Below are 56533 nucleotides of genomic sequence, written 5' to 3' on the forward strand. Positions count from 1 at the left end.
GAGCGCGGCCTGCTCAACCGGCTCGGTGAGCTGGTCAACGGCGACCCCAACCGGCAGCAGCAGGTCTACCAGCTCGCCGAGGAGCGGATCACCGCGGCGGCCCGGGACAGCGGGCTGACCCAGCGCGCCGAGGAGAACACCCGCAAGATGCTGGAGGGGCTGCTCCGCTCCCTCGGCTACGAGAAGGTCACCGTCACCTACGCCGCGCCCTGACCCCGCAACCGGCAGCGCCCGCCCCGACGTACCGGGGCGGGCGCTGCCGTGCGGGGGAGGTCAGTAGCGGGTGGCGGCGCGGTCCTCGTTCGGCATCAGCACCCAGAGGACCAGGTAGACGATCACCTGGGTACCGGGCAGCAGCAGCGACAGCAGGAACAGCAGCCGGATCATGAAGGGCGAGGTGTTGAACCGGCGGGCCAGGCCGGCGCAGACACCGGCGAGCATGCGCCCCTCGCGGGGCCGGACCAGTTTGCGACTCATCGTCGTACTCCCACTCTGCGGCGATCCGCCGCTCTACAACCAACGGTAGGAAGGGGTTACCACCGCGCCCTCCGTCGCAAGGCGGATCCGGCGACCCCGTACCCGTAGGTGGTTACCCGTGACGACCCCGCCCGACGCCCCGCGCCCCGCGCCCGCGTCCTGCCGCTCGCCCCCACGCGCTCCGCGCCCCCACCCTCCGGTCCCGCGGGGGCGGGGGAGCCGGGCGGGATGGGCCGTCACCAGCGGTGGAAGGGGCGGGAGCTGCGGCAGGCGGGTAGGCTCGCCGGTTGAGCCGCCCACACCCCGGGCGGTAGACGACGACCGCCGGAGACCCGGGCGGCCGTGACCCGGGTCGGACCCGCACCACCGGGTACGACGGCGAGGAAAGTGCAGCCATGATCAGTGTTTTCGACCTCTTCAGCGTCGGCATCGGGCCGTCCAGCTCGCACACCGTCGGCCCCATGCGGGCCGCTCGGACGTTCATCACCGGGCTGAAGGGCGACGGGCTGCTCGCCGACGTCGTCCGGGTCCAGGCGGAGCTGTTCGGGTCGCTCGGCGCCACCGGGCACGGCCACGGCAGCGACCGGGCCGTGCTGCTCGGGCTGGAGGGCGAGGCGTCGGAGACGGTCGACACCGACACCGTCGGCCCCCGGGTCGCCGCGATCCGCGCCGACCGCCGGCTGCACCTGCTCGGCGTGCAGGAGATCGACTTCGACCCCGACCGGGACCTGGTGCTGCACCGCCGCCGGTCGCTGCCGTACCACCCGAACGGAATGACCTTCGCGGCGTACGACGCGGCCGGGGTCCAGGTCCGGGCCCGCACCTACTACTCGGTGGGCGGCGGGTTCGTGGTGGACGAGGCCGCCGCCGGCGCGGACCGCATCAAACCGGACACCACCCGGGTACGGCACCCCTTCTACACCGGCGCCGAACTGCTCGACGTGACCGCCGCGACCGGGCTGTCGATCAGCGAGGTGATGCTGGCCAACGAGCGCTCCTGGCGCAGCGAGGCCGACGTGCGGGCCGGCCTGCTGGAGATCTGGCGGGTGATGCAGGAGTGCGTGGCGGCCGGCTGCGAGCGTGACGGCGTCCTGCCCGGCGGGCTGAAGGTCCGCCGCCGGGCGGCCGAACTGCGCAGGAGCCTGGAGGCGGAGACCGACTCCACCGACCCGCTGCGCGCGATGGACTGGGTGACGCTCTTCGCCCTCGCGGTGAACGAGGAGAACGCGGCCGGCGGCCGGGTGGTGACCGCCCCCACCAACGGCGCGGCCGGCATCATCCCGGCGGTGCTGCACTACTACACCCGGTTCGTCCCGGGCGCCGACGAGGACGGCGTGGTCCGCTTCCTGCTGGCCGCCGGCGCGATCGGCGTGCTGTTCAAGGAGAACGCCTCGATCTCCGGCGCGGAGGTCGGCTGCCAGGGCGAGGTCGGCTCGGCCTGCTCGATGGCCGCCGCCGGGCTCGCCGAGGCCCTCGGCGGTACGCCGGCGCAGGTGGAGAACGCCGCCGAGATCGGCATGGAGCACAACCTCGGGCTGACCTGCGACCCGGTCGGGGGGCTGGTGCAGATCCCCTGCATCGAGCGGAACGCGGTGGCTAGCATCAAGGCGATCACCGCCGCCCGGTTGGCGCTGCGTGGGGACGGGGTGCACACCGTGTCGTTGGACAAGGTCATCAAGACCATGCGGGAGACGGGCGCCGACATGAAGGTCAAGTACAAGGAGACGGCGCGCGGCGGCCTGGCCGTCAACGTGATCGAGTGCTGAGGGGCGTTCGTTCACCGACTGCTAACCTGTCGTCCGTCCTGGGAGGCGGGAGGCGACGGTGACCGCTGGCGTCGCGGCGTTGTGGTCGCACCGCAACTCGCTGCGGATCCTGGTCAAGCGGGACCTCGCGGTGAAGTACCAGCAGTCCGTGCTCGGCTACTTCTGGTCGCTGATCGAGCCGCTGGGCATGGGGGCGATCTACTTTTTCGTCTTCGGGGTGCTCTACTCCGGCGACACCGAGCGGCACCTCGGGCAGGCCGCCGAGTCGTACCCGCTCTTCCTGGTCACCGGCATCTTCGCCTGGATGTGGACCAGCTCCGCGCTGAGCGAGGCGACCAACGCGCTGACCGGGCAGTCCCGCCTGATCACCACGATGAACGTGCCCCGGCAGGTCTTCCCGATCGGCCGGGTCACCGGCCGGTTCGCCGAGTACGCCGCCGGCCTGCCCATCCTCTTCGCCGTCGCCGCCGTCTACGCCGCGCACGGGAAGATCCACCCCGGCTGGTCGCTGCTCGCCCTGCCGCTCGCCGTGCTGGTCCAGGCGACCCTGCTGGTCGGGCTCTCGCTGCTGCTCTCGGCGGTCAACGTGCTGATGCGCGACGTCGAGCGCTTCATGCGGCTGATCATCCGGGTGCTCTTCTACGCGACGCCGATCATCTATCCGCTGAGCCTGGTCCGGGAGTCCGCCCTGCCGGGCTGGGTGAAGGTCGCCTACGAGCTCAACCCGCTGGTCGGCATCTTCCAGCTCCAGCACGCGATCTGGTACCCGGACGAGTTCCCCGACGCCCGGCTGCTCGCCACCACGGTCGCCGGCAGTCTGCTGGCGCTGGTGGCCGGCTGGTGGGCGTTCCGGCGGCTCGAACCCGCCGTGCTCAAGGAGCTGTGAGGTGGCGCCGATCATCGAGGCCGAGGGCCTCGGCATCCGGTTCGTCCGCAACCGCCGGCGGCAGCTGCGGCTGCGCGAGCTGTTCATCCACCGGGGCGGGCGCCGCGCCGCGTCCGGGCAGTTCTGGCCGCTGCGGGACGTCTCCTTCACCGTGGAGCCCGGCGAGACGGTCGGGGTGATCGGGCGCAACGGCACCGGCAAGAGCACCCTGCTGCGGCTGATCGCCGGGGTGCTCATCCCCGACGAGGGGCGGATCCGGGTGCGCGGCGACGTCGCGCCGCTGCTCGAACTCTCGGCCGGCTTCTCCAACGACCTCACCGGGCGGGAGAACCTCTACCTCGTCGGCGGCCTGCACGGGCTGTCGTCGGCGTACCTGAAGCGGCACTTCGACGACATCGTCGAGTTCGCGGGCGAGCAGGTGCAGCGGGCCATCGACACCTCGGTCCGGCACTACTCGTCCGGGATGAAGGTGCGGCTCGGGTTCGCCATCATCTCCCACCTGCCGCATCCGATCCTGCTGATGGACGAGGTGACCGCGGTGGGCGACGCGGAGTTCCGCAAGAAGTGCTATTCGACGATCGACCGACTGCTCGCGGAGGGGCGCACCTTGGTGCTGGTGTCACACAACGAGAAGGACCTGACCCGGTTCTGCCGTCGGGGGCTCTACCTCGACGGTGGGCGGCTGACCGTGGACGGCACGGTCGCCGAGGCGCTCGACGCGTACCACGCCGCGGTCCCGCGGTGACGCTCGCGATCGTGCTCGCCGCCGGTGCGCCGGCCGCGGGCCTGCCCACCGGCACCGGGGAGACCCTCGCCGACCGGCTGGCCGCCCAGTGGCGCCGGGCCGGGGCGGACGAGGTGCGCGCCGCCGCCGACCTGGACGAGCTGGCCGCCCTGGTGGACGTCGCCACCGGCCCGGTGATCGTCAGCGGAGCCGACCTGGTCGCGCACACCGCCGTACTCAAGCATCTGGCGACCAGCCCGGTCGGCCCGACGGTGGCCCTGGTGCTCACCGACCCGCCGGTGCCCGGCCGGACCGCCGTGCGCGAGGAGCGCGGGCAGGTGGTCGAGGCCGGGCCGGAGCCGGCCGACGCCACCGGCGTCTTCGGCGGCGCGCTGCGGGTCGGCGCGGAGGACCTGCCGGCCCTGGCGGCCGCCGCCCGCGCCGCCGCCGGTCGGGCCGCGGCCGGGTCCGCAGTGGACGGGCTCTTCGCCGCGCTCACCGCGCTCGGCACGCTGACCTTCGCCCACCGGGTACGCCTGCTCGTGGCGCACCGGGTCGGCGACGCCGCCGGGCTGCACGCCGCCGAGGCGGCGCTGGCGGGGGTGGACGAGGACAAGGCCGAGCTGCGGCTCTCGGTCAAGGAGCGGGACGACTTCTTCACCACCTACTTCGTCAGCACCTGGTCGCCGTACGTGACCAAGGCGGCGGCCCGGATCGGGCTCGGCCCGACCGCCGTGACCATGCTGTCGGTGCTCTTCGCGGTCGCCGCGGCGGTGCTCTTCGGCGTCGGCGGCCGGCCCGCGCTGATCACCGGGGCGGTGCTGCTCTACCTGGGCTTCGTGCTCGACTGCGTGGACGGCCAGCTGGCCCGCTACACCCGGCACTTCAGCGCCTGGGGCGGCTGGCTGGACACGATGGCCGACCGCGCGAAGGAGTACGTGGTCTACGCCGGACTCGGCTACGGCGCGACCCAGGCCGGCTTCCGGTACGGCTGGGCCCTGGCCATCGCCGCGATGACGCTGCAGACCGTGCGGCACATGACCGACACCTGGTACGGCGTGCTGCACGACGAGGCGGCCCGCCGGCCGAAGACGTCGGTGGGCGGGGGCGGCGGTGGCATCGGCGACCGGCTGAACGCCGCGTCGACCCGGGTGCAGGCCGACACCGGGTCGGTGTCGTACTGGCTGAAGCGGACGGTGGTCTTCCCGATCGGCGAGCGGTGGGCGCTGATCGCGCTGACCGTGGCGCTGTTCAGCCCGTTGGTCAGCCTGGTCGCGGTGCTGGTCTGGGGGACGCTGGCGTTCGCGTACACCGGGGCGCTGCGCACGCTGCGGGCGCGCTGGATGTGGGTGCCGGTGCTGGACACGGTCGACGCCACGCTGCACCGCGACGACGGTCCGCTGGCCGCGCGGCTGCCGGTGCTGCGCCCGATGGGTCCGCTGACGCTGGCGGTGCTGGCCGCGCTGGGCCCGGCGGCGCTGCTGGTCACGGCGCTGCTGACCGGTGACGGCGACGGGCTGCGCTGGTGGGTGCCGGTGGCGCTGCTGGTGCTGCTGGTCGCCGGGCTGGGTGCCGGGGCGGCGCACAACGGGCCGCTGGACTGGCTGGTGCCGGCCGCGCTGCGGGCCGGGGAGTACCTGTTCGCCATCGCCGCCGGGGTGGTCGGCGGCGCGCCCCCGTGGCTGATCTTCGGCTACGTCCTCGTGCTCACCCTGCACCACTACGACCTGACGGCCCGACTGGAGAAGCGGCAGGCGGCCCCGCCGCTGCACCGCTGGACGCTGGGCTGGGAGGGTCGGTCGGTGCTGCTGGCGCTGGCGACGATCGTCGGAAATGTGAGTATCGGTCTGGCTACACTCGGTACGTACCTTCTCGTGGGATTCGTGGCGAGCGTCGTCCTGGCCTGGGTCGTCCTGCCGGCCCGCGCCGCGCGGCCGACGGCGGTCCCGGTCGGAGGTGGTTCGCCGGGCTGACTGGAGGGGCGGCCGGGATGACGCTGATCAGCTTCGTCGTACCGGCCTTCCGGGTGCAGGGCTACCTGCGCGAATGCCTCGACTCGATCCTCGGCCAGCCCTTCGGCGACTTCGAGGTGATCGGCGTCGACGACGCCTCGCCGGACGCCAGCGGCGACATCCTCGACGAGTACGCCGCCCGTGACCCCCGGGTCCGGGCGCTCCGGCTGCCCCGCAACGTCGGGCTCGGTCCGGCCCGCAACGCCGGGCTGGACCGGGCCGTCGGGGAGTACGTCTGGTTCGTCGACGGCGACGACTGGCTCGCCGCGGACTGCCTGGCCGAGGTCGCCGACCGGCTGCGGACCACCCGCCCGGACGTGCTCGTGGTGGACCACGTGCGGACGCACTGGAACGACATCGCCACCCGCAGCGCCATGGCCGAGGTGTTCCCGGAGCCGCCCGGCGAGGCCAGCTTCCGGCTGCGCGAGCGGCCGGAGACCCTGCACCTGCTGCACACCGCCTGGAACCGGCTGGTCCGCCGGGAGTTCCTGGTCGAGCTGGGGCTCCGCTTCGCCCCGGGCTGGTACGAGGACGTCTCCTTCACCTATCCGGTGCTGCTGGCCGCCGAGCGGATCGGCGTGCTCGACCGGGTCTGCGTCAACTACCGGCAGCGGCGGGCCGGCGCGATCACCCGTACCCGGGGGGACCGGCACTTCGAGGTCTTCGCGCAGTGGCACCGGGTGTTCCAGTTGCTGGACCGCTGGGGTCCGGCGGTGGCCGAGCTGCGGCCGGCGGTCTTCGAGCGGATGGTCTGGCACCAGCTCACCGTGCTCGGCAACGGCGAACGGATCGCCCCCGCGTTGCGTCCGGCGTTCTTCGCCCAGATGACCGCCGACCACCGGCGCTTCCGGCCGCCCGAGGGCTACCCGGCCCCGGACGGGCTGGAGGGGCTCAAGCACCGGCTGGTCGCGGCGGGACGGTGGCGGACGTTCAGCGCGTTGCGCGCCGCGAACCTGGCCCGGGCGACGGCCCGCAGCAGCACCCGCCGGGCGCTGCCGGTGGCCCGGCGTACCGCCCGGCTGACCCGGGACGCGATGCTGCGCGAGTACTACCGGGCCGAGCTGCGCCGGCCGATCGACCCGAGCCTCGCCGTCTACGCCGCGTACTGGTACCGCGGGTACGCCTGCAACCCGGCGGCGGTGCACGCCGCCGCCCGCCGGCTGGCCCCGCAGGTCCGGGGGGTGTGGATCGTGCGGCGGGACCGGGTGGACAGCCTCCCGCCCGGCACCGAGTACGTCGTCGCCGGCACCCGGGCCTACTACCGGACGCTGGCCCGGGCGCGCTGGCTGGTCAACAACGTCAACTTCCCGGACTTCGTCCGCAAGCGACCCGGATCGGTGCACGTGCAGACCCACCACGGCACGCCGGTCAAGGTGATGGGGCTGGACCAGCAGCGCTTCCCGCTCGGGGCGGTGGGGATGGACTTCGCCGGGCTGCTGCGCCGGGTGGACCGCTGGGACTACAGCGTCACCTCGAACAGCTTCTCCACCCAGATGTGGGACCGGGCCTACCCGGCGTCGTACACCACCCTGGAGGTCGGCTACCCGCGCAACGACCGGCTGGTCACCGCCACCGCCGAGGAGGTCCTGGCGGTCCGCGACCGGCTCGGCCTCGGCCCGGACGAGCGGGTGGTGCTCTACGCGCCGACGCACCGCGAGCACCTGCCCCGGTACCGGCCGCCGTTCCACCCGGAGCAGCTGCTCGACGTGCTCGGGCCGTCCGGTCGGCTGCTGATCCGCAGCCACTACTTCCACGACCGGGACGGCCGGGCCCGGCGGCGTACCCGGGGCCGGGCGGTCGACGTCAGCGACCACGGCAGCGTGGAGGAGCTCTACCTCGCGGCGGACGTGCTGGTCACCGACTACTCGTCGGCGATGTTCGACTACGCCGTCCTGGACCGCCCGATCGTCGTGTACGCGCCGGACCGGGACGCGTACATGCTGGCCCGGGGCGTCTACTTCGACGTGACCGCCGAGCCGCCCGGCGCCGTCGCCCTCACCTTCGCCGAGCTGCTGGAGGTGTTCCGCTCCGGCGCGGTGACCGGGGCGGACGCGCAGCGGGCGCGGCAGCGGTTCCGGGCCCGGTTCTGCACGTTGGAAGACGGGCACGCCGCGGAGCGGGTGGTGCGCCGGGTCTTCCTCGACGATCCCGCGTGACGCGGTGTCCCGGCGCCCCGGGCCGCCGCCGGTAATAGGACTGTCACGACCTCAACATGGCACGTTTACCCGATGTGCTGATCGCATGATCCTGGTCACAGTCAAGCGGGGTTAGGCCGAGCTGGGGGAGGAGACGGTGACCACCGTCGCGCTCAAGGATGTCACCAAGGTGTTCCAGGACGGAACGCTCGCGGTCGACAGCGTCAATCTGGACGTCAACGACGGCGAGTTCATGGTGCTGCTCGGGCCGTCGGGCTGCGGAAAGTCCACGGTGCTGCGGATGGTCGCGGGCCTGGAGGACCCGAGCTCCGGCGCCGTGATGCTCGACGGTGAGGTCGCCAACGACCTGCCGCCACGCGAGCGGAAGATCGCCATGGTCTTCCAGGACTTCGCGCTCTATCCGCACATGACCGTCGGCGACAACATCGCCTTCCCGCTGCGACTGGCCGGTGTGGACCCGGCCCCGCGCGGCGAGCGGGTGCAGGACGTGGCGGGCGCGCTCGGCATCGGCGACGTCCTCGGCCGCAAGCCGAGCCAGCTCTCCGGCGGCCAGCGGCAACGGGTCGCGATGGGGCGGGCGATAGTGCGCCGGCCCGGGCTCTTCCTGATGGACGAGCCGCTCTCCAACCTCGACAGTGGGCTGCGCGCCGAGCTGCGCGCGGAGATCTCCGGGCTGACCCGCGAGCTGGGGGTCACCACCATCTACGTCACGCACGACCAGGCCGAGGCGCTGACCATGGCCGACCGGGTCGCCATCATGCGCAAGGGCGTGCTCCAGGACGTGGGCACGCCGACCCAGGTGTACGGCCGGCCGGCCACCCTCTACGTCGCGGCGTTCCTGGGCAGTCCCCGGATGAACCTGCTGGAGGCGTCGGTCTACGTCCACCTCGACCGGTACGTCACCCTCACCCTCGGCGAACAGGCGCTCTACCTGCCCTGGGACGACATCCGCAGCCGGGCGGTGGCGCACTACCACGGCGAGCGGATCGTGGTCGGGATGCGCGCCGAGGCGCTGACCCCGGTCGCCCCGGACACCCCGGGCGACGTGCTCCAGGGCCGGGTCCGCTACCTGGAGCACCACGGGCACGAGTCGCTGGCCTTCCTCGACATCGGCGCCACCGCCATCGTGGTGGACGAGATGGGCGCCGCGGCCGAGGACGCCCAGGCCGGGCAGCGCGGGCTGCGCCGCTTCGGGCAGGTCATGCAGCGGATCACCGGGCGCGCGGCCGACGCGGAGCCGATCTCCGCCCCGGTCGGCGGCGGCAACCGGACCAGCGTGCTCCCCGACCCGGGGCGCCACCACCGCCGCCCCGCCGAGCTGGCGGTACGCCTCGCCCCGTACCCGGCGATCTCGGCGGGCCACCCGATGTCGGTCTCCGTACGGATGGACGCCCTGCACTTCTTCGACGAGCGCGGCGACCGGATCGACGTCGGGTGGCGCTGAGCCGGTCGGGGCCGGCGGGGCTGCGCGCCACCACATCGATGCCCTACGGTCAGCGCACCTGATTCCACTGCACCGTTTCCAGAGAGGGGCCCGCCGTGTCGGGTGACCGTCCGAGCCCGCTCGTGATCGAGCGGATCCTGCGTGATCGGCAGGGCATCTGGCAGCAGATCGTCGCCGACGACGACCTGAACGCGCTGACCGGCCGGATGCTGGCCAGTTCCGCCGTCGCGCTGGCCTGCTACGGGGCGGTGCTCGGCGCGTTCCACGGCGTGCTGATGGCGATGACCTCGGCGGTGAAGCTGCCGTTGCTCTTCCTCGTCACGCTGGCCATCTGCCTGCCCACGCTCTACCTGTTCAACCTGGTCTTCGGGGCCCGCCTGTCGGTGCGCCAGTCGCTGGCGCTGGTGATGGTGGCGATCACGGTCACCTCGATGCTGGCGGTGGCGTTCGCCCCGATCAGCCTCTTCTTCCTGATCACGGCACCGGACTACGGCTTCTTCAAGCTGCTCAACGTGGCGATCCTGACGCTGTCGGCGGTGGTCGGGCTGCGCTTCCTCACCGGCGGGATGCAGGTGCTCAACGCGCACGGCCTGCTCGCCCCGGCCGCCGCCGCGACGCCGGCCACCGCCGCCGCGCCGGCCGCGCAGGCGGTCCCGGCGGCCGCGACGCCGGCCGTGCCCGCCCAGGCGGTGCCCGCCGAGGCGGTCGCGGAGCCGGTCGCCGTGGGCGCGAGCGCCAACGGCGCGGTCGCGGGCGCGGCGGGTGCGAACGGCACCGCCACCCCGCCGGCCGCCGAGGCGCAGCCCGCCACTGCCGCGCAGCCGGTCAACCCCGTGCCGGCGCAGCCGGTGGCCGTCGCACCGGCGCAGCCGGTCGTGCTGGCCGGTCACCCCGTGACGGCGTTCCCGCCGGGGGCGGTCCCGCAGGGTTACGCCGGGGCGGTCCGGCCGTGGGCCACGCCGCCGGTGCGGCGCGGCGAGCCGGAGCAGCGCCCGGCGAGCATGACCCTGCTGTACGTCTGGATCCTGCTCTTCGGTTTCGTCGGCACCCAGCTCGCCTGGACCCTGCGCCCGTTCGTCGGCAGCCCGGGTCAGGACTTCGCGCTGTTCCGCAGCATCGAGGGCAACTTCTACGCGGAGATCCTGCGCACCATCGGCAACCTGTTCTGACCACCGCCGCCGAGGGCGACGCCCTCGGCGCGACCGGATGATGTCCGCACGAGCCTCATGCCTGACAGACATGTTCATGCCTGTCAGGCATGACGCTTTCCGGGGGACCGCCACCCGCGCGGTGACGTGTGGCGCGGCCGTGACCCTGAAATTGCTGGTCGGTGGTGGCTTGCCGGAGAAGTTACCGGCTAGTAACGTCGGGGCATGTCCATCGACTCGCGCCAGGTGGCGGCCGGAATGCTCCAGGCCGTGCCGTTCGCCCGTACGCTCGGCTTCGAGTTCGTCGAGGTCGCCCCGGAGGCCCACGGCGGAGTGCGGGCCGTGGTCCGGCTGCCCGACACGCCGGCCACCCACAACCACGTCGGCGGCCCGCACGCCGGAGCCATGTTCACCCTCGGCGAGACCGCGTCCGGGACGGTGGTGATGGCCGCCTTCGGTCACCTGCTCGACCGGGCGGTGCCGCTCGCCGTCCGGGCCGACATCGCGTACCGGAAGCTGGCGATGGGGCCGGTGCTGGCCACCGCCCGGCTGGGCCGTACCCCGGCCGAGGTGGTCGCCGAGCTCGACGCCGGGCAGCGCCCGGAATTCGAAGTCGAGGTCGAGATCGGCACCGAGGACGGCACCGTCACCGGCACGATGACCGTGGTCTGGACGCTGCGCCCCAACCGCTGACGGCACCGGCACCTGGCGAAACGGGTTTGTCCGGGCGGTGGGCTGGATAGATTCGTACCGTGCTGGGCCTACCTGCTCACGTGTCCGCCTGTCTCTTCGATCTGGACGGTGTGCTGACGCAGACCGCCAAGGTGCACAACGCCGCCTGGAAGCAGACCTTCGACGCGTTCCTGGCGCGCCGGGCGGCGGCCACCGGTGAGCCGTTCCGGCCGTTCGACCCCGGGCCGGACTACAACCGGTACGTGGACGGCCGGCCCCGGGCCGACGGGGTCCGCACCTTCCTCGCCTCCCGGGGCGTGGTGCTGCCGGAGGGCAGCCCCGACGACCCGCCCGACGCGGACACCGTCAACGGCGTCGGCAACCGCAAGAACGTGGTGCTGCTGGAGCGGATCCACCACGACGGTGTCGAGGTGTACCCGGGCTCGGTGGCGTACCTGCGGGCGGCCGTCGCGGCCGGGATGCGCCGCGCGGTGGTCTCGGCCAGCGCGAACTGCCGCGACGTGGTCGCCTCGGCCGGCCTGGAACCGCTGCTGGAGGCGCGGGTCGACGGCCTGGTCGCGCGGGCCGAGGGGCTGCGCGGCAAGCCCCACCCGGACACCTTCCTGGCGGGCGCGAAGCTGCTCGGGGTCGACCCGGCCAACGCCGCCGTCTTCGAGGACGCCCTCGCCGGGGTGGCCGCCGGGCGGGCCGGCGGCTTCGGGTACGTGGTCGGGGTCGACCGGGTCGGCCAGGCCGACGAGTTACGCGCCCACGGTGCCGACATCGTGGTCACCGACCTCTCCGATCTGCTGAAGGGAGCGGCGGCATGATCCGCGAACGCGCCTATCCGGTCGAGCCCTGGCACGTCCGGGAGACCCGGCTCGACATGGACGTGCTGGCCCAGTCCGAGTCGGTCTTCGCGCTCTCCAACGGGCACGTCGGGATGCGCGGCAACCTCGACGAGGGGGAACCGCACGGCCTGCCCGGCACCTACCTCAACTCCTTCTACGAGCTGCGCCCCCTGCCGTACGCGGAGGCGGGCTTCGGCTTCCCCGAGTCCGGGCAGACCGTCGTCAACGTCACCAACGGCAAGCTGATCCGGCTGCTGGTCGACGACGAGCCGCTCGACGTCCGCTACGGCGAGCTGCTGAGCCACGAGCGGATCCTCGACCTGCGCGCCGGCACCCTGCACCGGGACCTGCACTGGCGGTCCCCGGCCGGACGGGAGGTCAAGGTCCGCAGCACCCGGCTGGTCTCCTTCACCCAGCGGGCGGTCGCCGCGATCCACTACGAGGTGGAGGCGGTGGACGGGCCGCTGCGGCTCATCCTTCAGTCCGAGCTGGTCGCCAACGAGACCCTGCCGGCGCAGAGCGGCGACCCTCGGGTGGCCGCCGTGCTGGAGTCCCCGTTGCAGGCCGAGGAGGAGCTGACCACCGACGACGGCGGGCTGCTCATCCACCGCACCAAGGTCAGCGGCCTGCGGGTGGCCGCCGAGATGGGCCACGACGTGTCCGCCCCGGGCAAGGCCACCGTCGAGTCCGAGGGCTACGAGGACTGGGTACGGACCACCGTCGGGTGCGTGCTCAAGCCCGGCGAGACGCTGCGGGTGGTCAAGTACGTCACGTACGGCTGGTCGAGCCGGCGGTCGCTGCCGGCGATGCGCGACCAGGTCGGCGCGGCGCTGGCCGCCGCCCGGCTGGACGGCTGGGAGGGCCTGCGCCGGGAGCAGCGGGAGTACCTCGACGAGTTCTGGGACGCCGCCGACGTGCGGGTCGAGGGCGACCCGGAGGTGCAGCAGGCCGTCCGGTTCGGGCTGTTCCACGTCCTGCAGGCCGGTGCGCGGGCGGAGCGGCGACCCATCGCCGCCAAGGGCCTGACCGGTCCGGGGTACGACGGGCACGCGTTCTGGGACACCGAGATGTTCGTGCTGCCGGTGCTCACCTACACCCAGCCGTCCGCGGTCCGGGACGCCCTGTACTGGCGGCACGCGACGCTGGGACAGGCCCAGGAGCGGGCCCGGACCCTGAACCTCCAGGGTGCCGCGTTCCCCTGGCGGACCATCGAGGGTCCGGAGTCCTCGGCGTACTGGCCGGCCGGCACCGCCGCCTTCCACATCGCCGCCGACGTGGCCGACGCGCTGCGCCGCTACCTGCTGGTCACCGACGACGACGCGCTGGAACAGGAGATCGGCCTGGAGCTGCTGGTGGAGACCGCCCGGCTCTGGCGCTCGCTGGGCCACCACGACCGCATGGGCCGGTTCCACATCGACGGGGTGACCGGGCCGGACGAGTACACCGCGGTCAAGGACGACAACATCTACACCAACCTGATGGCGCAGCGAAACCTGCTCACCGCCGCGGACTGCGCGATGCGCTTCCGGGACGAGGCGATCGACCTCGGGGTCACCGAGGAGGAGGCGGCGCAGTGGCGGGACGCGGCGAACGCCATGTACATCCCGTACGACGAGGGGCTCAAGGTCCACCAGCAGGTGGAGGGCTTCACCCGGTCGCAGGAGTGGGACTTCGAGCACACCCCGGGGGAGAAGTACCCGCTGCTGCTGAACTACCCGTACTTCGACCTGTACCGCAAGCAGGTGGTCAAGCAGGCCGACCTGGTGCTGGCCATGCACTGGCGGGGTGACGCCTTCACCGCCGAGGAGAAGCTGCGCAACTTCCTCTACTACGAGCGGCGTACCGTCCGGGACTCCTCGCTGTCGGCCTGCACCCAGGCGGTGATGGCGGCCGAGGTCGGGCACCCGGAGCTGGCCCACCGCTACCTGCGCGAGGCCGCGCTGATGGACCTGCACGACCTCAACGAGAACACCCGCGACGGGGTGCACATGGCCTCGCTGGCCGGCGCCTGGATCGCGCTGGTCGCGGGCTTCGGCGGGCTGCGTGACCACGACGGGAACCTGTCGTTCTCGCCGCGCCTGTCCAGTCGGCTCAGCCGGCTGGAGTTCTCGTTGCAGTGGCGCGGGATGCGACTGCGGGTGGACGTCCGGCCGCACCAGACGACCTACTCGCTGCGCAACGGCGGGCCGGGCACGGTCGTGGAGCTGCACCACCACGGCGAGAAGATCAACGTGACCAGCTCCGTGCCGGTCACGGTCCCGGTGCCGACCCCCGATCCGCCCGGCCCGGCCCCGGAGCAGCCCCCGGGTCGCGCCCCGCTGTTGCACCTGCCGGAGGACGAGGGCTGACGGAAACCGGGCCCGGGGTTCGCGGCGCCGCCGCGGACCCCGGGCCCGGAAGGGTCAGAACTGGCGGCCGTTGGAGGGACGGCCTCCCGCATCGCGCGGGGCCATCGCCGCCGGGTCGTCGGCCGTGCGCGCCCGCGCCGCCTTGTCCGCCCAGTCCTCACTGCGTTCGGCGTCCTGTTCGCGGCGTTCTTCCTCGGCGGTCCGGGTCTGCTGCCGGGACTTCTGCTCAGCCATGGCGATCCTCGCGATCCGTCGGGGCGCCGGCTCGCCGGCACCGTCGTGCGGTCACCCTGCGGCTTCCCGACGGCATGGGCGGCAAACCCGGCCCCCACCGGGGCCCGCTCCCGCTTGGGTCCGGATTGCGCGGGTATGACCGCCGGGCCGGTGCGGATCCGGCGGTACGGAGGGTGGAGATGCGGACAGGTGACAACCAGGTGACCATCGCGGTGGCCGACGCCGGGCTCCCGGCCGACGTGTCCGTGCCCGAGGGGGCGAACGGTGTGGTGCTCTTCGCGCACGGCAGCGGCAGTTCCCGGCACAGCCCACGCAACGTGGCGGTCGCCGGGGTGCTGCAGGATCGGGGACTCGCCACCGTCCTGGTCGACCTGCTCACGCCGGAGGAGGACGCGGTCGACGCCCGTACCGCCGAGCTGCGCTTCGACATCGGGCTGCTCGCCGGGCGGCTGGCCGGCATCGTCGACTGGCTGGGCGCCGAGCCCCAGCTGGGTCGGCTGCCGGTGGGCCTGTTCGGGGCGAGCACCGGCGCGGCGGCGGCGCTGGTCGCCGCGGCGCAGCGGCCGGAGCGGGTGGCGGCCGTGGTCTCCCGCGGCGGGCGGCCGGACCTGGCCGGCCCCGCGCTCTCCGGGGTACGCGCACCGACGCTGATGCTGGTCGGCGGCCTGGACGAGCAGGTGATCACGCTCAACGAGCAGGCCGCCGCGGCGCTCACCGCCCCGCAGGAACTGCGGATCGTGCCCGGCGCCACCCACCTCTTCGAGGAGCCCGGCGCGTTGGAGCAGGTGGCCGATGCGGCGGCCGACTGGTTCGCCGCCCACCTCCACGTCCCCGCCTGACCCACGGCCCCGCCCCGCACGCGCCCGGTTGGGCCGGGGCGGGGGTGCGGGTCAGGCGGGGGTAGCTGGAGGGGTGGGGCGGGTGGCGGCGAGTCGTTCGCGGTGGCGCTGGACGGTGTCGACCACCCGGTAGGTGACGGCGGCGATCGGCACCGAGACGAAGGCGCCCGCGATCCCGGCGATCAGCGTGCCCGCGGTGACCACCACCAGGATCACCGCCGGGTGCAGCCGGACCTGCCGCTTCATGATCAGCGGCTCCAGCAGGTTGCCCTCGATCTGCTGGACGGCGATCACCGCGGCCAGCACGAGCAGTGCCGTCGTCGGGCCCTTGGCGGCCAGCGCCACGAGTACGGCGACCGCGCCGGCGACCGTCGCGCCGATGATCGGTACGAAGCCGCCGAGGAAGGTGATCAGCGCCAGCGGCAGGGCGAGCGGCACCCGGAGCACCACCAGCGACAGCCCGATGCCGATCGCGTCGATCGCCGCAATGATCATCGTGCCCCGGCTGTACGCGCTGAGCGTCCGCCACCCGGCCCGACCGGCCTCGGCGGTCACTTCGCGGTTCGGGCCGGTGGTCCGGCGCAGCACCCACTGCCACATCGACCGGCCGTCCTTGAGCAGGAAGAAGAGCAGCACCAGGGCGAGCAGGGTGGAGCCGGCCACCTCGGCGGCCGTCCGGGCCCCGCCGATCGGGTCGAAGCCGCCGCCGAGGCCGGAGCGGACCTGCTGGATGAGCCGGTCCAGCTGCGCGTCGCTCACCGGCAGGGTGGAGGTGACGAAGTCCCGGCTGCGCTGGACGCCCTCGCCCAACTCCTCGCTGAGCGCGCCGAACTGGGCGGCGGTCAGGTTCCACACCACCACGCCGACGCCGACCAGGATGCCGAGCAGCAGCAGGAGCGACAGCAGCGCCGCCGGGGCGGCCGGCACCCGCAACCGGCGCAGGCGCAGCAGCACCGGGTCGAGCAGCGCGGCGAGGAAGAGCGTCACCGCCAGGGCGATCGCCAGCGGCGCCAGCAGCACCGCCACCCGGCCCAGCAGGTAGAGCGCGACCACCACGACCACCAGGCAGGCGCCCCACACCACCGCCGCGCGGACCAGCCAGGGCAGCGCCCCCCAGGCCTGCCGTGGTTCGGGGCGGGCGCCCGCCGCCGTCATTTCGGGCGTATGCCCGTCACCGTCCTCGACCACGTCGGTCCTCCTCGGTCTCGGCGGGATCGATACCCGTACCGGGGCGCTCCGACACCCATCGTGGATCAACGCCGTCGCGGGCGTGGGGGTTCCGCTCAGGACAGTCCCGGCCAGGCCGCCAGGTAGCCGCCGCCGGCGGTGGACTGCACCGGCCGGGTGCGGTGGAACGGACCCTTGTCCACCCGGGCCGCGACCGCCGCCACCCCGGAGCCGGCCACGCCGCGGACCGCGCCGGCGCCGCCGTTGGTGAAGACGACCCAGGTGGTACGCCGTTTCAGGTCGGCCGAGAGCACCAGCAGCCAGGCGTCCCCGCCGGCGTACGCGGCGAGGCGGTGCCCGCCCAGGGTGATCCGCCCCCGGTCGGCGATCTGGTACGCGGACACGCCGCCCGCTTACACCCGGCCGCGTTCGTCGGCGGTCACCGCGTACGGGGTGATGGTGTTGCCCTTGTCGCCCTTGGTGTCGATCCGGGCGAGCAGGTGCTGGCCGGCGAGCTGCCGGCCGCTCGCCGGGTCGAAGCGGGCCAGGTAGGTCTGCTGTGCGTTGGTGGTGTTGAACGGCTGGGTGAACTTGTCGGTCGCCACGTTCGGCGCGGGCCGGTCCACGTCGGCCGCCGAGCGCCCGAAGACGCTGTTCCCGCCGTCGGTAACCCCGGCCAGGTAGAGCTTTCCGTCGCGGCCGAGCGCCACCCGTTCGACCCGGCTGTCCGCGCAGCGGTCGCCCAGCCGCTCGGCGGGATGGTCGTACGCCCGCCAGCGCAGCTTCCCCCGCCGGTCGTACGCGTGCAGGTACGGGATCTGCACGGGCACGCACGGGCCGGCGGCCACCTGCCGGTAGCCGCCGACGAAGACCAGGCCGGTGCGGTCGTCGACGGCCACGTCAGCGACCTTGCGGCCGTCGGGGCGGATGGTGGCCAGCGTCGCGCCCCGCGGGTCGTACACCCGGACCGCCCCGCCCACGACGGCGGCGACGGTGCCGGTGGAGCCGACCGCGACCCGGCTGGCCGCCCCCGGGCCCTGCCAGCGCACGGCGCTCGCGTCCGGGGCGAGCAGCAGGACGCCCCGGCCGGTGGCGACGGCGATCTCCCCGCCCTCGCGCCGCACCTCCAGGTCCTCGACCGTCCCGGCGAGGCGGGTGACCCCGAGCAGCCGGCGACCGGTGCCGTCCAGGCGCAGCACGGCGCCGGTGCCGCGGCCGAGCGTGGTGGTGGCGGTGCCGCGCACGTCGGTGAACCGGCCGCCCACCACGATCTCGCAGTTCGGCGCGACGTCCACCGCGTTGGCAACGTCGGTGCCGGCCCGGCCGAGGTACGACGCCGAGGTCGGGTCGAGGGCGCTGCTGGAGCGGAGTGTCGGGCCGGGACGGGGGCAGTCGGCGGGCGCGGCGCCGGTGGCCGCCGACGCGGCGGCTGCCGGCGGTACGGCTGTCGCGGTGGCCGGCGGGGTCGACGGGTCGCTCCAGCGGGCCGGCGCGGCCGCGTCGTCCGTGCCGCAGCCGGCGGCGAGCGCCAGGGTCAGCAGGGCGGCGGTCAGCGGCGTCCCGAGGTGGCGTCGGTGCACGGCTCGTACCCCTTCCGGAGGAGTCGCCGCGATCCTACGGCGGTGTTTGCGCCCGGGACGCGAGGGAACGCAGAGGGTACCGAGCGAGGAGGACCGTCGTGAGTGACTTCATGGACAAGGCCAAGGACATGGCCGACAAGCACGACAAGCAGGTCGACCAGGGCCTGGAGAAGGCCGGCGAGACCGCCGACCAGCGCACCGGTGGCAAGTACGACGAGCAGACCGACAAGGCCGTCGACATGGCGCAGGCGCGTACTGGTGAGGGCGACCAGGGTCGCTGACCTCGCCTTTTCGCTGCCGGATCACCCGCTGGGTGGTCCGGCAGCGGCGTATCCGGGTGGCCCGCGCTCTGGTCAGCATCGACCGGGCTCGCTACGATCCGCAGTCGTGGCATGACTCACCGTGGAGTCGTGCGGAGCGGACGGCCCCGCCCGGCGCGGCGGGCCGCGGACCAGAGGGAGCCACCCCCGGTGACCGAGACTGCCCAGCCGACCATCCCGCAGCCCTACCCGTTCAGCGACCCCCACCGGCTCGACGTCGACCCCCGCTACGCCCGGCTGCGTCAGGAGCAGCCGTTGACCCGGATCCGGATGCCGTTCGGCGAGCCCGCCTGGCTGGCCACCCGGCACGCCGACGTGCGGACCGTGCTCGGTGACCCCCGCTTCAGCCGGGCCGCCTCCGTCGGCCGCGACGAGCCCCGCAACAGTCCACGGCAGGCCGACACGGGCATCCTCCAGATGGACCCGCCGGAACACACCCGGCTGCGCCGGCTGGTCGCGAAGGCGTTCACCGCCCGCCGGGTGGAGGAGCTGCGCCCGCGCACCCGGTCGGTCGCCGAGGAGCTGGTCGGCGCCATGGTCGCCGCCGGGCCGCCGGCCGACCTCGTCGCCCACCTGGCCACCCCGTTGCCGATCCGGGTCATCTGCGACCTGCTCGGGGTGCCCGTCACCGACCAGGACCGCTTCCACACCTGGTCGGAGGCGATCGTCTCGACCACGTCCCTGCCGCCGGAGGTGGCCGAGAGCTACGTCGAGCAGCTGCTGGGGTACATGGCCGGGCTGATCGCCCAGCGGCGGACCGCGCCGACCGACGACCTGATCGGCGCGATGGTCCGGGCGCGCGACGAGCACGCCGACCGGCTCAGCGAGGAGGAGGTGGCGCGGCTGGCCGCCGGCCTGCTCGCCGCCGGCCACGAGACCACCGTGACCCAGATCCCCAACATGGTGTACGTCCTGCTGACCGAGCCGGACGGCTGGGACCGGCTCCGTGCCGACCCCGCCCTGGTGCCGACGGCGGTCGAGGAGCTGATGCGCTTCATCCCGCTCGGCGCGACCGCCGCCTTCCCCCGGTACGCCCTGGAGGACGTCGAACTCGGCGGCGAACTGGTCCGGGCCGGTGAGCCGGTGGTGGTGTCGATCCATTCGGCCAACCGGGACGAGCGGGTCTTCGCCGACCCGGACCGGTTGGACCTGGCCCGGGAGGCCAATCCGCACGTGGGGTTCGGGCACGGCGTGCACCACTGCGTCGGGGCGCAACTGGCCCGGATGGAGCTCCAGGTGGTGCTGGAGACCCTGCTGCGGCGTACCCCGGGGCTGCGGCTCGCGGTGCCGGAGTCGGAGCTGACGTGGAAGAGCGGCCTGCTGGTCCGGGGCCTGACCGCGATGCCGGTGTCCTGGTGAGCGCCGAGCGGGCGGTGACGGCCGGACGGTGGCGCCGGTGAGCGCCGGCGGCGCGGCGGGCGACGCCGCCCGCTGGCGGGTCTTCGTCGATCCCACCCGCTGCATCGGGTCGGGGATCTGCGCGGGCGCGGCGCCCACCCACTTCCTGCTGGTGGACGGGCTCTCCCGCCCGCTGGCCGAACGGATCGCCCCGGCGGATCAGGTGCTGGACGCCGCCGAGTCGTGCCCGATGGAGGCGATCATCGTGTCCGACGTGGAGGGAAGCCGGATCGCGCCCGAGCCGTGAGCCGGGTGCGGGGGCGCGCCCGGGTGGCCGGCAGCGTCAGCCACCCGGGCGAACGCCCGGTCACCAGCCCGGGTAGCGCACGCCGTTGACGTTCACCCGCAGCGTGTAGAGCGAGCTGGAGGCGCAGAGGTAGAGGTGGTTGCGCTTCGGGCCGGCGAAGGTGAAGTTGGCGACCACCTCCGGCATGTGCAGCTTGCCGAGGAGGGTGCCGTCCGGATCGAAGCAGTGCAGGCCGTCGTGCGCGGCCACCCAGACCCGGCCGGCCTCGTCCAGCCGTACGCCGTCGAAGGAGCCGGCGTCGCAGGTGGCGAAGACCTCCCCGCCGGTCAGCGTGCCGTCGTCGCGGACGGCGAAGCGGCGCAGGTGCTTGTGTCGGGTGTCGACGACGTACAGGGTGGACTCGTCGGCGCTGAAGGCCAGGCCGTTGGGTTGCCCGAAGTCGTCGGCGACCAGCCGTACCTCGCCGCTGTCCGGGTCGACCCGGTAGACGTGGTTGCCGCCGATCTCCGACTCGACCCGGTTGCCCTCGTAGTCGCTGTCGATGCCGTAGCTCGGGTCGGTGAACCAGATCGACCCGTCGGAGTGCTCGACCACGTCGTTCGGGCTGTTCAGCCGCTTGCCGCGCCACCGGTCGGCCAGCACGGTGTCGGAGCCGTCCGGCTCGGTGCGGGTGACCCGGCGGTTGCCCTGCTCGCAGCTGAGCAGCCGGCCACGCCGGTCGACGCTGTGCCCGTTGGCGTAACCGGCGCTGTGCCGGAAGACGCCCACCGCACCGGTGGTCTCGTCCCAGCGCAGCACCCGGTCGTTGGGGATGTCGCTGAAGAGCAGGTACCGCCCGGCGGGGAACCAGGCCGGCCCCTCCAGCCACCGCCCGCCGGTCCACAGGCACTCCACCCACTCGTCGCCGTTTACCCGCCGGAACCGCTCGTCACACACCTCGAAGCGGGTCCTGAACCTGTCCACCGTCTGCCACCCCCTGTGATTGCGTTCGGCAGGACGCTAACATGACCGAACCAGAGTCGGTCAGCTCATTATCCGGCCGGATGCGATTCAAGGAGGCTCGGTGGACGACATCGACCGCGAGTTGCTGGCGGCCCTGCAACGGGACGCCACCCAGTCGTACGCCGCGCTCGCCGCGACGGTCGGGCTCTCCACCGGTGCCGCGCACGAACGGGTCCGCAAGCTGCGGGAGCAGGGGGTCATCCGGCGTACGACGGTGGACGTCGACCCGGCCGCGGTGGGCCGGGGCGTGCTGGCCTTCGTGATGGTCGAGGCGAACGCCTGGATGGGGGACCGGCCCACCCACGAGGCGCTGGCCGCCCTGCCCGAGGTGGAGGAGGCGCACGTGGTGGCCGGCCCCGCCTCGGTGCTCGTGAAGATCCGCGTCGGCACCCCGGAACAGCTCCAGGCCACCCTTCGTCGGCTGTTCGGAGTCGAGGGGGTCACCGGCACCCGGACCATCGTCGTGCTGGAGACGTTCTTCGAACGTCCCCTCGATCCCCGCCCGCCGACGGCCGTCCCCTGAACGACGCGACGGCCAGACCCAGGTGGGCGTGGCCGTCGCGAGACGATCGGGTCAGTGCTGCTTCTCGCGCAGGTCCGCCATCGAGGTCGGCCGGCCGCTGAGCGCGTCGCGCATCCGGTCCACCAGACCGGCACCGGGAGCGAGCAGCTTGTTCGCCGGCGGACGGTCCGGGGCGGCCGGGTGCGGGCGGGTCGGCGCGGACTTCTTCGCGGCCTGCACCTTGCCGGCCAGCTCGACCAGTTCCTCGTGCGCCACCGCGGCCCGCAGGCGCGGGAAGAGGTCGGCCTCCTCGTCCTCGATGTGGTGCCGGATCGTGCTGGTCAGGTGGGCGAGCAGTTGGTCGAAGCGGGGGTCCGAGGGGTCGACCGACTCCAGGTCTTTCATGGTCCGCTCGGCGTCGGCGTGCTCGGAGATCTCGTGGTCGGCGACCCGGTCGCCGTCCGGCAACATCTTGCGGGCGGTCGGGTAGACGTACGCCTCCTCGGCGATGGAGTGCCGGACCAGCTCGGCGATGACCACGTCGGCGAGCTGACGGCGGTGCTCCGGCGTGCCCTGCCGGGTCTCCAGCTCGACGAAGATCGACTCGACCTCGCGGTGGTCGGAGATCAGCACGTCCACGACGTCCTGGTGGCTCTTCTCGTGATGGCTCATCTGGTGCCCCTTACCGGTTGCGGACGGTCGGTTGTGGGGCTGGTACCCCTTTGCCGCCGACCGAATCTCCTCCGGCGGATCCGGTACGCAGCGCCCGTTGTCGCGTCGGCACCGTCGGCGTACGCTTCTCCCCGGCCCGCCCTCACGGTTACCAGTGAGGAGCAGTCATGCCCTTGAACCGCCTGCTGACCATCGGGGTCAGCGCGGGCGCGGCGGTCGTGCTGAGCGTGCCGGCGGTCGCCGCACCGGCCTCCGCCAGCCCCTCCCACCACCGCGCCGGTGGCAGTCTGGTGCTGGTCGGCGGTGGTCTCGCCGACGACAACGCCACCATCTACGGCGACATCGTCCGGCTGGCCGGCGGCACCGGCAAGGCCCGGATCGGTATCTTCACCGCCGCCGCCCCGGTGCCCTCCGAGGACCCGGACGCCGACACCCCGGACTGCAACAACAGTGTCTGCAACGGCGACTACTACGCGAAGCTGTTCACCTCCTACGGCGCGGCCGACGCGCAGTGGATTCCGATCGACCTGGACCACCCGGAGGCCGCCGACGACCCGGCGGTGGCGAAGCAGATCGACTTGATGACCGGCTTCTTCTTCGGCGGCGGTGACCAGTACCGCTACATCACCACGATGACCCGGGGTACCGCCCAGCGGGACTCGGCGGCCCTGGCCGCCGTGCGGCGCAAGCTGCGCTCGGGCGCGGTCGTCGCGGGGACCAGCGCGGGCGCGCAGATCATGGCCGGCAAGGACATGATCACCGGCGGCTCCACCGAGCCGGGCCTGCGGGACGGCGCGAAGCCCGGCTACTTCGACGACCCGGGCGTCCTGGGCTACCTGCCCAAGGGCGGCTTCGGCTTCTTCACCGAGGGGCTGCTGGACACCCACTTCTCCCGCCGGGGCCGGGAGGCCCGCTCGATCCGGCTCGCCGCCGACACCGGCAACGACCGGGTGTTCGGGTTGGACGAGAACACCGCGCTGGAGGTGACCGGGGTCGGGGGCCGGCACCAGTCGCTGCGGGTGATCGGCCAGCGCGGGGTCAGCGTGCTGGACCTGCGCCGGGCGCGGGTCACCAGCACCGGCGGCGTGTGGGGCGTCGAGGGCGTCCGGTGGAGTCGGCTCACCGAGGGTGACCGCTACCGGGCCGAGCGCTGGCAGCCGGTGATCGCGGCGGGCAAGGAGAAGGTGACCCCGGCCGCCGGGCCGTGCACCGTGCCGCCGTCGGACGACGTCTTCTACGACTACGCCCTGGTCGGGCTGGCCGAGGGCCTGGTGAACCAGGCGGGCTGCACCTCGACCTCCGGCACCTCGTACGAGAAGGATCCGCAGTTCGCCGCCGAGGTGACCCGGGGACGTGGCTTCGCCGGCTACCGGGCCGGGTCGACGGCCTCCTTCGTCAACGCGGTGATCGGGATCCGCCCCGCCTGACGCTCCGGGCCGGTCCGGCCGGCCAACCGTAGGTCACTGCGAGCGTGACGACTCCGAGGCGTTCTGATACCTCGGGGTCGTCACGCTCGTTCCGTTGCGCGGCACCGGACAGGCCTGGCGGGGACGTCATCTGGATGTAACAGAAGTTACTTATTGAGCAATGAACTTAATGGATGTAACTTCTGTTTCATCGATCCGTGGCCCCTCGGAGGTGCCCATGTCCCCTTCCCGCAACCCCCGCCGACTGTCGGTGGTGGCCGCCGCCGCCGTCCTGATCACCCTGGCCCCGATCGGCGTGACCGCCGCCCAGGCCCAGGTCACCCGGATTCGCCAGGGCAGCAGCGCGGACGTCAGCCGGACCGCTTGGTCCGGCCCGGCGTACACGATGAACGGCTCCGGCGGCATCGTCACCGCCACCATGAACCAGGCCATCAACGCCATCCGCGGCGGCACCGGCTCCATCGACGTGGTGGTCGTCGCCGGTTCGGGCACCACCACCCCGGAGTGTGACGTCATCACCGGCCTGACCGGGGTGAACTCCTGCACCACGCTGACCCTCACCGCCGCCCGCGACGGCGACAACGCGCAGGTCAACACCGACATCCGCAACGCCGAGTTCGTCTACTTCGCCGGCGGCGACCAGTGCCGGTACGTGGCCTGGAAGGGCACCGCGCTGGAGGCGTCCGTCGAGTCGGTGGTGGCCAAGGGCGGCGGCGTCGGCGGCGGCAGCGCCGGGCACCACGTCAACAGCGACATCGTGTACGACGCCTGCGCGGCGAGCACCACCTCGGCGATCGCCCTCGACGACCCGTACGACCGGTCGCTGACCTTCACCACCGGCATGTTCCGCTGGCCGAACTACGCGAACACCATCAACGACTCGCACTTCGTCACCCGGGACCGGATGGGTCGCACGATGGCCTTCGTGGCCCGGGCGATCAAGGACGGCCGGACCAGTGGTGGCAAGGCGTGGGGCGTCGGGGTCGAGGAGGGCGCCTCGCTCTTCATCGACCGCAACGGGCTGGCCACGCTGAGCGGGCCGAGCGCGTACGTCGTCCTCGGCGACCACCAGCCGGAGGTCGCGGTCTCCGGCCAGCCGCTGACCTACTCCAACTTCAAGATCTGGAAGCTGACCAGCGGCCAGACCTACGACTTCGCCAACCGCCCCACCTGCGGGTACTACCTCAAGAGCGTGAACGCCGGCGTGCCGAGCAGCAGCCTCTACAGCGGTACCCCGGTCACCAACTGCTCGACCACCCCGCCCCCGTCGGGCGGGAGCAGCTTCAGCGAGGCGGAGCCGAACGACTCGCGCAGCGCCGCCAACGACGTCTCCGGCAACACCTACCCGCTGACCGTCACGGGCGACATGAAGAGCTCCACCGACCGGGACTACTACGCGCTGACCCTGAACAGCCAGCAGACCCTGTCGGTGAGCTGCGCGGTGCCGACCGCGTACGACGCCGACATCTACCTGCTCGACTCGGCCGGCAGCACGGTGACCCGCTCGGTCGAGGACGGCGCGGGCACCGACGAGTCGGCCAGCCTGACCCGCAGCGCCTCCGGCAGCGCGACGTACTACCTCGACGTGGAGGCGTACTCCGGCTCGGGTACCGCCGACTACACCTGCACCGTCACCAAGTCCTGACACCTTCCCCCCTCGGGCGCGGAGCGGGCGAGGCCCGCTCCGCGCCCGGCTACGCTCTGCGCGTGTCGAACCCAGATGAAGAGCCGCACGGCGTCGGCGTCGCCGCGCTGATCCGGCAGCGGCTCGGCGAGTGCAGCCCCGCCGAGCGCCGGGTGGCCCGGGCGCTGCTCGCCTCGTATCCCGCCGCCGGCCTGGGCACCGTCGCCTCGCTCGCCGAGCGTGCCGAGGTGAGCGCGCCGACCGTGCTGCGCTTCCTGGCCCGGCTCGGCTTCGGCGGGTACCCGGAGTTCCAGCGGGCGTTGCGGGAGGAGCTGGCCGAGCGGGAGACCTCGCCGCTGTCGGCGTACCGGGCGGCGGAACGCACCGGCGCGCCGCCGGAGGGGGCGCTGCCGCGCGCCGCGGCCAGCCTGCCGGAGGCCGTCGCGGGCACCCTGGCCGAGCTGCCGCAGGGCGAGCTGGACGCGGCGGTCCGCCTCTTCGCCGACCAGCAGCTGCGGGTCACCGCGGTCGGCGGGCGCTTCTCCGGGCTGCTCGCCCACTATCTGGTGCTGCACCTGATGCAGGTGCGCGGCGGCAGCCGCCTGCTCCCGGGCACGCCGGTCGAGCGCACCGACATGCTGGTCGACGTGGGGCGCAAGGACCTCTTCGCGCTCTTCGACTTCCGCCGGTACGAGGAGCCGACCCTGGCGCTGGCCCGGGAGGTGACCGCGCGGGGCGCCAAGGTGGTGCTCTTCACCGACCGTTGGCTCTCGCCGGTGGCGGGCCTGGCGGAGGTGGTGCTGCCCAGCCGGGTGGAGTCGCCGTCGCCGTACGACAGCTTCGTGCCCGCGTTGGCGCTGGTGGAGACCGTGGTCGCGGCCGTGATCGACCGGCTCGGACCGGTGGCCGGCTCGCGGCTCAAGGCGATGGAGGCGGCCCAGCAGACGTTCGGGGGCGGCTGACCGGCGTTACAGAAAATTGTAACCCCACCGAAATCGTAACGTGCGTTACAGTCCGGGGGCTGGTTCGTTCTGGCCCCCGGAAGGACACCTCATGCGCATCCGTCAACTCGCCATGGTCGGCGCGACCACGGCCCTCCTTGCCGCCACCGCCGCCTGTGGCGGCACCAGCACCACCGCCGCCGGCTCCGGTGGCGAGGTCACCAAGGTCTCGGTGACCATCGAGGGCGTCGGCGCGGTCGACACCGACTCCGCCCTGGCCAAGAAGGTCCCCGCCGACCTGCGCGGCAAGGGCACGATCACGGTGGCGACCAACGCCCCGTACCAGCCCTTCATCGACTTCAAGGTCGAGGGCAAGAACGACGAGTTCAAGGGCCTCGACTACGACCTCTTCCAGGCCGCCTCCGCCCGGCTCGGGCTGAAGGCCACCTTCAGCCAGCAGCCCTTCGACGGCCTCGTCCCCGGCCTCCAGGCCGGCAAGTACGACGCCATCGCCGGCGGCATCACCGACAAGAAGGAGCGCCAGCAGGTCGCCACCTTCGTCGACTACTCCGCCTCCGGCACCGGCTTCCTCGTCAAGACCGGCAACCCGCTCGCGGTGAAGAGCGTGGCCAACCTCTGCGGTCGCAAGGTGGCCGTGCAGAAGGCCAGCAACCAGGCCAAGAACCTGGCCAACTACACCAAGGACAGCTGCCCCGCCGGCAAGGCCATCGAGGTCAAGGAGTACCCGGAGAACCCGCAGGCGGTGCAGGCCCTGATCGCCGGCAACGTCGAGGTGGTGGCCGCCACCAAGGTCAACCTGGTGGACACCGCCGCCACGCTCACCGGCAAGGCCGAGCTGGTCGAGGACTCCAGCGCGCCCAACGGCTGGCTCGCCAGCCCGAACGGGTTCGGCTTCCTCAAGGCCAAGAAGGAGCTGGCCGAGGCGTACCGGGCGGCCGTGCAGTCCCTGATCGACGACGGCACCTACGGCAAGATCCTCGCCCAGTGGAAGCAGACCCCGATCGCGATCAAGCAGGCCACGATCGACCAGGCCATCGACTGACCCTGGCGGACCACCACCCCCACCGACCGCGGTCGCCGGGCGCCCTTTCGAATCCGTGAGGGCGGGCCCGGAAGTGGCGCCCGGCGACCGCCGCACCATCGCCTGATCGGGAGGCACCGCAATGACGAGCGACACCGAGACCGTACGGGTGGTGCCCGTACGCCACTACGGGCGCTGGCTGACCGCGCTGCTGGTGGTCGGGCTGACCGTCCTGTTCGCCCGGGCCCTGCTGGACAGCCCCAACCTCGAACCCGGCACGATCCGGGAATACCTCTTCAAGGACTACGTCCTCGACGGCGTGGTCACCACGCTCTGGCTGACCCTGCTGGCGATGGTGCTCGGCACCGTCGGCGGCGTACTGCTCGCCGTGATGCGACTGTCGGCCAACCCCGTGCTGCGCGGCGTCTCCTGGGCCTTCATCTGGGTCTTCCGGGGCACCCCGCTGCTCGTGCAGATCATCTTCTTCGGGTTCCTGGGGGCGCTCTTCCCCCGGCTCACCCTGACCGTGCCGTTCACCGACACCGTCCTGTTCGACCAGCCGACCAGCGTCGTGGTGACCGGCACGGTCGCCGCCGTGCTGGCCCTGTCGCTCAACGAGATGGCGTACGCCGCCGAGGTGATCCGCGGCGGCATCCTCGCCGTCGACGCCGGCCAGACCGAGGCCGCCGCCGCCCTGGGCATGAGCCCCACGCTCACCCTGCGCCGGGTGGTGCTCCCGCAGGCGATGCGGGTGATCATCCCGCCGATGGGCAACGAGACCATCACCATGCTCAAGTCCACCGCCCTGGTGTCGATCATCGCCGGTCGTGACCTGATGACCGCCGTGCAGACCGTCTACCAGAACAACTACAAGGTCATCCCGCTGCTGGTGGTGGCCGCAATCTGGTACCTCGCCCTGGTCAGCCTGCTCTCGGCCGGCCAGTGGCTGATCGAGCGGCGGTTCGGCCGCGGTTTCGCCCGGGGAGGCGTCCGATGACGGTGACGGAGAAGGCCGCCGTGCCGGCTGCGGAGCAGACCGGCAGGCCGATGGTGCGCGCCGAGGGCGTCACCAAGCGGTACGGCCCGGTCGAGGTGCTCAAGGGCATCGACCTGACCGTGGCGCCCGGGGAGGTGACCTGCCTGCTCGGCCCCTCCGGCTCGGGCAAGTCCACCTTCCTGCGCTGCATCAACCACCTGGAACGGATCGACGGCGGCCAGCTCTGGGTGGACGGCGACCTGGTCGGCTACCGCCGCCAGGGCGACCGGCTCCACGAACTCAAGGCCCGCGAGGTGGCCCGCCGTCGCCGGGACATCGGCATGGTGTTCCAGCGCTTCAACCTCTTCCCGCACCTCACCGCCCTCGGCAACGTCATCGAGGCCCCGGTACGGGTGCTCGGCACACCCCGCGAGGCGGCCCGCGCCGAGGCGATGCGACTGCTGGCGCGGGTCGGGCTGGCCGAGAAGGCCGGCAGCTACCCGGGCCAGCTCTCCGGCGGCCAGCAGCAGCGGGTGGCGATCGCCCGGGCGCTGGCCATGCACCCCAAGCTGATGCTCTTCGACGAGCCGACCTCCGCGCTCGACCCGGAACTGGTCGGTGACGTGCTCGACGTGATGAAGGGGCTCGCCGCCGACGGCATGACCATGGTGGTGGTGACCCACGAGATGGGCTTCGCCCGCGAGGTCGCCGACAGCGTCGCCTTCCTCGACGGGGGTGTGGTGGTGGAGTCGGGGGCGCCGGCCGACGTGCTGGGCAACCCCCGCCACGAGCGCACCCGCTCCTTCCTGGAGAAGGTGCTCTGATGGATCCACTGCTCGCGAAGGCCGGGGACCGGCTCGGGGCGTACCACGAGCGGCTGGCCCGGCTGGTCGCCGTCGACTCCGGCTCCGGTCAGGTCGACGGGTTGCGCGAGGCCGCCGACCTGGTGCAGACCTGGTGCCTGGCGGCCGGGCTGGCGGTCGAGCGGGAACCGGTGGCCGACCCGTCCGGCACGCCGCTCGGTGACGTGCTCATCGCCCGGCGGCGGGGCCGGGGACAGCGGCGGATCCTGCTCGCCGGACACCTCGACACCGTCTTCCCGCCCGGCACGGCCGCCACCCGGCCGTTGCGGGTGCACGACGGCCGGGCGTACGGGCCGGGGGTCAGCGACGACAAGGGGGGCCTGCTCGCCGGGCTCGCCGCCGCCGAGGTGCTGATCGGGCTGGGCCGGGAGGAGTACGGCGAGCTGGTGCTGGTCTGCACCCCGGACGAGGAGATCGGCTCGCCGGGAAGCCGCCCGCTGCTGCGTACCCTCGGCGCCGAGGCCGACGTGGCCCTCTGCCTGGAATGCGCCCGCGACAACGGCGATCTGGTGTCGGCGCGCAAGGGCGTCGCGGACCTGGAGATCGTGCTGCGCGGCCGAGCCGCGCACGCCGGCATCGAGCCGGAGCGCGGGGCGAACGCGCTGCTCGCCGCCGCCCGGCTGACCGTCGCGCTCGACGCGTTGAACAGGCGCTGGCCCGGCGTCACGGTCAACGTCGGCGTGCTGGACGCCGGTGGCCGGCCCAACGTGGTCGCCGACCGCGCCCGGATGCTGGTCGACCTGCGCGCCTGGCACACCGGGGAGTACGCCTCGGCGCTCGCCGAGATCCGCCGGCTGGTCGACGAGCCGACCGTCCCCGGGGTACGCGCCGAGCTGGCCGTGCACGCCCCCACCCCGCCGTGGGAACCCGGGCCGGAGGAGCGCTGGCTGGCCGAGCTGGCCGGAAAGGTCGGCGCGGGCCTCGGCCTGCCCGTCTCGCACACCGCCACCGGCGGCTGCGCCGACGCCAACCTGCTGGCCGAGGCGGGGGCGACCGTGCTGGACGGGCTCGGCCCGGTCGGTGGTGACGACCACAGCCCGGCCGAGTGGCTGGACCTGGACTCGGTGGTGCCCCGGGTGGCGCTGCTCGCCGGCCTGATCGACGAGGTGGCCCGCCGCTGAACGTGCCGAGGGCCGGCCTCCCCTGGCGGGGAGACCGGCCCTCGGTCGATGGTGCGGGATCAGGAGCTGTAACCGCGGCCCGCGATCCAGTTGGCCAGCTCGGCGGTCTCCATCCAGTACTCCTGGACGTCCGGGGCCGCCGGGTCGGCGATCTTCACGGTGTTGCCGTTGTCCTTGTACTCCACCACGGTCACGTAGTGACCCGGGAAGCCGCGCACGTTGCCGTCGACGTCGTACGCGTTGCCGAGGACGTTGGCGACGATCGGCTCACCCGCGGCCACCGCGGCCTTGACGTCCGCCCGGAGCCGCTCGATCTGCTCCTTCGAGGCGACGTCCGTGCTGAGCTCGGTGGTCTTGTACTTGCCGTCGGTGTACTCGTTCAGCACCCGGGTGATGTCGAACGCCGAGTCGGTGCCGTTCTCGGTGGTGCCCAGCTTCTCGGCCAGCTCGTCCAGGCTGACGGTCTTGCCCGCCGCGGCGGACAGGGCCATCCCGGTCGACGTCGGGCCACAGTAGTAGAAGTTGGGCTGCGCCTGGTACTCGTAGCCGGCGCGGCTCTGGTCCTTGCTGTTGCCCTTGTCCTTGCTGTTGTCCCTGCCCTCGCCCTTGTCCCTGCCCTGGTCGGAGACGACGGAGGCCGCCTTCTCGGCCGGCGTGGCCTGCGCGGCCAGGGCGGGGGCGGCGACGGCGCCACCGGTCATCACCAGGCCGGCGACGGACAGCATGCCGTTACGAAAGATCGTGTTCATGGTCGAGACTCCGTTCGGGGGTTGACGCCCGGTCACGGGGACCGGACGCAGCACCGGGAAAGGCGCTCGGCTCATCAGGGGAACTGCGGACCGCTCGGCCCGCCGCTCGCTCACGGAGGTGCAACGACGGCCGGCCCGGACCCATTCCGGCCCGTCACCAGCCATGCACCCTGCGTACGAAGACGTAACCAGCCGCTGCGGCCCCCGATTCCGCACCCCCGGTGACCGCCATCACGGTCCAACCGGACATCCACCCCAAACCTCGCGCGCGCGGCGTCAGTCACCTGCGCGCACTTTCGGAGAAAGCGTGACCAAGCGGCGCGAAATAGCCAGTTTTTTCGGAAAGCGCGAGCCGGCCAGGGCGTCAAGTGGGGGTGGGTCAGGGGGTTGGGGGGAGGGAGCCGAGGAGGCGGGTGACGGTGATCTCGATGACGACGCGTTCGGGGTTCGGGCGGGGCTGGCGGTAGCGCTCGGCGTAGCGGCGTTCGGCCTCGGTTACCGACGCCGGGTCGGTGCGGAGCACCGCTCGCCCCTCGATGGTCAGCCACCACCGCCCGTCGAGGTGGCAGACCGCGACCGGTGTGCCGTCCGGACCCGCGGCGGCGACGTGCCGGGCCTTCGCGGAGCCACCGGAGGTGATCACCCGGGCCAGCCCGGCGTCCGGGTCGAAGGTGACCCCGACCGGCACCACGTGCGGGGTGCCGTCGGCGCGCAGGGTGGTCAGCGTGGCGAGATGCCGCTCCCGGCAGAACGCGACGACCCGCTCGTCGTGCGGGTCCAACCGATGATCGCCGGCCATGTCCGTCCCTTCCGGTCCGGTGCTGCGCCGGCCCGCCCGATCATGGCACGGGGCGGCGTACCCGGTCCTGACCAGGGGGAGTGTCCGGCTGGCCGGGCGACCGGAGAGCGTCCTTGCGGCGCTGATGGGCCAGCCGGGTCAGATAGATCAGCGCCCCGGCGAGGATCCCCATGTCGTCCAGGAAGATCGGGTCGGGCAGCACGTCCACCGGGAAGATCGCGTAGACCAGCGCGCCGTAGAAGGCCACCTTGCCCCCGACACCCAGCGTGCCGAGCATCCGGCGGGTGCGGACCACCCGGATCGCCAGCAGCACCGCGCCGACCAGCGTCGCCAGCGCCAGGATGGCGCCGATGACGACGAGGACCAACGTCTCGCGGGACATGCCGTCACGCTAGCCGAACCAGGCACCCGCCGCGCGGACGTGGCCCTCGACGGGCGACGCCCGTACCGCGGTCGGCGCGGGTCGGGGTCAGTAGGCGGCGACGGCCCGTCCCCGCGCGACGCCCGCCGACTCCCGGGCCGGCTCGGCGACCGGCCGCCGGGTCTCCGGCATCGGCACCACCGACTCGGCCCCCTCCGGCCGGCGGTCCAGCGCCGCGAAGGCCTCCTCCCGCAGGCTGCGGGCCGCCGCGGCGGCCATGTCGGCCGCGCGCCACGCCTCCCGCTCCCGCTCCACCGCGGCCCGGTGCCGGGCGGCCAGGTTGTCCCGGATGCCCCGGTGCAGCATCAGTTCCTGCTCGACCGGGTGCCGCCGCGGGTCCCAGCCGTTGCGGTGGGCGAAGACGTCGCTCAGCTGCTCCTCCGAGAGTTCCTTGCGCTCGTACGCGTCCAGTGCGGCCCGGTGCAGGTACCGCTCCCGGTCGGCGTACTCGGCCGGGGTGCGGACCGTGCCCGGCAGCGGCATGGCGGCGGCGGCGGAGAGCCGGCGGACGTCCGCCTCGGCGGCCTCGTACGCCGCCCAGGCCGCCTCGACCTCCTCCTGGGCGACCAGCCACTCGGCGCGCCGCCGCCCGGCGGTGGTGGACGCGCGCTCGGCGGCCACCGCCACCTCGCCGGCGTACCGGTGGCGTTCGCGTTCCTCCTCGGCCACCTCCATGGTGCTGGGCAGCGCGGCCTGCCGGATCCGCCCGGCGACGGCGGAGCGCAGCCAGTCTGGACGGACGACCAGCGCGGCGACGGCGACGGCCGCGACGGTGAGCAGGAGCAGCCAGATCACGGCGGCGGCGGGGACGTCGGGCAGGACGGAGGAGAAGACGGTCGGCATCTATCAGCACCTCACGGCGGGAACGATGGACGGGCGGGCCGGGGCGAGCGGGGCGGTGGGCGTACCCGGGGAAACGGACGGACCGCGCGCCGCGACGGGGCGGGACGGTGGTCCGGCGCCCGGGTGGGCACCGCGTGGCTCAGCGCCGGGGCGGGCCGCGCCGGCCGGTGGCCTCCCGGACCGGGTCCGTCGTCGCCGTCGGCGCGGACGCGGCGAGTGGCCCGTCGGTGACGGCGTCACGCCGGGCCGGGATCGGCCGGGCAGGGGAGTCGGTGCGCTGCTCGTCGGTCGGCCGGGTGGTGGCCGGGGGCTCGGCCACCCGGGCGACGGTCACGGCGGGCCGGGTCGGCGCGGCGGTGGCCGGAGCGGCCGTCGGGGCGAACAGGCCGCCGAGACCGACCGCGAGCACCAGGGCGGTCAGCGCCAGCCGGGTCAGATCGCGCAGCGTCGCCAGCCGGAAGGGGCGGGTGGACGCTACGGGCAGCACGACTCCAACCTATCGCCACCCGCCGGAGCCTGCAGCGGACCGACGGCGTCGGCGGACGTGACCCGGGCCACTCGCTCCCCATAGGACGCAGTTCCGTCGATGCGGCACGCGGCCGCCGGATGCATCGACGAGAACGACGCCGCCGCCCGAGCCACCGATGCTGGGCGGTCCCGAACGCGAGGAAGGCCCACCCGGAGTCTCCCGGGTGGGCCGTCCTCGCGTCGTCAGGTCAGCGATCGCCGCCGAGCACCGGCGGGGCGGTGTCGCCGCCGTCGTGCCACACCATCTCGTCCTCGGTGAGCCAGGTCAGCCGCTCGTCGCTCTCGTCCTCGCCGTGCTGCCCGCGCCCGCCGATCACGCCGTTGCGGCCGGCGCCGCCCGCCATGGCCGCCCGGTTGGCGGGCGCTCCGCCCGTGCCCGGCCGGCCGCCGCCGTTGGCGCTGCCCACCTGACCCGAGGCCAGCCGGCCGGTGCCGGCGGCGGAGCGGTTCTCCATGCCGGTGACGCCGGTGCCCGGCCGGACCGGCGTCGCGGCGGACGCCCGGCCCGAGGAGGCCAGCGCGCCGGTGCCGAGCACCCCGCCGGCCGCCATGCCGGCGGCGGCGCCGAACGCCATGCCCGAGCCGGTGCCCGAGGCGCCGCCCGTCGCGGCCCCCGCGCCGGCCAGGCCCGCGCCCCCGGGCAGTGCGCCGCCGGTGAGCGGGTCGGCACCGGCGAGCGAGGTGCCGGTGCCGACGAGGCCAGCGCCGGTGACCGGCGTGGTCGTCGTACCCGTGCCGTCGCCCCCGATGCCGGTGCCGGTGCCGCCGGAACCGGTCGTCGGACCGTGCGCCGGGCTGCTGGAGGTGGCGACCGTGGCGCCGCCACCCGGACCGCCGACGCCGGTGCCGGGCCCGGAGGCCGGGCTGCCCACCGACGGGCCGGCCGTGGTCGTGGCGCCGGTGCCGTCGGCGTCGCCGGGCAGCCGCGGCGGCGGGGCCGGCGGGTCGACGACCCGGCCGTACGAGGCGACCTCGTAGCCCGCGGCCAGGTCGGCCACCACCTGCACCATCCGCTGGTGGGCCTTCTCCTGCTCGGCCTTGTCCTGCTGGTGACCCAGGATGCCGCCGACGATCATCCCCGGCACGCCGAGGACCAGACCCTTGGTCGCCCCGTCCACCGCCTTGTCGTGGTCGTCGGTGGCCTCCGGGCTCTCCGCCTTGCCCTGCGCGGTGCGCAGCTGACCGGCCATCAGGGACAGCGCCTGCCGCACGTCCGCCGTGCCCTCGGCGAGTTCGGACGAGTAGCGCACGACCAGGGAGAGCCGGTCGTGGAACTCCCGCGCGGCGTCGCCCGTCCAGGCCGGGGCCAGCTTGTCCAGATCGGTGCCGAGGTCCCGGGAGAGGTTGTCGAGCGTGTCCCGCAGGGAACTCCACTGGCTGGCCAGGTTGTCGATCTGCTGCGGGTCGCCGGCGCGCACCGCGTCGTAGAGCTCGCGGTGGCTGACATGCTGGTAACGCTGGGTGTACTCAGACACGACGGTCCCCCCGCTCCTTGAGCGCCTCGTCCACCCCGTTGAGCGCGGCCTCGATGTCGGCGGCGCTCGCCGCGTTGCGCGCCTCGGTGGTGCGGTAGTTCGTCATGATCGTCTGCGTGGCCGTCCGGGACGCCTCGACCGCGCGGCGCAGCCGGGCGACCCGCTCGGCGTAGCTCGCCTGGATCTCGCTGTAGCGTCGGGCGTTGCTGCTGGCATCGGTGAACGTGCCGAGCGCGGGCGGGGTGCACTGGAGCTCGGTGTTGAGCTTCTTCAGCGCCGCCTCGGCCTGGGTCAGCCGTTCCGCCAATCGCTGGTGAAAGTCCTCCAAGGACAGAACGTCGACTGTCGTACGCCCGGTCATCGCAGCATCCCCGTTGTCCATAGTCGATACGTCGGCCACGCTCAGGCTAGTCGACCGGCGCCAGCCCGGGCGACCCGTGAAACCGCCGTCGGCACCCCTCAGCCGCCCTGCGCCGGCGCCTCCGTGGCCGCCCGCGCCGCCGGTGACGGGGTGCCCGGGCCGTCGCCGGGGGCGAAGTAGGCCAGCGCGTCGCGCCGCTCCAGCGTCGGGCCGGTCGGGATCAGCGAGAGCAGGGACGCCGGTACGACCAGCGGCTTCACCCCGCCGTAGCCGAGCGCGGCGACCGCGTCGCCGGAGCGCTTGCCCAGCGGGTACCGCACCCCCTGCGAGCTGATCAGGTAGACCGTGGCGCCGGCCGCCGCCTCGGTGCCCTCCCCGGCGCCCGGGGCGGCCTGGACCAGCACCCCCTTGCCGCCGGGCAGCAGCACCTCCTCGGCGGTCTCGACGGCGTCGCGCGCCCCCTGCCGCACCCCGGTCGCACCGGCGGCGCCGGCCAGCTCGGCCGGCGTCCGGTCGAAGACCTCCAACGTGGTGGTCGGCGGGCCGCCGGCCGGCCCCGGCCGGTAGCTCGCGCAGACCACCGTCTGCCCCGGGCGGACCTGGTGCAGCGCGGGCAGCGTCTGCGGCATGCCCTCGGGCTCCAGCCGCCGGCCGGCCAGCTCGCCCACCTGGTCCGGGCTGATGTCGGTGACCTGACCGCCGTCGCTCTGCAACAGCAGGGCGCTCACCTCGCCGATCGAGACCAGGCCGTCGCGGGTCAGCACGTAGTGCTCGCCGGCGGCCCGGAACACCTGGCCGATGCGGGCCGGGCGGCCAGCGACCGACCGGCTGCTCGGCGTGCCGTCGCCGTCGATGCCCAGCTCCCGCAGCATCGGCCCGGCCGGCACCGCGTTGAGCAGCTGCGCGCCGACGTCGAGGACGGTGGCGTTGGCCATCCGCAGCGCGGCCAGCGCCGGGTCCCCGCCGACGATCTGGAGCCGGGAGCCCCCGGTGAGCAGGAAGCGCTGCCCGTCGTTGCGGACCAGCACCGCCCGGTCGGCCAGCGGCGTCCCGCCGGGCAGCGGCCGGTTGATCACCACCCGCGTGGTCGACCGCCGGGAGTCGCCCGGGTCCGGCACGTCGCAGACCGACCAGGGGAGCCCGACCAGCGACTTGCGGTCCGGCAGCGCGTCCGGGGCGCCGACGATGCCGACGGTACGACCCCGGGGCCGGTCGGCGATCGACGCGCGGGACATCGTCCGGGTCGGCGGGTCGGCCTCATCGAGGATCAGCCGGGCGGAGGCGTAGTTCAACGTCGGATGCAGCACCCCGTCGGCGAAGACGTACGTCGCCCCGGTCTCCCGCTCGATGACCAGCGTGTTCGCCTCCAGCGGGGCGGTGTTCCCGGTGAACTGCCCGTACGCCCCGGCCCCGCCGAGCACGATGGCGGCGGTGAGCACGCTGCCGATCACGGCCATGCCGAGGCGGCGCATCGGCAGGTTGGTGGTCTCGGGATCGCCGGAGAGCAGCGCGGAGACGATGCGGCGGGTGACGAAGCGGTACGCCTGCACCTGATCGCGGCGGGTCCGCATGGTTGACCTCCGGCGGGGGTGGGTCCGCGACGATCAGGTCCGAACTCCGCCGCGGGCTTCCCTACGATAAGGGCCGTGGACGGGCCATCGCCGACCCCCGCCCGCCCTCCGGCACCGCACCGCCCCGCCGGATGCCGATGATGTCCAGAAGGGACGCTCGCCGATGACGCAGCTCCAGGCGCCGCCCGGTCGTACCCCCGCCGCTCCGGCCGTCCCGGACGACCGGCCGGTGGTGCCGGCCGACCGGAGTGGACGCGGTCGGGTCGGTCCGGTCGCCGTCGGTCAGCTCGTCGTGCTGGAGCTCTGCGCGCTCGCCGCCTGGGCCGCGCTCGGTGGGCCGGGCTGGCTGGTCGGCGTGGTCGGCGGCCTGGCCGCGCTGACCACGGCGGCGGCCTTCGCCCGGCGCGGTGGCCGCTGGTGGTACGAGGACCTGCTGCTGCGCCGCCGGCTGGGTCGCCGCCGCGAGGAGGCCCGGGCGGCCGTCGCCCGGGGTGCCGTGGTCGACCCGCGGCTGGCGGCGCTCACCCCGGAATTGAATGTGATCGAACTCACCGAGCGCGGTACTCGGCTCGGCATCGGTCAGGACGGGCGCGGCTGGTTCGCCGCGGTGGCGCTGACCGGGCGGCCCGGGGCGGCGGCGGGTTCGATCGAGGCGGCCGTGGTGGACCGCGCCCTCGAGGTGCTGGCGGACTTCGCCGGCCCGGTCACCCTCACCCAGGTCGTGTCGCACACCCTGGTCTGGTACCCGGCGCCGGGCGCGCCGCCGGCCGCCCACCGGACGGTCTGGGTCGCGCTGCGCCTGTCGGTGCCGGACGCCCGTACCGAGGCGGTGACCCGGGGCGGCGGCATGCGCGGTGTGCACCGCACGGTCGCGACCGGCGTGGGACGGCTGGGCAAGGCGTTGAACGCGGCCGGGCTGAGCCACCGGGTGCTGGGCCGCGACGAACTGCGCGCCGCGGTGGTCTCGGCGGCCGGCCTCGACCTCGCTCCCGCCGCTCCCGTGGAGACCTGGACGGGGCTACGCGGCGGCGGCTGGACCCAGCTCTGCCTGACCCTGCGCAAGCGGCCCGGGGCGTCGCTGGGCACCCTGGTGGACGCGATCACCTCGACCTCCGCCCCGTCGCACACGGTGGCGACGGTGGTGGTGCCGGGCGGGCGACCGGTGCCGCCGCTGCTGCGCGTCGCCGCCATGGACGGCCACGTCGAGGCCCTGGTCAAGGTGGTCCGCGACATGGCCCGCCGGTGCGGCGTCCCGGCCCGGCCGTTGGACGGCCAGCACGGGCCCGGGGTCTACGCCACCACGCCGGTCGCCACCGCGGCCGGCACGATCAGGGTCGGAGATTGACGATCCAGCCGTAGAGCCCGCACACCCAGAACGCCAGCGGCACCAGCGAGACGATCAGCAGGATCTCGACGATGTCCAGGGTCCGGCCCCAGACCGGCGAGATCCGCTTGCCCGCCACGCTCAGGCCGTAGATCAGGCTGATCACCGCGGTCAGCAGCAGGCCGCCGAGGACCAGCCCGAGCCGCGTCGCCAGCGAGCCGCCGGCGAAGGTGGCCGCCGCGGTCAGCGCCAGGCCCGCGGTGCCGGCGAAGAGCACCGGGGTGCGCTGGGCGCGCCCGATGAACGGCCGGGCCCGCAGCAGCGACAGCAGTGCCAGCACCAGGCAGAGCAGCACCGCCGGCAGCCGGCCGTTGACCGCGAGCACCACCTGGCTGCCCAGCACCACCAGCGACACCGTCCACAGCAGACCGGTGAGGAACGCGTCGGCGCGCTCGCTGAGCCGCAGCACCCGGCGGCCGTCGACGGTCTCGGTGTCGGTCTTCAGGTCGTCCGGGCCGGTGGGGATGGACGGCACGGGCAGCCGGGCGAGCCGGTAGGCGGCCATCGGCAGGGCCGGCAGGGTCGCGAACGCGACAGTCGCGACGATCGCGGCGGCAGCCGCCGCCCCGATGCCGAAGGCCAGCGAGAGCAGCGCGCCCATGCCCAGCGCCCCGCCGACCGCGAGGGCGCCGAAGAACAGCGGCATCCGGTCACCGACCGCCAGCGCGGCGACCGCGCCGAAGAGCACCACGGCGGTACCGGCCAGCAGCAGGTGCGGGCCGGCCAGCTCGGTCAGCGTCCGGTCACCGCCCAGCACCAGCAGGCCGCCGACGGCGGCGTACCCGAGGCCGGCCATGGCGAGCATCGCGCCGGTCCGGCTGTCGCCGGCCGCGCGGGACAGCACCGCCGCGCCCACCACCAGCAGGACCGCCATCAGCAGGGCGGCCACCGCGCCGGGCAGCTGCGGCGGGCCGGCGAGCAGCGTGACGGCCGCCCCGACGCTCAGCGTCACCGCGGCCAGCAGCACCGAGAACGACCGGGTGGTGCCGACCTGCCAGGTGCCGGGGCGCTGGTTGGTCGCCGTCGCCACCGCGTCCACCACGTCGTCGAAGACGATCTCCGGGGCCGCCGCCGCGCGCGGGTTGAAGTAGAGCACCTCGCCGTCGCGGACGCCGAGCTGCGCGGCGGTGCGGCCACCGTCGAGCGGCTGGCCGCCGAGCCGGGCCAGGCTCCACCCACCGTGCCGTACGCCCTCGTCGGCGAGGTCCTCGCCGGCGTACCGGAGCAGGGTGGGCAGCAGGTCGGCCAGTGGCACGTCGGAGGGGAGCGCCAGGTCCATCCTGGTCCGGGGCGCCACGATGGTGATCCGGCTCAACCCGCCGGTCGCCGACTTCGTCGCCACTGTGGCCTCCTCGTGTTCTGTCAGATCCACCTCGGCCGGCGGCCTCGCCCCCGCGGGTCCACGATGCCCACGGGAGATTACCTACGATGGCGGGCACGTACGATGCCCACCCGACGACTCAGGTCGGTCGCGAAACCGCATCAGGGCCGCTTCTGGGGAGGAGACAGCCGTGAGCACGGTGGTGTTCCGCCGGCTTCCGCGTCAACCGGGTCCCGCGCTGCCGCGCGGCGAGGTGTTGCTGGAGTCCCCTCCGGAGCTGCCCGAACAGACGCCCCGCGGCATGGGTCAGCTGTTGATGATCCTGCCGATGGTCTGTGGCGTCGGCGCGATGGCCTTCCTCTACGCCGGCCGGGGCGGCGGCATGATGACGTACGTCGCCGGTGGCCTGTTCGGTGTGTCCATGTTGGGCATGGCGCTCGGCACGCTCGGCAACGGCGGCAACGACAAGGCCGAGCTGAACGCCGAGCGGCGCGACTACATGCGCTACCTGGCCCAGATGCGCAAGCGCACCCGGCGCGCCGCCGAGCAGCAGCGGGCGGCGATGACCTGGCGGCACCCGGAGCCGGACGCGCTCTGGTCGATCGCCGCGTCCCGGCGGATGTGGGAGCGGCGGATCACCGAGGACGACTTCGGTGAGGCCCGGATCGCCACCGGGCCGCAGCGCCTCGCCGTGGAGATCGTCCCGCCGGAGACCAAGCCGGTGGAGGACCTGGAACCGATGAGCGCGATCGCGTTGCGCCGGTTCGTCCGGGCCCACTCCAGCGTGCCCGAGCTGCCCACCGCGCTCTCCCTGCGGGCGTTCAGCCGGATCGTGCTGCGCGGCGACCGGGAGCCGGTGCTGGACCTGACCCGGGCCGCGCTCGCCCAGCTCGCCACCTTCCACGCCCCCGACGACCTGATCCTCGCGGTGGTCGCCGCGCCCGACCGCCAGCAGGTGTGGGACTGGGCCAAGTGGCTGCCGCACGCGCACCACAGCGCGCGGACCGATGCCGCCGGCGCGCGCCGGCTGGTCTTCGCCAGCCTGGCCGAGGCCGAGGAGTCGCTCGCCGCCGAACTGGCCGGACGGCCCCGCTTCGCCCCGGAGGCCAAGCCGCTGACCACCGCCCCGCACGTGGTGGTGGTGATCGACGGCGGTGAGGTGTCGGCGACCGCCCAGCTGATGGGGCCGGGTCTGCTCGGCGCCACCACCATCGACCTCTCCGGCACCATCCCGCGCGACGCCGGCCGCTGGCTGCTCTGCCTGGACGCCGGCGACGGCAGCTCGCTGGAGCTGGTCCGGGGCGCCTCCAGCTCCCGGCTCGGCACGCCGGACCGGCTCAGCGCCGAGGCCGCCGAGGGGCTGGCCCGGCAGATCGCGCCCTACCGGCTCTCCCAGCAGCCGACCACCTCCGACGAGCCGCTGGCCCGCAGCATGGAGCTGCCCGACCTGCTCGGCGTCGGCGACGCGGCGGCGGTGGACGTGCAGCAGACCTGGCGACCGCGCAGCCACCGGGACCGGCTGCGCATCCCGCTCGGCGTGGGCCCGGACGGCAACGTCGTCGAGCTGGACTTCAAGGAATCCGCGCACGAGGGCATGGGCCCGCACGGCCTGGTGATCGGCGCGACCGGCTCCGGCAAGAGCGAGCTGCTGCGCACGATCGTCGGCGCGCTGGCGGTGACCCACTCGTCCGAGGAGCTCAACTTCGTCCTGGTCGACTTCAAGGGCGGCGCGACGTTCGCCTCGCTGGAGGCGTTGCCGCACACCAGCGCCGTGATCACCAACCTGGCCGACGAGCTGCCGCTGGTCGACCGGATGCGCGACGCGCTCGCCGGCGAGATGACCCGCCGGCAGGAGGTGCTGCGGGCCGCCGGCAACTACGTCTCCCGGTTCGACTACGAGAAGGCCCGGGCCGCCGGTGAGCCGCTCGCGCCGATGCCGAGCCTGCTGATCATCTGCGACGAGTTCAGCGAGCTGCTCGCCGCCAAGCCGGACTTCATCGACCTCTTCGTGATGATCGGCCGGCTGGGCCGGTCGCTCGGCGTGCACCTGCTGCTGGCCAGCCAGCGGTTGGAGGAGGGGAAGCTGCGCGGGCTCGACACCCACCTGTCGTACCGGATCGGTCTGCGGACCTTCTCGGCGGTGGAGAGCCGGATCGTGCTCGGCGTGCCCGACGCGTACGAGCTGCCGAACGCGCCCGGCCACGGCTACCTGAAGACCGACACCAGCACCATGCTGCGGTTCCGCGCGGCGTACGTCTCCGGGCCGTACCGGGCTCCGGGAGAGGGCCAGCGGTCGTCGCGGGCCCTGGTGCAGCGGCGGATCGTGCCGTACGGGGTGAACTTCGTGCCGGTGCAGGTCCCGCAGGCACCGGTCGAGGTGGCCCCGGCCGAGGAGAAGCCGGCCGACGGCAAGGCCGTGGCGATGCTGGACGTGCTCATCGAGCGGCTCAAGGGCCGGGGCACCCCGGCTCACCAGGTGTGGCTGCCCCCGCTGGCCGATCCGCCGAGCCTCTCCGAGCTGCTGCCGCCGCTGGCCGTCCACTCGACCTTCGGGCTCTGCACCGCGACCTGGCCGGGCCGGGGGCAGCTCACCGTGCCGGTCGGCGTGGTCGACCGCCCGTACGAGCAGCGGCGCGATCCGATGATGGTGGAGCTGGCCGGTGCGGGCGGCAACGTGGTCATCGTGGGCGCCTCGCTCAGCGGCAAGAGCACCCTGCTCCGCTCGATGATCGCCTCGCTGGCGCTGACCCACACCCCGCGCGAGGCGCAGTTCTTCTGCCTCGACTTCGGCGGTGGGGCGCTGCGCAGCCTGGACGGGCTGCCGCACGTGGCCGGGGTGGCCGGCCGCCGGGACACCGAGGCGGTACGCCGCACGGTGGCCGAGGTGGTGGCGGTCCTGGACGACCGGGAGACCCGCTTCGCCCAGCACGGCATCGACTCGGTGGCCAGCTACCGGCGGCGCCGGGCGGCCGGCGAGTTCGCCGACGACCCGTTCGGCGACGTCTTCCTCGTGGTGGACGGCTGGAACACGCTGCGCCAGGAGTACGAGGAGCTGGAGCAGACCATCACCAACCTGGCCAACCGCGGCCTGGGCTTCGGGGTGCACGTGGTGCTGACCGCGGTGCGCTGGGCGGAGGTCCGGATCAACATGCGGGACCTGCTCGGCACCAAGCTGGAGCTGCGCCTGGGCGACGCGAACGAGTCGGAGATCGACCGGCGGGCCGCGGCGAACGTGCCGACCGGCGCGCCGGGTCGCGGCCTGACCCGGGACAAGCTGCACTTCCTCACCGCGGTCTCCCGGATCGACAACCGGCGTGACATCGACGACCTGACCGAGGCGTCGGCGAAGCTGGCCCGGCACGTCGCCGACGCCTGGCCGGGCTCGCCCGCGCCCAAGGTGCGGCTGCTGCCCCGCAAGCTGCCCTTCGACGAGCTGGTCCGGGTGGCGGACCGCTCCGCGCCCGGCCTGCCGATCGGCGTCAACGAGGCGGCGCTCGCGCCGGTCCACCTCGACCTGGCGAACGAGCCGCACCTCACGGTCTTCGGCGACGCGGAGTGCGGCAAGACCAACGTGCTGCGGCTCATCGCCCGGGGCATCACCGAGCGGTACACCCCGGCCCAGGCGCGGATCGTGATCGCCGACTACCGGCGGGGCCTGCTCGGCGCCGTCGAGGGCGACCACCTGCTCGACTACGCGCCGTCGAACCAGGTGTTCAGCCAGGGCCTCGGGTCGATCCGCAGCGCCCTGCAGAACCGGCTGCCCGGGCCCGACGTGACCACCGCGCAGCTGCGTGACCGCAGCTGGTGGAAGGGGCCGGACCTCTACATCCTGGTCGACGACTACGACCTGGTCGCCTCGGGCGGCAGCAACCCGCTCAGCGCGCTGCACGAATTGTTGCCGCAGGCCCGCGACATCGGCCTGCACCTGATCGTCACCCGCCGGGTCGGCGGCATCGCCCGCGCCCTCTACGAGCCGGTCCTGCAACGCCTGCGCGAGCTGGACTCGCCCGGCCTGCTGATGTCCGGCAACCGCGAGGAGGGGGCGGTCTTCGGCACCCTGCGTCCCAGCCCGCAGCCGCCCGGCCGGGGCACCCTGGTCCGGCGCCGCGACGGTCAGCAGCTGATCCAGACCGCCTGGGTCGAGCCGGTGTGACGCGGTGACCGGCCTCGATCCGGTCACCCCACTCGGCACCGAAGTGCGTCGATGTGAGGTAAGGGGTCGACGCCCGGCGACGGGTCCGTCCGCAATGGGTCCAGGTGTGCGCCGGTCCCCGCTCGGGCAGGGCTGCGCGCGCTGGACACGGTGGGCTACCGTCTCTTACGGAGTGTCCGTCGGTGGGGTGTTGGCCTTGCCGCGGGGGAGGGCGCGGCAGTTACCGCCGCCACAACATGACGGAAGGGTGTGAAGCATGGCGTTCGAGGTCGAAGCAGCGACTCTGCATACCGCCGCGAGTGACGTGCGGTCCACGCGCAGCGAGGTCGACGGCGAGCTGAAGAAGCTGTGGAACGTGGTCGACGACCTGGCCATCGCCTGGAAGGGACAGGCGTCCACGGGCTTCCAGTCGCTGATGACGCGCTGGAACGAGGACACGGTCAAGCTGCTGACGGCGATGGACAACATCGCCGACCTGCTCGACAAGTCGGGTACGACGCACCAGGTCAACGACGAAGAGCAGCAGCAGATGCTGGACAAGTTCCACTCTGCTCTCAACCCGTGATCCGCCGAGAAGAGCAGGGGAGGAAACCATGAGCATCAAGGTCGACTACGCAGTCCTCGAGAGCGCCAACCAGCAGATGCAGTCCATCTCGCGGACCATCGACGAGAAGCTGGACACGCTCCGGTCGATGCTGTCGAAGCTCCAGTGGGACGGCGAGGACCGGGCCGCCTACGAGCAGCACCAGGCGCAGTGGGACACCGCTGTCCGCGACATCAACCGCATCCTGAACGAGATCGGCGGTGCGGTCGGCGTGGCGCGCGAGAACTACGTCTCCACCGAGATGAGCAACGCCAAGGTGTGGGGCTGAGATAATCAGCCGTCGCGGCTCCGGTCCGGTTAGACCGGACCGGAGCCGCAGTGCGTTGCGAGCCGTCGAGGTCCTGGGAGTGTCATGCGTACGCGGAAGAGTCTCCGGCCGGTACTGAGGTCCACCGTGGCCACGTTGGCCCTGGCGGTCGCCGCCGGCACGGTGCCGCTGGTGACGCCGGCGCCGGCCCGTGCCGCCGACACGGTACGCGGCCTCCAGTGGTACCTCGACGCGCTGAAGATCCCCCAGGCCCACCAGATCACCAAGGGCCGCGGTGTCGTCGTCGCCGTCCTCGACACCGGCGTCGAGCCCGAGGTCCCCGACCTGCGCGGCCAGGTGCTCCCCGGCTACGCCACCGGCGCCGACGCGTCCGCGAAGGGCTGGGGCACCGACGACAAGATCGCGCACGGCACGGCCATGGCGGGCATCATCGCCGGGCGCGGCGGCGGTGACATGCGCGAGCTCGGCATCGCCCCCGAGGCCAAGATCCTGCCCGTCTCGATAGGTAGCCGGCTCGACACCGGCGACCTGGCGAAGGGCATCCGCTGGGCGGCCGACAACGGCGCCGACGTGCTCAACATCTCGATGGGCGTCAAGGAGGCCGCGACCCCGGACGAGGTGGCGGCCGTCCGCTACGCCCTCGACAAGAACGTCGTGGTCGTCGCGTCAGCCGGCAACACCAAGCAGGGCTACGTGGACTTCGCCTCGCCGGCGGACGTTCCCGGAGTGATCGGGGTGACCGGCCTGGGCAAGGACGGCTCGTTCTTCAGTGGCAGCGTGCGGGGCCCGGAGGCGGTGCTGGCCGCGCCGATGGAGAAGATCATCTCTCCGCTGCCCACCTCGGTGTCCGACAACGGCTACGGCGTCAGCAGTGGCACCAGCGAGTCGGCGGCCATCGTCTCCGGGGTGGCGGCGTTGGTCCGGGCGAAGTACCCGGACCTGGACGCGGCCAACGTGGTGAACCGGCTCATCCGTACCGCCCAGGACCGTGGCGCCGCCGGCCGTGACGACGAGTACGGGTTCGGGGCGCTGGACCCGATGGCCGCGCTGACCCGTTCGGTGCCGAACGTGTCGAGCAACCCGCTGCTGACCGGCGCGCCCGCCGCTGGTGACGGGCAGGCGCAGGCGCAACCCCTGCCGCAGCGGTCGAAGGACGACGGCCCGACCGTCGCGTTCGGCGTGAAGAACGGCACCGGGGCCCTGATCCAGGGCGCGCTCTGCCTGCTGGTGCCGATCGCGGTGGCGATCCTGGTGATCGTGCTGGTGCGTCGGTCCCGCCGGCGGCCGGCCGCGCCGGCCGCCGGTCCCGGCTTCCCGCCGCCGCCCGGTTACCCGGTCTCCGCCGGTCACGCCGTGCCGCCGGGCACCGTACCGGGTGCCCGTGGCCCCTACCCGCCCGCGGCCCCGCACGGCGTACCCGGTCAGCTGCCGCCGCCGGGCGCCTACGGCCCGCCCGGTGCGGCACCCCAGGGTGCCCCCTGGCCGCACCCGGGGGCGACGCCCCCACCGCCGCCGGCCCCGCCGGGCTCCGGCGCCCACCATCAGTAAGCCAGGAAGTCTGTCGGCGACGGGGAGGAACCGATGACGGACGACAGGACGCAGCAGTCGGACAGGGTCGAGATCGACACGCCGAACGTCCCGGTGGCACCCACCATCACGCCGTTCGTCTACTACGACGGCGTTTCGCTGGACAACGTCAACAAGGCGCACCGGCCGACGAGCCTCACCCCCGCCCCCGGCGGGGCGGGCGCCGAGACCGAGTGGGACGCCACCAGCCTCGACAAGGCGATCAAGTGGCTGGACGACCACGCCGAGTTCCTCAACCAGCAGTCGTACAAGATGGAAGAGGACATCCGGAAGTGGATGCGCAACGCCTCCGCGGCGGCGCCCGGGGCCGGCGGTGAGAAGAGCCCGCTCGGCGGCTTCGAGCGGGCCACCGCCCTCGCCCAGAAGCACGCCGGCCTGTACGACAGCACCCAGACCCGGTTGCGGGAGCTCGCCCGTGAGCTCTGGAAGGCCGCCAACGCCCTCCGGACGGTCAAGGAGAACTACGACACGGCCGAGGAGCGCAACCGGATGAACGCCAACCAGATGGAGAACGCCTTCAACAGCGCGTCCAGCCGCGCCGGGAAGAACTGAGTCGGGGAGGCGGCAGATGCCGAGTTGGGAAGAGATGTGCCAGCAGATCGTCATCGACGGCAGGCCCGGTGACGTCACCAGCGCCGCCTTCGGCTGGGAGCAGCTGCTGAAGAACCTGAACACGGTCAAGCAGAACCTCGAGACCAACGTCAAGGACCTCGGCGAGACCTGGAAGGGTCCGGCGTACGAGGCGTTCAAGACGCACATCGAGGGGATCGCGAAGAGCACCGGCGAGGTGGTCGCCGACGCCGAGAGCCGGGCCGGCATCGTGCACTCGTTGAAGGACGCGGCGGACAAGCTCAGCGCCGCGCAGGCCGAGTTCCCGATCCCGGCGAGCTGCGTCAACGACGTCCTGGAGGCCCGCAACGCCCGGATCACGATCAGTGCCGGGTTCTTCGAGATGAAGGTCAAGCCGGACTTCCTCGGCCTGGCCGACCCGATCAGCTCGATGGTCGACTGGTTCAACGACAAGACCGGCGACGCCACCAAGGTCTACCAGCAGGTCAGCGGCCAGTACCTGGCGATCGACGGCGGCCTCGACGCGCCGACCAGCACCGCCCCGCCTACGGTTCACGACGGCTTCGAGAAGCCGGACCTCGGCGGGGGCGGCGGTGGCGGCGGTGGCGGCGTGCCGGACATCGGCGGCGCGCCCTCCACCGGCGGCGTCGGCGGTAGCCCCTCGATGGGCGGCGTCGGCTCGCCGCCGAGCATCGGCTCGGGCGGCCCGGGCGTCGGTACCGGCACCCACCCGGATCTCTCCTCCGGCACCGGCGGTTACCCCGGCGGCGGCGGCTACGGCGGAGGCGGCACCGGCAGCCTCGGCGACGAGTACGGCAGCGGGCTGGCCGGGGCCGGGGGCGGGGTCGGCACCCTGCCCGGCTCGGGCCTCGGCGGCGGTGGCCTGCCGAGCACCACCGGTCTCGGTTCCGGCGGCGGTGCCGGCGGCGGCGCCGGTCTCGGCGGTGCCGGCGGCATGATCCCCGGCGGCGGCTCCCTCGGCAAGGCGGTCAGCACCGGCATGCCCGGGATGATGGGCGGCGCGGCGGGCGCGGGCGCCGGTCGGGGCGGCGCGGGTCGCGGCGCGGGCCGACTCGGCGGCGGCGTGGGCGGCATGGGCGGAATGGCCGGCGGCATGGGCGGTGCGGCCGGTCGCGGCGGTGCCGGCACCGGCAAGGCCGCGGCGGGTGGCGTGCGGGGCGGCGCCGGCGTCAAGGGCGGCCTGGCGGGGATGGGCGGGGGGCACGGCGCCGGCTACGGCGAGGAGGAGGCTCCCCGCAACACCTGGCTGGAGGAGGACGAGGACGTCTGGGGCGCGGACGGCGACGCCGCACCCGGCATCCTGCGCTGAGCTGCGTAAACGGAGCGCCGTCCACGACCATGTGGGCGGCGCTCCGCCGTTCGCGTCGTCGACGGTCGACCCTTCGCGCCGTCGGCGGTCGACCGTCGGCGATCGGTCAGGCGTCGGCCGTCTCGGTGCGGCGGCCGGGCCGCCACCGTCGCCGCCGGCCGAGGGCGAGGATCGGCCGGGCCGCCAGCAGCGCCGCGGCGAGCACCGCCGCGGCCCCGGCGGCCCAGAGCGCCACGGTGCGTTGCCGGCCCAGCGGGTCGTCCGCCGCATCGGGTGGCGGCAGCGCCCCGACCGGCGCGTCGCTGCGGGGGGTGCCCAGCAGGCTGGTCAGCGCCCGGTACGGATTCACCACCCCGTACCCCAGCTCGGGGTTGTGCCCCTCGGGCGGGTTGTCGGCGGTGCGGGTGAGCCGGTAGGCGACCTGTTCCGGGGTGAGGTCGGGCCGGGCCGAGCGGAGCAGCGCCGCCGCACCGGAGACGTACGCGGCGGCGAAGCTGGTGCCGCCCTGCGGCTCGGCGAGGTAGCCCTGACCCGCCGGGGCCGGTCCGACGATGTCCAGCCCGGGCGCGGCGATGTCCACGTAGTTGCCGCTGACCGAGCTGCCGACGTGACCGCCCTCCCGGTCGACCCCGGCCACCGCGATCACCCCCGGGTACGCGGCCGGGTACGCCGGCAGGTCCTGCTGCTCCTGCTGCCGGTTGCCGGCGGCGGCCACCACCACCGCGCCCTTGTCGAGCGCGTAGTCGACGGCGCGGGCGAGGTCGGGGTGGTCCACCGTGACCAGCGACAGGTTGATCACCTCGGCGCCCTGGTCGGTCGACCAGCGGATCGCGGCGGCGATCTGCACGGGCAGGCCGGGGTCGCTGGTGCGCTGGGTGTCGGGCAGCACCCGGACCGGCAGGATCCGGGCCGCGGGGGCGATCCCGCTGTACGGGGCGCCGGTGTCGTCCCGCCCGGCGATGATCCCGGCGACGATGGTGCCGTGGCCGGCCAGATCGCACCGACCCTGCATCGAGGCGAGGCCGTTGAAGTCGCGACCCTCGCGTACCTGCCCCTTGAGCAGCGGGTGGGTGGGGGAGACGCCGGAGTCGATCACCGCCACGGTGACCCGCTCGCCCCGGGTGATCCGCCAGGCCGAGGCGGGGTCGAGCCTGCGCAGCGCCCACGGCGTCTCGGCGGGGGCGGCCCCACCGGCGGGGCCGGGGCAGTTCGGCGCCGCCAGGGCCGGTGTCGGCGGCAGCACGAGCGAGGCGAGCAGGGCCGCCAGGACTCCACCGAGGACGGTCCGGGATGGACGCTCGGGCCTCTCGGTCCCGGTCGGTCGGAAGCTCTCGCGCACGCGCTGAGATTACCGCCGCCGCGCATGTCGCGGGGCGACGGGCAGCCCGGCCCTTCCGGGCCCGGCGTGGCAGCCGCAGCGCGGGCCCGGCGGGAACGTGCGGGTAGCGGGTGGCCCGGCAGGGCACGGCGACGGTTCCCGATCCTCGCCGCCGCTGTGCTGCTGTTGGTCCCGGTGGTGGCGCACTCCGAGCCACGGCTGCGATGGTGGCCGGACGGGCCGGCGGGTGCGGTGGGGTCGCCCGAGGACGGTGACCCGGGGCTGGCGGAGGGCCGGGTCCGTGATGCGCGCGCGGCGGCTCTCAGGAGGTGGACTCGGCGGGCGTGGTGGTGAAGAGGGCGAGCAGGTCGCCTACCTGGCGGTCGGACTCGGCCGGGTGCCGGAAGTGGCCGCGCGGGTTGACCGTGTACTCGTTGCGCCGGCCCACCCGGGTGCGGCGCAGGTAGCCGCCGGCCTCCAGGTCGGCGACGATCGCCTGTGCGGCGCGTTCGGTCACTCCGACCTCATCGGCGACGTCGCGCAGCCGGGCGGTGGGGTTGCGGGCGATGGCGAGCAGCACGTGTGCGTGGTTGGTGAGGAACGTCCAGTTCCGGGTGCTCCCGTTCTGCGCAGTCGTCGCCATCCCGTCATGGTATGGCCAGCCGGCCGGCTTTTCCGCCCTGGCCTCCGCGCACCCCGAGGCCGTCCGGCCGGCCCGTGGGCACGGCGGCGAAACACGGTGCCGACGTCGCGGCAATGTATGAAATCCATATCACGTATACCTTGACGTATCTTTCGCTGCGTGTGACGGTGGGCGGCGAGGCCGCCTCCGTCGCCGGCCGGCTCTGACCAGGTCGATCTCGCGAGGGACCGAGGTGAGTCAATGACCCTGACCGATCCGACGCAGGCACTCGCCGAGCTGCACGCCGGCAACCGGCGCTTCGTGACCGGCGCGCAGCGCCACCCCAACCAGGACTCCCGACACCGGGCGGCGGTCGCCGACGGTCAGCACCCGTTCGCGGTGATCGTCGGCTGCTCCGACTCCCGCCTCGCCGCCGAGATCATCTTCGACCGGGGCCTGGGTGACCTCTTCGTGGTCCGGACCGCCGGACACACCGCGGGCCCCGAGGTGCTGGGCAGCGTCGAGTACGCGGTGAGTGTCCTGGGCACCCCGCTCGTGGTGGTGCTCGGGCACGACTCCTGCGGCGCCGTGCAGGCCGCCCGGGACGCGGTACGGACGGGCACGGCCCCGGCCGGGCACCTGCGGGCGGTGGTGGACGCGGTGGTGCCCAGCCTCCGGCGGGCGGCCGAGCAGGGCGTCGACGACGTCGACGGGATCGTGGACATCCACATCGGGCACACCGTGGAGACGCTGCTCGGCAACTCCGCCGTACTGGCCGACGCGGTCGCCGCCGGGCGCTGCGCGGTGGTCGGCATGTCGTACCGGCTCAGCGCCGGCGAGGTGCGCACGGTGGCCGCGGTACCCGCCGGCGGGTCCGCCGCCGTGCCGGCCCAGGCCGGCCAGGCGAGCGCCGTCACCGGCTGACACCCCGCGACGCGACGAGGGCCGCCCCCCACCGGGGACGGCCCTCGTTCGGTACGCGTCGCGCGCTACAACATCGACATGTGCACGTGGTCGGTGTGGTCCGACGGTCCGCTGTACGACTTCCATCCGGTCGCCGGGAACCAGATCTGCCGGTTCCAGATCACGTAGTAGATGCCGAGCCGGTCGGCGTTGCGGATCAGGAACGCGGCGAGGTTGTTGCCGTACATCCGGGTGTCGTTGTTGTGCCAGGGCGCGAAGCCGCTGCTCTGCAACGACCAGTCGCAGGCCTTGCCCTTCGGGTGCTCCCACGGCCCGCCCGGCCGGTAGCAGCCGACGAACCGCTTGAAGCCGGCCCGCCGGACCTCCTTGTACGCGTGCAGGGTGCGTGGCGTGATGGTGCCGGAGGTGGTCGGGTCGTCCTCGGTGCGCGACTCGGGGCGCCAGCCGCCGTCCGCCGTCCGGCCGGGAGCGATCCGGGCGACCGGCGAGGTCGCGTCGACCAGGCCGCCGGTGAAGCCCCGGCCACCGACCAGCGCGAGGGCCTTCTCCGCCTCCCGGCTCTCCCGGGCCATGTCGTTGGTGAGCTTCTGCTGCTCGCGGACCTCGGCGTCGAGGGCCAGCTTGGCCTGCTCCGCGCGGTTCTTGGCGGCGGTGACCCTGGCCAGCTTCTGCCCGTTGACCATGTTCAGCTCGTCCAGCACGGCGGCGCGCTGGACGAACGAGTCCGGCCCGCTGCTCTCCAGCAGCGCCGCCACCGCGCCGATCCGGCCGGTCCGGTACGACTGCGCCGCGATCTGCGAGACCTGCGGCCGCAACGCCTCCAGCTCGTCCTGCGCGCGCTTCACCTCCCGCCCGAGCTGCTGCTGGCGCTTCTTGGACTTCTCCAGCTGGGTCTTCGCCTTCGAGTACTCGCGGTTGCGCAGCTCGATGACGTCGGTGAGCAGCTTGGGCTCCTCGTCCTCCTCGTGCCCCGAGGGGGTGGGGGTCGAGGGCGCGGCAGTCGCGGCTGTCGGGCCGGCGAGGATGGCCAGAGCGGCGAACACGGCCACCACCGGAGTCAACCAGCGGCGCAGGGGTGCCGTCACAGTGTTCCCTTCCGTCGACCGCCGACCGGGTTAGCTGACGGGTTCGGGACGGAAGTGGCCCCTACCGCTCGCGCGGATTCACCCCATGTACCTGGTTCCCCGGCTCGCCTCACGGCGATTGGGCGGCGGCACCGCAGGCGCCGCTGCGCGCCTTCGGCGGTGACCGGCAGCGAGGTTACCTGACAGTCGTACCGGGGATCTACGTCCAGAACCCGACTAAAAGCGTTATTTCGTCGTGGCGGTACGTGACGAGTGACGCGTTCGTCAGGTTCCGCGTCGGCGTCGGTCACGCAGCGGAGTTTCACCATGCGGTGTCCGTGCTCCTTTCCGGGTCGGGCCACCGTGCGGGGGCCGGGGTGGACGGTCCGCCGGGGCGCGACGCGCTCAGCGCCTCGAGCGCCGCGTCCCGGTCGGCGGAGGGGCGGGGCGTCGGTGCCGGGCCCTCGCCCGACGCCGAATCGGACGCCGGGCCGCGACCGGCGGTGGCGACCAGCGCGGCCAGCGCGGTGGTCAGCGGTACGGCGGCGATCAGGCCGAGTGTCGCCACCGCGCTGCGGACGATCTCCTGGGCCAGGAACTCGCTGGTGAGGATCTGGCTCACCGACCGGCTGTCGGCGGTGAGCAGGAGCAGCAGCGGCAGCGACGCGCCCGCGTACGCGAGCACGATGGTGTTGACCGTGGAGGCGATGTGCGCCCGGCCGACCCGGGTGGCGGCCCGGTAGAGCTGGATGCGGGACAGGCCGGGGTTGGCGTGCGACAGCTCGGTGACCGTGGCGGCCTGGGTGACGGTGACGTCGTCGAGCACGCCGAGCGAACCGATGATGATGCCGGCCAGCAGCAGCCCGTGCAGGTCGACGTCGCGCTGGTACATCGACAGCGTGGTGGCCTCCTCGCTGCCGAACCCGGTCAGGTGGGCGGCGGCGGTGGCCAGGCTGCCGAGGACCCCGGTCAGCACCAGGCTGCCGAGCGTGCCGAGGACCGCCACCGAGGTCTGCGCGGTGATCCCGTGGGTCAGGTACAGCACCACGAACATGATCAGCGCCGAGCCGGTGATCGCGATCGGCAGCGGCGAGCCGCCCGCGCCGATGCCGGGCACGACGAAGGTGAGCAGGATGGCGAAGCTGGCGCCCAGCCCGGCCAGTGCGGCCAGCCCGCGCAGCCGGCCGAACGCCACGATCGCCGCCGCGAAGAGCGCGACCAGCCAGATCAGCGGCTTGCCCCGCTGGTGCTCGGCGATCTGGTAGCTGCTGGCGGTGGGGTCGGCCGGGTCGGAGAGCTGGACCAGCACCACCTCGTCGCCCACCGCCACGGTGGGCGCGCCCGGGCCGGCCGGTACCGGGGTCTGCACCTGCTGCCCGCTGTCCGGACCCTGCTCGACCTTGACCGTCACCGTCCCGCACGGACCCTCGGCCGCGCCGGGCGACCCGTCGGGGACCTCGGGTGTCGGCGGGCAGGGCTCGGTCAGCACGCGGGTCACCGTCCCGTGGTGCCGCGGCGGCTCGGCACCGCCGTCGGCCTGCCGGGAGTCGCGCGGCCAGAGCACCAGCGCGGCGATCACCGTGATGACGAACAGCGGGACCACGGTCGCGACGAGGATCCGCCGCACCCCCGGTGGGGCGGACGGAGCGGGACGGGTGTGGTCGGCGCCCATTGCGAGTCTCCCAACGATCCAGGGCGGGGTACGTGTCAGCCGGCCGGTCGGTTCACCGGCCGGCGGTGCGCACCGGGGCGCGTACCGAAGTCTCGCCCCCGGGTGCCAGCGTGCTCACGCAGGGTGAGCGGGTCGCGCGGTCGGCGAGCCGCCCGGGTGGATCGCCACGGCAGCGGACCCCGACGCGGTACGCGGGGCCGCAGCAGCGGCGGGCGGAGTGTCATGGCCGGAGAATCGTAGCGAGGTTCGCTGTGGGTCCGCCCGGTTCGCACCACCGGCAGCGCGCCCACCAGGCATCTTGGGGGCATGGACCAGCACGCCGGACCTGCCCGGCACCCGGCGCCGGACCAGCACCGGGGGCACGACAAGCACGCCGGCCACGACCCGGAGATGTTCCGCCGCCGGTTCTGGCTGTGCCTGGCGCTGACCCTGCCCGTGGTGGTCACCAGCCACATGGTGATGGACTGGTTCGGCTACCGGCTGGAGTTCCCCGGGCGGTCCCTGGTCGGGCCGGTGCTCGGCTCGGTGGTCTTCTGGTGGGGCGGCTGGCCGTTCCTGGTCGGTGCCGTCCGCGAGGTGCGCGACCGGGCTCCGGGAATGATGCTGCTGGTCGGGATGGCGATCACTGTCGCGTACGCCGCCTCGCTCGCCACCAGCCTGGGCGCGTTCGAGCTGGACTTCTGGTGGGAGCTGGCCGCCCTGGTCACCATCATGCTGCTCGGGCACTGGCAGGAGATGAAGGCGATCGGCCAGGCGCGGGGCGCGCTCGCCGCGCTGGCCGCGCTGCTGCCCGACGACGCCGAGCGGGTCGGCGCGGACGGTGGCGTGGAGCGGGTGCCGGTGGCCGAGCTGGGTGTCGGGGACGTGGTGCTGGTCCGCCCCGGTGGCCGGGTGCCGGCCGACGGGCGGATCGTGGACGGCGCCGCCGAGCTGGACGAGTCGATGGTCACCGGCGAGTCCCGCCCGGTGTCGCGGGCGGTCGGCGACCGGGTGGTGGCCGGCACCGTCGCCACCGACTCGGCGATCCGGGTACGCGTCGACGCGGTCGGCGACCAGACCACGCTGGCCGGCATCCAGCGCCTGGTGGCGCAGGCGCAGCAGTCCGGCGGGCGGGCGCAGGTGCTGGCGGACCGCTTCGCCGCCTGGCTCTTCTACCTCGCCACCGGCACCGCGGTGCTGACCGTCCTGGCATGGACTGCGCTGGGCGAGCGGGACGAGGCGGTGGTCCGCACCGTCACCGTCCTGGTGATCGCCTGCCCGCACGCGCTCGGCCTGGCCATCCCGCTGGTGATCGCGCTCTCCACCGCGCTCGCCGCCCGCTCCGGCGTGCTGGTCCGCGACCGGCTCGCGCTGGAGAAGATGCGCACCGTGGACGTGGTGCTCTTCGACAAGACCGGCACCCTCACCAAGGGTGAGCACGCGGTGGTCGGGGTGGCCGCCGCCCCGGGAACCGGCGAGGACGAGGTGCTGCGGCTCGCCGCCGGGGTCGAGGCGGACAGCGAGCACCCGCTGGCCCGGGCGATCGTCGCGGCCGCCGCCGAGCGCGGTGGCCCGGCGGTGGCCGGCGGCTTCCGGGCGCTGCCGGGGCGCGGCGTCCGGGCCGACATCGACGGCACGCCGTACGCGGTGGGTGGCCCCGTGCTCCTGCGGGAACAGGGGCTGGAGCTGCCCGGGGCGCTGGAGCCGGCGGCCCGGCGCTGGGCGGAGCGCGGCGCGGCGGTGCTGCACCTGGTCCGCCTGCCCGACACCGTCCTGGGCCTGCTCGCCCTCGCCGACGAGGTACGCCCCGAGGCGCGGGAGGCGATCGCCCAGCTGCGCGCCGAGGGGGTCCGCAGCATCGCCATGATCACCGGGGACGCCCGGACGGTGGCCGAGGCGGTCGCCGCGGACCTCGGCTTCCGGCCCGGCGTCGACGAGGTCTTCGCCGAGGTGCTGCCCGCCGACAAGGACCAGAAGGTGACCGAGCTGCAACGCCGGGGGCGGCGGGTGGCGATGGTCGGGGACGGGGTCAACGACGCGCCGGCGCTGGCCCGGGCCGACGTGGGGATCGCCATCGGGGCGGGCACCGACGTGGCGATCGAGTCCGCCGGTGTGGTGCTCGCCTCGTCCGACCCGCGCGGCGTCGCCGGGGTGGTCCGGCTCAGCCGGGCGGCGTACCGGAAGATGCGGCAGAACCTGGCCTGGGCGGCCGGCTACAACGTGGTGGCGCTGCCGGTGGCGGCCGGCGTGCTGGCCGGGGCGGGCGTGGCGCTCAGTCCGGCGCTCGCCGCGGCGCTGATGTCCGCCTCGACCATCGTGGTGGCCCTCAACGCCCAACTCCTGCGCCGGGTACGCCTCTGATCGGGGCAGCGGTCGGTTAGCGTGGTCGGGTGCGTGCGGCGACAGCGTGGCCGTCCGGGTGGTGGGCCCGGCTACTGCTGCTCGCCTGCACCCTGCTCGGCCTGGCCGCCATGCACACCATCGGCCACGGCACGCACTCCGCCGCGTCCCACCCCGACGGCCACGCCGCCGGATCGTCGGCCACCGCCAC

53 protein-coding genes and 1 riboswitch (2 of these 54 cut by a window edge) are annotated in these 56533 nt (G+C 73.7%); of the genes, 33 read left to right on the forward strand and 20 right to left on the reverse strand.

Translation table 11 applies throughout. The features are described 5' to 3' along the window. Positions 1-213, forward strand: the final stretch of a protein-coding gene (locus tag V6U88_RS11890) for a DUF4230 domain-containing protein (RefSeq protein ID WP_334452439.1). The gene continues 540 nt to the left of window position 1, outside the view; the window shows 213 of its 753 coding nt (coding positions 541-753); its start codon lies beyond the left edge, outside the window; its stop codon occupies positions 211-213. A 60-nt stretch (positions 214-273) separates the two neighbouring features. Here V6U88_RS11890 and V6U88_RS11895 read toward each other — a convergent pair whose 3' ends face one another. Then, positions 274-477 (reverse strand): PspC domain-containing protein, encoded by a 204-nt coding sequence (locus tag V6U88_RS11895; protein ID WP_334452440.1) that lies wholly within the window; start codon positions 475-477, stop codon positions 274-276. A gap of 395 nt (positions 478-872) precedes the next feature. On the opposite strand from V6U88_RS11895, the gene V6U88_RS11900 reads away from it, so the two are divergent. The 10 genes from V6U88_RS11900 to V6U88_RS11945 all read left to right on the forward strand — a co-directional run bounded on the left by V6U88_RS11900 (position 873) and on the right by V6U88_RS11945 (position 14484). Next, on the forward strand, positions 873-2243 hold the full coding sequence (locus V6U88_RS11900) for an L-serine ammonia-lyase (RefSeq protein ID WP_334452441.1): 1371 nt from the start codon (positions 873-875) through the stop codon (positions 2241-2243). Positions 2244-2301: 58 nt separating this feature from the next. Further along, entirely contained in the window at positions 2302-3129 is an 828-nt protein-coding gene (locus tag V6U88_RS11905; protein WP_334452442.1) for an ABC transporter permease, read from the forward strand. A gap of 1 nt (position 3130) precedes the next feature. Further along, positions 3131-3874: an ABC transporter ATP-binding protein gene (locus V6U88_RS11910; RefSeq protein WP_334452443.1), complete on the forward strand. Its 744-nt coding sequence runs from the start codon at positions 3131-3133 to the stop codon at positions 3872-3874. Continuing rightward, positions 3871-5826: a DUF5941 domain-containing protein gene (locus V6U88_RS11915; protein ID WP_442934617.1), complete on the forward strand. Its 1956-nt coding sequence runs from the start codon at positions 3871-3873 to the stop codon at positions 5824-5826. The genes V6U88_RS11910 and V6U88_RS11915 overlap by 4 nt, the downstream gene beginning before the upstream one ends. 17 nt (positions 5827-5843) lie before the next feature. Next, entirely contained in the window at positions 5844-8021 is a 2178-nt protein-coding gene (locus V6U88_RS11920; protein WP_334452444.1) for a bifunctional glycosyltransferase/CDP-glycerol:glycerophosphate glycerophosphotransferase, read from the forward strand. 136 nt (positions 8022-8157) lie between these two features. Then, positions 8158-9465 (forward strand): ABC transporter ATP-binding protein, encoded by a 1308-nt coding sequence (locus V6U88_RS11925; RefSeq protein WP_334452446.1) that lies wholly within the window; start codon positions 8158-8160, stop codon positions 9463-9465. A 95-nt stretch (positions 9466-9560) separates the two neighbouring features. Beyond that, positions 9561-10634 carry a hypothetical protein gene (locus V6U88_RS11930; RefSeq protein ID WP_334452447.1) on the forward strand — a complete coding sequence of 358 codons (1074 nt, stop codon included), beginning with the start codon at positions 9561-9563 and terminating at the stop codon, positions 10632-10634. Positions 10635-10838: 204 nt separating this feature from the next. Beyond that, positions 10839-11306, forward strand: a complete 468-nt coding sequence (locus V6U88_RS11935) for a DUF4442 domain-containing protein (protein WP_334452448.1) — start codon at positions 10839-10841, stop codon at positions 11304-11306. Between the two features lie 59 nt (positions 11307-11365). Beyond that, positions 11366-12115, forward strand: coding sequence for a beta-phosphoglucomutase family hydrolase (locus V6U88_RS11940; RefSeq protein ID WP_334452449.1), 750 nt, complete (start codon positions 11366-11368; stop codon positions 12113-12115). Beyond that, a complete protein-coding gene (locus V6U88_RS11945; protein WP_334452450.1) occupies positions 12112-14484 on the forward strand; it encodes a glycoside hydrolase family 65 protein in 2373 nt (790 codons plus the stop codon). Before V6U88_RS11940 ends, V6U88_RS11945 begins: the two co-directional genes overlap by 4 nt. 54 nt (positions 14485-14538) lie before the next feature. On the opposite strand, the gene V6U88_RS11950 is transcribed toward V6U88_RS11945, so the two are convergent. Further along, a complete protein-coding gene (locus tag V6U88_RS11950; protein WP_334452451.1) occupies positions 14539-14718 on the reverse strand; it encodes a hypothetical protein in 180 nt (59 codons plus the stop codon). A gap of 179 nt (positions 14719-14897) precedes the next feature. On the opposite strand from V6U88_RS11950, the gene V6U88_RS11955 reads away from it, so the two are divergent. Then, the gene (locus tag V6U88_RS11955) at positions 14898-15557 is read left to right on the forward strand and encodes a dienelactone hydrolase family protein (RefSeq protein WP_334452452.1); all 660 of its coding nucleotides are present in this window, start codon (positions 14898-14900) and stop codon (positions 15555-15557) included. Between the two features lie 51 nt (positions 15558-15608). Here V6U88_RS11955 and V6U88_RS11960 read toward each other — a convergent pair whose 3' ends face one another. The 3 genes from V6U88_RS11960 to V6U88_RS11970 all read right to left on the reverse strand — a co-directional run bounded on the left by V6U88_RS11960 (position 15609) and on the right by V6U88_RS11970 (position 18304). Beyond that, positions 15609-16745 (reverse strand): AI-2E family transporter, encoded by a 1137-nt coding sequence (locus V6U88_RS11960; RefSeq protein ID WP_334452454.1) that lies wholly within the window; start codon positions 16743-16745, stop codon positions 15609-15611. Positions 16746-16840: 95 nt separating this feature from the next. Then, the gene (locus V6U88_RS11965) at positions 16841-17128 is read right to left on the reverse strand and encodes a hypothetical protein (protein ID WP_334452456.1); all 288 of its coding nucleotides are present in this window, start codon (positions 17126-17128) and stop codon (positions 16841-16843) included. Between the two features lie 9 nt (positions 17129-17137). Next, entirely contained in the window at positions 17138-18304 is a 1167-nt protein-coding gene (locus tag V6U88_RS11970) for a hypothetical protein (RefSeq protein WP_334452457.1), read from the reverse strand. Positions 18305-18414: 110 nt separating this feature from the next. Here V6U88_RS11970 and V6U88_RS11975 point away from each other — a divergent pair, with 110 nt between their 5' ends. The 3 genes from V6U88_RS11975 to V6U88_RS11985 all read left to right on the forward strand — a co-directional run bounded on the left by V6U88_RS11975 (position 18415) and on the right by V6U88_RS11985 (position 20269). Next, positions 18415-18585 carry an antitoxin gene (locus tag V6U88_RS11975; RefSeq protein ID WP_442934619.1) on the forward strand — a complete coding sequence of 57 codons (171 nt, stop codon included), beginning with the start codon at positions 18415-18417 and terminating at the stop codon, positions 18583-18585. A gap of 189 nt (positions 18586-18774) precedes the next feature. Continuing rightward, positions 18775-19983: a cytochrome P450 gene (locus V6U88_RS11980; RefSeq protein ID WP_334452460.1), complete on the forward strand. Its 1209-nt coding sequence runs from the start codon at positions 18775-18777 to the stop codon at positions 19981-19983. A gap of 37 nt (positions 19984-20020) precedes the next feature. Beyond that, on the forward strand, positions 20021-20269 hold the full coding sequence (locus V6U88_RS11985; RefSeq protein WP_334452462.1) for a ferredoxin: 249 nt from the start codon (positions 20021-20023) through the stop codon (positions 20267-20269). Positions 20270-20329: 60 nt separating this feature from the next. Here the strand turns inward: V6U88_RS11985 and V6U88_RS11990 are convergent, their stop codons facing one another. Further along, positions 20330-21232 (reverse strand): SMP-30/gluconolactonase/LRE family protein, encoded by a 903-nt coding sequence (locus tag V6U88_RS11990; protein WP_334452464.1) that lies wholly within the window; start codon positions 21230-21232, stop codon positions 20330-20332. Between the two features lie 100 nt (positions 21233-21332). Between V6U88_RS11990 and V6U88_RS11995 the strand changes: the two genes are divergently transcribed. After that, on the forward strand, positions 21333-21794 hold the full coding sequence (locus V6U88_RS11995) for an Lrp/AsnC family transcriptional regulator (protein WP_334452466.1): 462 nt from the start codon (positions 21333-21335) through the stop codon (positions 21792-21794). Positions 21795-21845: 51 nt separating this feature from the next. Here V6U88_RS11995 and V6U88_RS12000 read toward each other — a convergent pair whose 3' ends face one another. Next, positions 21846-22445 (reverse strand): hemerythrin domain-containing protein, encoded by a 600-nt coding sequence (locus V6U88_RS12000; protein ID WP_334452467.1) that lies wholly within the window; start codon positions 22443-22445, stop codon positions 21846-21848. A gap of 167 nt (positions 22446-22612) precedes the next feature. Between V6U88_RS12000 and V6U88_RS12005 the strand changes: the two genes are divergently transcribed. From V6U88_RS12005 to V6U88_RS12035, 7 genes are all read left to right on the forward strand, one after another. Next, positions 22613-23872 carry a cyanophycinase gene (locus V6U88_RS12005; protein ID WP_334452468.1) on the forward strand — a complete coding sequence of 420 codons (1260 nt, stop codon included), beginning with the start codon at positions 22613-22615 and terminating at the stop codon, positions 23870-23872. Positions 23873-24089: 217 nt separating this feature from the next. Further along, on the forward strand, positions 24090-25517 hold the full coding sequence (locus V6U88_RS12010; protein WP_334452469.1) for a hypothetical protein: 1428 nt from the start codon (positions 24090-24092) through the stop codon (positions 25515-25517). 62 nt (positions 25518-25579) lie between these two features. Further along, the gene (locus tag V6U88_RS12015) at positions 25580-26458 is read left to right on the forward strand and encodes a MurR/RpiR family transcriptional regulator (RefSeq protein ID WP_334452470.1); all 879 of its coding nucleotides are present in this window, start codon (positions 25580-25582) and stop codon (positions 26456-26458) included. Between the two features lie 91 nt (positions 26459-26549). After that, positions 26550-27500 carry a transporter substrate-binding domain-containing protein gene (locus V6U88_RS12020; RefSeq protein WP_334452471.1) on the forward strand — a complete coding sequence of 317 codons (951 nt, stop codon included), beginning with the start codon at positions 26550-26552 and terminating at the stop codon, positions 27498-27500. A gap of 121 nt (positions 27501-27621) precedes the next feature. Beyond that, positions 27622-28476, forward strand: a complete 855-nt coding sequence (locus V6U88_RS12025; RefSeq protein ID WP_334452472.1) for an amino acid ABC transporter permease — start codon at positions 27622-27624, stop codon at positions 28474-28476. Next, complete coding sequence (locus V6U88_RS12030) at positions 28473-29279, forward strand: amino acid ABC transporter ATP-binding protein (RefSeq protein ID WP_334452474.1); 807 nt, start codon at positions 28473-28475, stop codon at positions 29277-29279. The genes V6U88_RS12025 and V6U88_RS12030 overlap by 4 nt, the downstream gene beginning before the upstream one ends. Beyond that, on the forward strand, positions 29279-30439 hold the full coding sequence (locus V6U88_RS12035; RefSeq protein ID WP_334452475.1) for a M20/M25/M40 family metallo-hydrolase: 1161 nt from the start codon (positions 29279-29281) through the stop codon (positions 30437-30439). The genes V6U88_RS12030 and V6U88_RS12035 overlap by 1 nt, the downstream gene beginning before the upstream one ends. A 59-nt stretch (positions 30440-30498) precedes the next feature. Here V6U88_RS12035 and V6U88_RS12040 read toward each other — a convergent pair whose 3' ends face one another. The 8 genes from V6U88_RS12040 to eccB all read right to left on the reverse strand — a co-directional run bounded on the left by V6U88_RS12040 (position 30499) and on the right by eccB (position 37186). Beyond that, a complete protein-coding gene (locus V6U88_RS12040) occupies positions 30499-31188 on the reverse strand; it encodes a C39 family peptidase (RefSeq protein ID WP_334452476.1) in 690 nt (229 codons plus the stop codon). 379 nt (positions 31189-31567) lie between these two features. Further along, on the reverse strand, positions 31568-31987 hold the full coding sequence (locus V6U88_RS12045) for a pyridoxamine 5'-phosphate oxidase family protein (RefSeq protein ID WP_334452478.1): 420 nt from the start codon (positions 31985-31987) through the stop codon (positions 31568-31570). A gap of 40 nt (positions 31988-32027) precedes the next feature. Then, positions 32028-32369 (reverse strand): YkvA family protein, encoded by a 342-nt coding sequence (locus V6U88_RS12050; protein WP_334452479.1) that lies wholly within the window; start codon positions 32367-32369, stop codon positions 32028-32030. Between the two features lie 87 nt (positions 32370-32456). Beyond that, the gene (locus V6U88_RS12055; protein WP_334452480.1) at positions 32457-33251 is read right to left on the reverse strand and encodes a hypothetical protein; all 795 of its coding nucleotides are present in this window, start codon (positions 33249-33251) and stop codon (positions 32457-32459) included. A 139-nt stretch (positions 33252-33390) separates the two neighbouring features. Then, on the reverse strand, positions 33391-33738 hold the full coding sequence (locus tag V6U88_RS12060) for a hypothetical protein (protein ID WP_334452482.1): 348 nt from the start codon (positions 33736-33738) through the stop codon (positions 33391-33393). A 229-nt stretch (positions 33739-33967) separates the two neighbouring features. Beyond that, entirely contained in the window at positions 33968-35254 is a 1287-nt protein-coding gene (locus tag V6U88_RS12065) for a WXG100 family type VII secretion target (RefSeq protein WP_334452484.1), read from the reverse strand. Beyond that, a complete protein-coding gene (locus tag V6U88_RS12070) occupies positions 35247-35615 on the reverse strand; it encodes a hypothetical protein (protein WP_334452485.1) in 369 nt (122 codons plus the stop codon). Before V6U88_RS12070 ends, V6U88_RS12065 begins: the two co-directional genes overlap by 8 nt. A 98-nt stretch (positions 35616-35713) precedes the next feature. After that, positions 35714-37186 carry a type VII secretion protein EccB gene (gene eccB / locus V6U88_RS12075; RefSeq protein ID WP_334452487.1) on the reverse strand — a complete coding sequence of 491 codons (1473 nt, stop codon included), beginning with the start codon at positions 37184-37186 and terminating at the stop codon, positions 35714-35716. 163 nt (positions 37187-37349) lie between these two features. On the opposite strand from eccB, the gene V6U88_RS12080 reads away from it, so the two are divergent. Next, a complete protein-coding gene (locus tag V6U88_RS12080; RefSeq protein ID WP_334452488.1) occupies positions 37350-38531 on the forward strand; it encodes a type VII secretion protein EccE in 1182 nt (393 codons plus the stop codon). Here the strand turns inward: V6U88_RS12080 and eccD are convergent. Then, positions 38515-39912, reverse strand: a complete 1398-nt coding sequence (gene eccD / locus V6U88_RS12085; protein ID WP_334452490.1) for a type VII secretion integral membrane protein EccD — start codon at positions 39910-39912, stop codon at positions 38515-38517. The genes V6U88_RS12080 and eccD overlap by 17 nt on opposite strands. A gap of 169 nt (positions 39913-40081) precedes the next feature. On the opposite strand from eccD, the gene eccCa reads away from it, so the two are divergent. The 6 genes from eccCa to V6U88_RS12115 all read left to right on the forward strand — a co-directional run bounded on the left by eccCa (position 40082) and on the right by V6U88_RS12115 (position 48403). Then, on the forward strand, positions 40082-44044 hold the full coding sequence (gene eccCa, locus V6U88_RS12090) for a type VII secretion protein EccCa (protein WP_334452491.1): 3963 nt from the start codon (positions 40082-40084) through the stop codon (positions 44042-44044). A 256-nt stretch (positions 44045-44300) separates the two neighbouring features. After that, positions 44301-44609 carry a WXG100 family type VII secretion target gene (locus tag V6U88_RS12095; RefSeq protein ID WP_088977186.1) on the forward strand — a complete coding sequence of 103 codons (309 nt, stop codon included), beginning with the start codon at positions 44301-44303 and terminating at the stop codon, positions 44607-44609. Positions 44610-44637: 28 nt separating this feature from the next. Next, the gene (locus tag V6U88_RS12100) at positions 44638-44916 is read left to right on the forward strand and encodes a WXG100 family type VII secretion target (RefSeq protein WP_334452493.1); all 279 of its coding nucleotides are present in this window, start codon (positions 44638-44640) and stop codon (positions 44914-44916) included. Positions 44917-45042: 126 nt separating this feature from the next. Further along, entirely contained in the window at positions 45043-46464 is a 1422-nt protein-coding gene (locus V6U88_RS12105; RefSeq protein ID WP_334452494.1) for a S8 family serine peptidase, read from the forward strand. 33 nt (positions 46465-46497) lie between these two features. After that, positions 46498-47055 (forward strand): hypothetical protein, encoded by a 558-nt coding sequence (locus V6U88_RS12110; protein WP_334452495.1) that lies wholly within the window; start codon positions 46498-46500, stop codon positions 47053-47055. 16 nt (positions 47056-47071) lie between these two features. Next, positions 47072-48403 carry a WXG100 family type VII secretion target gene (locus V6U88_RS12115; RefSeq protein WP_334452497.1) on the forward strand — a complete coding sequence of 444 codons (1332 nt, stop codon included), beginning with the start codon at positions 47072-47074 and terminating at the stop codon, positions 48401-48403. Positions 48404-48509: 106 nt separating this feature from the next. Here the strand turns inward: V6U88_RS12115 and mycP are convergent, their stop codons facing one another. Further along, on the reverse strand, positions 48510-49742 hold the full coding sequence (gene mycP / locus V6U88_RS12120; RefSeq protein ID WP_334452498.1) for a type VII secretion-associated serine protease mycosin: 1233 nt from the start codon (positions 49740-49742) through the stop codon (positions 48510-48512). Between the two features lie 301 nt (positions 49743-50043). Next, on the reverse strand, positions 50044-50364 hold the full coding sequence (locus V6U88_RS12125; RefSeq protein WP_334452499.1) for a helix-turn-helix transcriptional regulator: 321 nt from the start codon (positions 50362-50364) through the stop codon (positions 50044-50046). Positions 50365-50604: 240 nt separating this feature from the next. Here V6U88_RS12125 and V6U88_RS12130 point away from each other — a divergent pair, with 240 nt between their 5' ends. Next, positions 50605-51267 (forward strand): carbonic anhydrase, encoded by a 663-nt coding sequence (locus tag V6U88_RS12130; RefSeq protein ID WP_334452501.1) that lies wholly within the window; start codon positions 50605-50607, stop codon positions 51265-51267. Positions 51268-51332: 65 nt separating this feature from the next. Here V6U88_RS12130 and V6U88_RS12135 read toward each other — a convergent pair whose 3' ends face one another. Then, complete coding sequence (locus tag V6U88_RS12135) at positions 51333-52352, reverse strand: coiled-coil domain-containing protein (RefSeq protein WP_334452503.1); 1020 nt, start codon at positions 52350-52352, stop codon at positions 51333-51335. A 4-nt stretch (positions 52353-52356) separates the two neighbouring features. After that, positions 52357-52487, reverse strand: a riboswitch (cyclic di-AMP (ydaO/yuaA leader). A gap of 166 nt (positions 52488-52653) precedes the next feature. Further along, the gene (locus tag V6U88_RS12140) at positions 52654-54003 is read right to left on the reverse strand and encodes a YibE/F family protein (protein ID WP_334452504.1); all 1350 of its coding nucleotides are present in this window, start codon (positions 54001-54003) and stop codon (positions 52654-52656) included. A gap of 306 nt (positions 54004-54309) precedes the next feature. Here V6U88_RS12140 and V6U88_RS12145 point away from each other — a divergent pair, with 306 nt between their 5' ends. Continuing rightward, positions 54310-56343: a heavy metal translocating P-type ATPase gene (locus V6U88_RS12145; protein WP_334452505.1), complete on the forward strand. Its 2034-nt coding sequence runs from the start codon at positions 54310-54312 to the stop codon at positions 56341-56343. Positions 56344-56372: 29 nt separating this feature from the next. Further along, positions 56373-56533 carry the 5' end (the start) of a hypothetical protein gene (locus V6U88_RS12150; protein ID WP_334452507.1) on the forward strand. The gene runs 436 nt beyond the window's last position, so only the first 161 of its 597 coding nucleotides appear in the window; the start codon lies at positions 56373-56375; its stop codon lies beyond the right edge, outside the window.

The sequence above is a fragment of the Micromonospora sp. CPCC 205739 genome, from assembly GCF_036906795.1.
Classification (GTDB): domain Bacteria; phylum Actinomycetota; class Actinomycetes; order Mycobacteriales; family Micromonosporaceae; genus Micromonospora.

Bases quoted from the DNA above. Each gene is read 5' to 3' on its own strand.
- V6U88_RS11895 (WP_334452440.1), bottom strand. From the start codon at position 477: ATGAGTCGCAAACTGGTCCGGCCCCGCGAGGGGCGCATGCTCGCCGGT.
- V6U88_RS11900 (WP_334452441.1), top strand. From the start codon at position 873: ATGATCAGTGTTTTCGACCTCTTCAGCGTCGGCATCGGGCCGTCCAGC.
- V6U88_RS11920 (WP_334452444.1), top strand. From the start codon at position 5,844: ATGACGCTGATCAGCTTCGTCGTACCGGCCTTCCGGGTGCAGGGCTAC.
- V6U88_RS11935 (WP_334452448.1), top strand. From the start codon at position 10,839: ATGTCCATCGACTCGCGCCAGGTGGCGGCCGGAATGCTCCAGGCCGTG.
- V6U88_RS11945 (WP_334452450.1), top strand. From the start codon at position 12,112: ATGATCCGCGAACGCGCCTATCCGGTCGAGCCCTGGCACGTCCGGGAG.
- V6U88_RS11950 (WP_334452451.1), bottom strand. From the start codon at position 14,718: ATGGCTGAGCAGAAGTCCCGGCAGCAGACCCGGACCGCCGAGGAAGAA.
- V6U88_RS11955 (WP_334452452.1), top strand. From the start codon at position 14,898: ATGCGGACAGGTGACAACCAGGTGACCATCGCGGTGGCCGACGCCGGG.
- V6U88_RS11975 (WP_442934619.1), top strand. From the start codon at position 18,415: ATGGACAAGGCCAAGGACATGGCCGACAAGCACGACAAGCAGGTCGAC.
- V6U88_RS12000 (WP_334452467.1), bottom strand. From the start codon at position 22,445: ATGAGCCATCACGAGAAGAGCCACCAGGACGTCGTGGACGTGCTGATC.
- V6U88_RS12005 (WP_334452468.1), top strand. From the start codon at position 22,613: ATGCCCTTGAACCGCCTGCTGACCATCGGGGTCAGCGCGGGCGCGGCG.
- V6U88_RS12010 (WP_334452469.1), top strand. From the start codon at position 24,090: ATGTCCCCTTCCCGCAACCCCCGCCGACTGTCGGTGGTGGCCGCCGCC.
- V6U88_RS12020 (WP_334452471.1), top strand. From the start codon at position 26,550: ATGCGCATCCGTCAACTCGCCATGGTCGGCGCGACCACGGCCCTCCTT.
- V6U88_RS12025 (WP_334452472.1), top strand. From the start codon at position 27,622: ATGACGAGCGACACCGAGACCGTACGGGTGGTGCCCGTACGCCACTAC.
- V6U88_RS12030 (WP_334452474.1), top strand. From the start codon at position 28,473: ATGACGGTGACGGAGAAGGCCGCCGTGCCGGCTGCGGAGCAGACCGGC.
- V6U88_RS12035 (WP_334452475.1), top strand. From the start codon at position 29,279: ATGGATCCACTGCTCGCGAAGGCCGGGGACCGGCTCGGGGCGTACCAC.
- V6U88_RS12040 (WP_334452476.1), bottom strand. From the start codon at position 31,188: ATGAACACGATCTTTCGTAACGGCATGCTGTCCGTCGCCGGCCTGGTG.
- V6U88_RS12045 (WP_334452478.1), bottom strand. From the start codon at position 31,987: ATGGCCGGCGATCATCGGTTGGACCCGCACGACGAGCGGGTCGTCGCG.
- V6U88_RS12050 (WP_334452479.1), bottom strand. From the start codon at position 32,369: ATGTCCCGCGAGACGTTGGTCCTCGTCGTCATCGGCGCCATCCTGGCG.
- V6U88_RS12055 (WP_334452480.1), bottom strand. From the start codon at position 33,251: ATGCCGACCGTCTTCTCCTCCGTCCTGCCCGACGTCCCCGCCGCCGCC.
- V6U88_RS12070 (WP_334452485.1), bottom strand. From the start codon at position 35,615: ATGACCGGGCGTACGACAGTCGACGTTCTGTCCTTGGAGGACTTTCAC.
- eccB (WP_334452487.1), bottom strand. From the start codon at position 37,186: ATGCGGACCCGCCGCGATCAGGTGCAGGCGTACCGCTTCGTCACCCGC.
- V6U88_RS12080 (WP_334452488.1), top strand. From the start codon at position 37,350: ATGACGCAGCTCCAGGCGCCGCCCGGTCGTACCCCCGCCGCTCCGGCC.
- V6U88_RS12095 (WP_088977186.1), top strand. From the start codon at position 44,301: ATGGCGTTCGAGGTCGAAGCAGCGACTCTGCATACCGCCGCGAGTGAC.
- V6U88_RS12100 (WP_334452493.1), top strand. From the start codon at position 44,638: ATGAGCATCAAGGTCGACTACGCAGTCCTCGAGAGCGCCAACCAGCAG.
- V6U88_RS12110 (WP_334452495.1), top strand. From the start codon at position 46,498: ATGACGGACGACAGGACGCAGCAGTCGGACAGGGTCGAGATCGACACG.
- V6U88_RS12115 (WP_334452497.1), top strand. From the start codon at position 47,072: ATGCCGAGTTGGGAAGAGATGTGCCAGCAGATCGTCATCGACGGCAGG.
- V6U88_RS12125 (WP_334452499.1), bottom strand. From the start codon at position 50,364: ATGGCGACGACTGCGCAGAACGGGAGCACCCGGAACTGGACGTTCCTC.
- V6U88_RS12130 (WP_334452501.1), top strand. From the start codon at position 50,605: ATGACCCTGACCGATCCGACGCAGGCACTCGCCGAGCTGCACGCCGGC.
- V6U88_RS12140 (WP_334452504.1), bottom strand. From the start codon at position 54,003: ATGGGCGCCGACCACACCCGTCCCGCTCCGTCCGCCCCACCGGGGGTG.
- V6U88_RS12145 (WP_334452505.1), top strand. From the start codon at position 54,310: ATGGACCAGCACGCCGGACCTGCCCGGCACCCGGCGCCGGACCAGCAC.